Origin of the sequence: Pseudoalteromonas rubra (assembly GCF_005887095.1) — a bacterium.
Lineage (GTDB): Bacteria > Pseudomonadota > Gammaproteobacteria > Enterobacterales > Alteromonadaceae > Pseudoalteromonas > Pseudoalteromonas rubra_E.
On sequence record NZ_PNCI01000010.1, the window covers coordinates 1 to 57671 of the forward strand.

Sequence of the window (57671 nt, forward strand, 5' to 3'; positions counted from 1 at the left end):
ATACAGAAAATGGTGGCCAGCTGGAGAAGCTTTTCTTCAACCCATTCACGACGATGTTCATAAGATTGGCCTGTTAATGGGTCCTCACCACATAGAAAGGCACGTCGTACGCAGCGAGAGACGCAATGGTAATACTTTGTGTCAACTAAACTGATCTGGCTTTTCCGTGCCATTGGCATTTGTTTCGTCCTTATCCTTGGAGCAGGTTAAAAGCATAGATGACGGAGGTATGGCAGACAAGTTTTTGAATGGGTGTCTGTGTCGTTTTTGGGTGTCTGTGTCGTTTTTATATGTGTCGTTTCAAGTTGCCTTTCAAGTTTACCGAAGCAGCCACCTAGAACTGGGGGACTTTATCCGAGCGAAAGTGCACCCGTTGCTAATCAAGATTCGAAGTAGATGTGGGTGGTAATAACCACAATTGTAATGTCCAGGCAGACTATAGGCATTACTCATCAGGCTCTCTACTCCATTCCGATTAACCAGTACTATCTGTCATCTTTAAATGTGTAACTCATTGAAAATAATATGCTTAGATGCTAGTTTTCTGTGTCTTATACTTACGGTCGCCAATTGTGAGGCAGGCTTTTATGTTCCCTGAACATTCAACTCTGTGTTTTGGGTGAAAGAAGAATATATCCTTCACCTGGTTGAGTCAGGTGCATTGTGAGTGTCCAACCGGTTTTCAGAGAGCCACTTCTTGGTGGTTTAAAATGGATTTGGTAAACGAGGTAATCCTATGATAATAAAAAATAAAGTGACCATTTTGTGTGTGGCTGCGTCATTATTAAGCGGATGCAGCTACTTTTTCGGTGAGAATATTAAGCTGGAAAATTGTTTTACTCCCTATTCCGTTTCGCAACATCAATCGACCTTGAATTTATATAAGCATTCTTTTGACGCATCAGACACTTACCTCGCAGATGCAGGTTATGCATTTCGGATTTCCGTGGACTACACGGTAAATAGCAGACCTTCATTAATTCCAAACAATCGTGATTTTTTAGAGCAGGACCTTGAATTTACAGGGGACATGATTATAGGGGTGCCCGACTGGGCGCACAAACATTTGGGGGGTAGCCAGATCGGTGTGGACTTGCCTGCCACTTATGATAGCCAAGTAGGGGTGCTTAGTGTGCTCGCGATGAAAAATGCGGAAATTGACTATCCCAAAGACGTAGCACCCCACTGCAAAAAAGCAATGAAAGAGGTGTGTGAAGGCAAAAGCTGCAGGTTTGCAAGTTTATATAACTAGTTATGTTTGTATCAGCACAATAGAAACGAAGGCCTACTTCGTTTCGCCTTCTTACCCCTTTCAATTTAACACCTGTCTCACTTGTGGCACACCTCATAGTTTCACCTGTCTCAAAATCGACACACCCCTTTGTTGATTCTGAGCAGTGAAAATTAAAAGTTATTATAAAACAATGTATTAAATGATGTCTTATTCTGGCACGTAGCTTGTAATCTCTGTAGCAAACATATTTCGAAGCACAGAGGAAAAATGGACATACAAAGAGAGCTTAAACAGCCTGCACGCTGGAAAAAACTGAGTTACTTGTTCTTGCTGCCGGTTGTGATGCTGGCATTGGGCTATTACGCCGTGCAGCGCTTTACCGGTGATGCGTCTTACTTTGTGGACAGGGAAACGGTCGTCACGGCCAAAGTGGAGCTGGGCGATTTTCAGGTGAATGTTCGGGCCACCGGGGTGCTAAAGCCCGCTGAGATCCGCTGGGTGGCGGCACAGGTGTCGGGCCGGGTCGAGCAGGTGCTGGTTAAACCGGGCGCCGAGGTTGAGGTGGGGCAGTTGCTACTCAAGTTATCAAACCCGCAGTTGCAACGGGAGCTTGAGCAGGCGCACTGGGAGCTGGAAGCGGCCAAGGCCGAGAATAATGCCACCATTGTTGCACTGGAATCTCAACAGGTCGAACTCGACAACCAGGTGGTCTCGGCGGAGCTGGGCCATCAGGCAGAAAAACTAAAGCTCGATGCCGAAACCCTGTTAATAGAGCAGGGCAATGCCACGGTATCGCAGCTTGATTACCAAAAGAGTCAGCTGGCGGTAAAGCGTGAGCAGCAAAGGTGGCAGGCGGCCAGGCAAAAGGCAATCAAGATGCGCGCCGAGATCGCGGCAACCAAAGCGGCACAAACTGCCCGCTCTGGTCTTTTAGAGAATAACCTCAGGCGGATGCAGGAGCAGGTTGATGCTTTGCAGGTACGCGCCGACAAAGCCGGTGTCGTACAGCAGATTTCGCTGGAGCTGGGTGAGCAGGTTAGCCTGGGAGGCAGCATTGCGCTGCTGGCATCCCAGCAAAACTTGTATGCCGAGCTGCAAGTGCCGGAAGTCAGAGTTCAGGATATTCAGGTTGGCCAGAGCGTGACGCTGGATACCCGCAACAACGAGATAACCGGCACGGTTGCGCGCATTGATCCGGCGGTAGAAAACGGCATGGTGCTGGTTGATGTTGCGTTACCCGCAAGCCTGCCGGCAGACGCCCGTCCTGAGTTGACCGTAGATGCTCAGATTCAGATTAGTCATCTGAGCAACACTTTGTATGTCCGGCGTCCAACCTACGCCCCCAAATCCAGTCAGATCCAGCTCTATAAGCTCGATGAAGCCGGGCGTTTCGCCCATAAAACGGCGGTGGCGCTGGGTCAGGTGTCTGTTAACCGGGTGCAGATAGTCTCGGGACTGAGCGTTGGAGATGAAGTGATCATATCCGACAGCAGCGACTGGCAGGATCATGCCGAAATCAAACTGAATTAATGCGTTTCTAGTAAAGAAACAAGCAGGCCGTAACGCCTTAACCTTGCCAACAGAGGTGGTTTGCTGCACCCTGTTGGCTCTGAAATGGAGTCATGCATGAGCGCACTCATAAGATTAGAAAATATCAGTAAAAGTTTTTATACCGATGAAATAGAAACCCAGGCGTTGCACGGGATTAACCTGAGCATCACAGAGGGGGAATATGTGTCCCTGACCGGGCAATCCGGGTGCGGTAAGTCAACCTTGTTGTCTTTGCTGGGATTGCTGGATTCACCCACACAGGGGCACTATATATTGAGCAACCAGGATGTATCCAGACTGTCGCGTGATGAGCGTGCTGTCATTCGCAGTAAGCAAATTGGCTTTGTGTTTCAGTCGTTTAATCTCATTTCTGACCTCACCGTGGCAGAAAACGTCATGCTGCCTTTGAGCTACCAGAGCGGTGTGAATCGCAAAACCATGCTGGCCAAGGCGCAGGAAGTGCTCGAAAAAGTAGAAATGAGCCATCGCACCGCGCATTTTCCATCCCAGTTGTCCGGTGGTCAGCAGCAGCGTGTTGCGGTTGCCAGAGCGCTGGTGAACGACCCTGCCATTATCCTGGCCGATGAGCCCACGGGTAACCTGGACTCCAGGAACGCCGCAACGGTACTGGAATTGTTCGACAAGCTGCATCAAGAAGGTGCCACCATTTGTATGGTCACTCACGACCCGGCATCGGCGCAGCGGGCACAGCGCAGCCTGGAAATGTTTGACGGTCGCCTGGTGGGCGATACCCGCAATTCACAAACGCCACAGCTGGTGGCAAATAGCGCGCTGGATCTGGAGGCACTATGATGGCCATGTTGCTGGATCTTAAATACGCACTGCGACAGCTCTATCAGTCGCCCCGCTTTAGCGCGATGACGCTGGGCGTGCTGTTAGGTGGCTTGTCGATTGCCCTTTTCACGTTTTCATTTTTGTATACCACTATCTACAAGCCGCTGCCTTTACAGGATGGCGCAACAGCAAAGCGCCTGGTGGTGTATAACGACGGCGAATTTGATATGCCCACGGCCAGGGAGTTTCAGGCCATAATGCAAAGTGCCAACAGCTTCGCAGAGATAGGTATTTTTCGCGATCAGGACGTGCGTTTGAGCAAAGGTGATGCGGGCCGCAACTTTTCTGGCGTCGCGGTGCAGGGCGGATTTTTTGAATTCAGCCGCACTAAAGTGCTGGCAGGGCGAACCCTGAATGCACAAGACAGCCAGCCGGGCGCACCTGCTGTGGCAGTACTGAGCGAAGAGATCTGGGACGATGAGTTTAACCGCGATCCGCAATTGCTGGGCCAGGCCATTGAGCTTAATGGCGTGCAAACCGAGGTGGTTGGGATAATGCCAAGCGGCTATCGTTTCCCACACATTGCGCGGTTCTGGTTGCCTCTGCCCGACAAAGTGTTCGACGCACAGGCACCTGTGAGCGAGCAGTTTGATGCCTATATTCGCCTCAAGGAAGACGTTGAGATTGCGGCCGCAGAGCGCGAGATAACGCAAATCCTGCGCACCTTGCAACAGCAAAATCAGCAGCGCTATGGCATGGAGCCGGTACAAAAGCAGGCCCGTATTCTTACCTTTCAGATGGCCCAAACCGGCGGAGAAGGCGCTACGGTGTTTTTCTTTCTAAGCGCGGTGTCGTGGGTGGTGCTACTGCTGGCCTGTATCAACGTGGGCAATCTGCTGCTGGCCAGAATTCTTGAAAAGCAAAAAGAAACCGCGATCCGCAATGCGCTGGGCGCAAGCTCACGACGCCTTATCGGCCAGCTAATGTGGGAAGGCGTGTTGATCACCCTGCTGGGCACTTTTTTGAGTGTCTGCCTGGTCGGTGCTGTGCTGGATTATGTTAACGTTGTGCTGCGCTCCTGGTTGCCTGGTGCCGGACTGTTCTGGTGGCAATATGGGCTGGATGGCGCAACGCTGTTGATGGCGCTGGCGTATATGCTGAGCACGGTGTTTCTGGCGGTCTTTTTACCTGCCTGGCGCAGTACCCGTCAGGATATCAATGCCACACTCAGAGATGGTACCCGAGGCGCGCAAAGCCGCAAAGCTGGTCGTCTGTCTCGCATCCTGGTAACCACTCAGGTCTTTTTAGTGGCCATACTTATGCTGATCGGCTCTATATCAGCGCTTATTGCTAATAAGTTTGTTAGCCTTGACCTGGGCGATGATTATCAGAACGTGATGAGCACCCGCTACAGTACCCCAGAGCATGACTACCCCAGCGCACAACAGCGCCTGAACCTGACCTATGCGCTGATGAATGCGGTGCAAAATCATAACGCGGTTACACACGTATCGGTGGCGCAGTGGTTGGGCTCGCACGCAGTTTATTTTGCCGACCAAGCTTATAGCGACGAGCAACAGGGCACCGACATAGATACCATTTCAATGCTGGGAGATTTTCAGACCACCGGCGTACAATTGCTCGAGGGGCGTTTGTTTAAACCAGGCGATACCATGGATAAGCGCAAGGTGGTGATCATCAGTGAGTCTATGGCAAAGCGCTACTGGCCGGGGCAATCGGCGCTGGAGCAACACTTTACCATGGAGCTGGAGGGCAAAAAGCAGCAAGTGTTTGTGGTGGGCGTAGTCTCTAACCTGATGAACCCGACAACCCTGTTTGGCAAGCTCGACTCGGCCGATGAAATTTACATCAGCGGCAGTCAGTTTGTGCAACCCCTGCAAAAGCTGTCGTACCGCATTTTGCCCGGCACGCGCAATGCCGATGAGATCTTCTATCAGGCGATGTACAAAATTGCGCCTAACCTGGAGGTCGTACAAACGGTTATGCCGGCCATTAAAAACCGCGATAAAATGCGTGAGTCAATGAAGTTTATTTCAAATTTGACGTTTGCAACCGGCGCTTTTGCCCTGGTGCTTGCGGTGATTGGCATTTATGGCCTGACGGCCAATGCCGTGGCACAACGTACCCATGAAATTGGCATTCGCCGTGCTGTGGGGGCGCGAGACAGCACCATTGTCAGGTTGTTTATGCGCCAGGGCGCCTTGCAACTGGCGATTGGCCTTGGCCTGGCATTGCTCCTGTTTGCCCTCCTGGCAATGGGCTTTCAGCAGTTTACCGAGGGCTTATTCCCGGTCGGCGCCTATTTTGTGATGGCGGTTGCCGTGAGTGCAGCGCTCGCGGGTGTGGTGTTGCTGGCGGTGTATATCCCCATCAATCGGGCGATTAAACTTGAACCCGTGGCAGCGCTGCGTTATGAATAACCCTTTAACAATGAAGGAAATATAAAAGTCGGCATGAGCACAAAACGACATATTCTGATAGCCGATGACGATATGAACGTCATTGCTGGTTTATCTTTTTTGTTGCAGGACGAAGGCTATGAGGTGAGTTGTGTCACCACGGCTCAGGCCGCGCTGGAAAAAGTCAAAGTGCAGTCGTTTGACTGCGCATTGCTGGACATGAACTTTGGTAAGGATACCACCTCAGGGCAAGAAGGGCTTGCGCTGATCACTGAGCTCAGGCAGCTCGACAGCCACTTGCCAATCGTGATGACGACTGGCTGGGCAACGATTGAGCTGGCGGTAGATGCCATGCGCAGTGGTGCTCAGGATTTTGTGCAAAAACCCTGGGATAACGAGCGTTTGCTGCACACATTGCAGACACACATCACGCTTGCACAATCACAGGGGCTGAGTGAGCGGTTGAAACAGCAAAACCAGTTGTTGCAGCAAGCAGCTCATCCGCAAGCGCGCAATGAGATAGTGGCGTACTCTCAGGCGATGCAACAGCTGCTGATCCAGCTTGAGCAGCTGGCGCAAAGTGATATGAGTATTTTACTCACCGGCGATAATGGCACGGGTAAGAGCATGCTGGCGGCTTATGTCCACCGTTGCTCGGCCCGTGCTGAGCAGCCTTTTGTGACGGCCAACATGGGCGCGATTGTCGAAAACCTGTTCGAAAGTGAAATGTTCGGCCATGTCAGAGGGGCGTTCACCGATGCTAAGGCTGCGCGGGCGGGGCGCTTTGAAATGGCCCGTCATGGCACCTTATTTCTCGATGAGATAGCCAATATTCCGCTGTCACAGCAGGCCAAGCTGTTAAGTGTGCTGGAAGAGCGTAAGTTTGAAGCCGTTGGCAGCAGTCAGTCGCAGGTTGCTGATGTGCGGGTGATCTCGGCCACCAATGGCGATTTACCGGCGCAGATCCAGGCGGGAACGTTTCGCCAGGATCTGTACTACCGGCTGAACACCGTGGAGCTCAGAGTGCCTTCACTCAGAGAAAGAGTAGAAGACATAACCCCGCTGACGGAGCACTTTTTGGCACAGTTCGCTGCAAAGTACAACAAACCTGTGCCACAACTGAGTGAGGCCGCTCAGGTTGCGCTGCGCCATTACGACTGGCCAGGCAATATTCGCGAGTTGCGCCATGTGCTGGAGCGGGCGCTGTTTGTGTGTCGTGCAGAGCAAATCACACCAGATGATCTGGCAATTACAACAAGGGAAGGGGTGGTAGCCAATGTCGATGATCCTAACCTGACGCTCGATGAAATCGAGCAGGCGGTGCTGCGCCAGAGACTGCGCCATCATCAGGGCAATGCCAGCGAAACCGCCCGCTCACTTGGGCTCAGTCGCAGTGGGTATTATCGCAGACTGGCCAAATTTGGTCTGGCTGAACACGAATGAGCAAGCGTTCAGGGTTTGCCCTGACCAAACTGCAACAGCTGATCATAGCGATTTGCCTGCCCTGCTATCTGCTGATGGTCGTCGGTTTGTATCTGGCCAACTGGAATGGTTATCTGGTGATCTTTATCGCCACTGTGTTTGCCCTGCTGTTGATCTGTTTGGTGGTCGCCAGTAAGACTCTGGTGGCCCATCAGCTGCGCACTCTAACAAATCTGATTGAAGCCATGACAATGGGAGATTATTCGCTGCGCGGGCGGGTGAGTGGCGATCAGGCCACGTCTGATTTACTCAGCCAGGTTAATCTGCTGGCAGAGAGTCTCAGTCACCATAAAACTCAGGCGGTGGAATCGCGCCTGATGCTCAATAAGTTCATTAACCAGATGGACGCCATGGTGCTGGTGCTGGATGAACAAGCGCGGGTGATCATGGCCAATCAGCCCGCCCAAACGGTGCTGCTAAAAAGCACGCCCAGTGCAGCGCAGCCATTGGCGCTTGAAAGCTGCGAGGTGGGTCGGCAACTGATTGAGTCTGACAGCAAAATAGTGACGCTGGACGATGGCCAGATCAGTGGCGAGTACCTGGTATTACGGGAGCGCTTTATCAGCGAGGGCAAAACACAGCAGTTTTTAATTATCAGCAATGCTGAGCGTTTGCTGATGGAAAAGGAACGCACGGCCTGGCAAGGTCTGCTGCGGGTATTGAGTCACGAAGTGAATAATTCGCTCACCCCCATCAGTAGCATAGCGCAGCAGCTTAACAAGCGCCTGGTACAGCCAGATAACCTGCCCTCAACCGACAGCCTGCGCCAGGGCGTAGGCATTATCAGTGAACGCGCCGGGTCGCTGAGCCGCTTTTTAGAAGGCTATACTCGCCTCACTCACTTACCTCAGCCCAACAAAACCCCGCTCAAACTGGGATTTGTTAGTCGTACACTGAAAACGCTTTATCCCGAGATACACTGGCAGTTTGCGCTGGACGAGTCTGTTGCCGTATTGGTTGATCAACAGCAGCTGGAGCAAGTATTGCTGAACCTCACCAAGAATGCGCAGGAGGCTGTACCGAGCGGCCAGCGCGTTGAAATCACTCTATCTTCTGCAACTTCGCTCGGTCAACTGGTGCTGACCATGGCGGATAACGGCACCGGGATAGCAAACCCCGACAATGTATTTGTGCCCTTTTACACCACCAAAGCACAGGGCAGCGGCATCGGCCTGGCCCTGTGCCGGCAGATCATGTTTTCTCACGGAGGCAGTATTAAACTGGATAATAACCCGGATGGCCCAGGCGCCCGGGTCAGGCTGTTTTTTCCGTATTATGAACATTGAAGCAGGTTAGAAGTCTGGTGTGGTGGTGCACAATCTGATCATTGAGAATCGCGATGGCTGCGATATGCGTTGTTACGATGGTGAGTCTGAAAACGCTTTGAACGGTATCAGCGAGAAGTCTCAAGTTAAGTTTACGGTTTTGGCTAAAAGTGGTGACTAAAGTATCGCCCTTGTACACTTGATATGGAAAGCTATGCAAGCAGGTTTAGTTAAACACCTTTTGGTCTGTAAGAAAGATACCGGCTCAAGGCCGGTATGACGGCGGAGCGGGCGTTTAACTTTAGAGATTTGAATCTGCCGTATTGTGTTTTGTCATTGTATGCTTGGGGCCAACTTTCCCAGTCAATCATTTTATTTGCGCTAACCCCTGGTTCTCATAAAACCCCGGGAGGTTAGCGCTTCTGTATGTTGATGTTTATTATGGTATTGTGTAATCTTGTTGCACAAAATTCAGTTGCGTTGGGCAATTTTGACCCAGGTTAGCGCAAAAAGCCGATTTTGGCCTTGTATAATGTGGGCCTTAAAGCAGGCCGCTGTGCTCCCCGCGCGAGAGGGGATTGAGACTGCGCGGGTGGTTTTGAGCTGCTGGCTGACGGTTGCTGTGCTCCCCGCGCGAGAGGGGATTGAGACATTGCCAGGCGGCGAAAGAGAGACGGTAATGGAATGCTGTGCTCCCCGCGCGAGAGGGGATTGAGACCTGGAGTATAAATGGTATCAAAAATAATCCAGGAGCTGCGCTCCCCGCGTGAGAGGGGATTGAGACATCTTGCCTCATAGTTCTTACTCCAATGGTTTTAGCTGCGTTCCCCGCGTGAGAGGGTGAACGCCGCTCGGAAAAAGCACTGCTTTTTCAGGCGTGAACGGTGAAAAGTCATGCTGTTTAAGCAACGCTTAAATGACTTTGAACACTGTAGGCAGGAAGCCGAAAGCCGGTTTTGGTGATTTGCATGGACAGCAAATCAGTAAAACAGGCAATGGATGCCGATTCTGGCGAACGCGCTACTTAGCGCTTCATGGATGAATCCAAAGCACATTGTTGAAATAATTTGCTGCGCTCCCCGCGTGAGAGTGTGAACGCCGCTCGGAAAAATCACCGCTTTTTCAGGCGTGAATGGTGAAAAGTCATGCTGTTTAAGCAACGCTTAAATGACTTAGAACACTGTAGGCAGGAAGCCGAAAGCCGGTTTTGGTGATTTGCATGGATAGCAAATCAGTAAAACAGGCAATGGATGCCGATTCTGGCGAACGCGCTACTTAGCGCTTCATGGATGAATCCAAAGCACATTGTTGAAATAAGTCGCTGTGCTTCCTGTACGAGAGGGGATTGAGACTAGTCCCGTGTATGTCTGCGATAGTTGAATATTTGCTGTGCTCCCCGCGTGAGAGGGGATTGAGACACTTTTTGCAAAAACGGTCTTTTTAAACATCCATGCTGTGCTCCTCGCGTGAGAGGGGATTGAACGAGGTAACAATAAGCACCGAGCTGGAATACATCCGTGTAGCTGCGCCCATCGGTCGTCCGTGACCTCACCTCAGCAAGCTGCGACGATAATTAATCGTCGGTCTTGCTTCGCCCCGCACGAGAGGGGATTGAGACACTTTTTGCAAAAACGGTCTTTTTAAACATCCATGCTGTGCTCCTCGCGTGAGAGGGGATTGAACGAGGTAACAATAAGCGCCGAGCTGGAATACATCCGTGTAGCTGCGCCCATCGGTCGTCCGTGACCTCACCTCAGCAAGCTGCGACGATAATTAATCGTCGCTTTTGTCTCGCTCAGCTTGCGCTTCAGGCATTGAGTGAAAAAAAAATTGAGCTGTTAATAGTCTTTTTATATTTACAAGTGTAAATTTTGTGTTTATATTTTTCGGTTCCCAATAAAGGAAAATATAAGGTATACACATGTTAAAGGTTAAAAATACACTCTCAATGACAGCGCTGTCTGTTTCGCTGGGGCTGGGCCTGAGTGCCGCAGCTATTGCTCAACCGGCCAGTGTCGGTGAGCACTCACTTGATAGCATCAGCCCTGAATACTATGAGCCTGAAATTGTCGGTGGTAACCCGGCAAATACGGCCGACTGGCCGTTTTATACGCAAATTTTAAGCGCCAATGGCACCACGGCATTTTGTGGTGGCAGCTATGTGGGTGACGGTTACGTGCTGACTGCGGCCCACTGTGTGAGTGGCAGTTCTGCAAGCGGGCTGAATGTGAAAGTGGCAGGCTTTAGGCTCGGCGGCAGTGATGGCGACCGTATCGCTGTGGCTGAGAAATACGTCCATCCACAATATAGCAGCAGCACGTTAAATCATGATGTTGCACTGCTTAAGCTGGTGCGCACCCCTACACTGGGCGCAAGTGTTACGCTGGCACAGGGCAGTGTTGAGCAATATGCTCGCGTTGGCGATCTAATCACTGTGGCGGGTCTTGGCCGTCTCAGCGAAGGTGGCAGCCGTCCGACCAATCTTTATGAGGTAGACGTGCCGCTTGTTTCTGATCAGGTCTGTCGTCAGTCAGGTGGTGCCTATCAAAATGTGGGTAGTGTGGCGTTCTGCGCAGGCTACCCTGAGGGTCAGAAAGACTCCTGTAGCGGCGACAGTGGTGGCCCGATCGTTGCGAACTCGGGTGGTCAAATCGTACAGCTGGGTATCGTCAGCTGGGGTGTCGGCTGCGCCCGACCTGCAAAATATGGCGTGTACTCAGATGTTGCGGCACTGCGTAGCTGGATCGACAGTGTGAAAGGCGGTGCTGAGCCGGTGTCTGTGTCGTTCAAGGCAAACGATACCCTGACAGGGTTTAAAGTCGGCGAAACCAAAGCGCATACCTTCACTATCACCAATTCAGGCAATACGCCTTTTAGCTTTAAGTCAGTCAACCTGACAAGCAACGGCGTGACATCTGGTCTGGTTAATCCGGTCAATACGTGTAGCGCGAGCACCTTGACGGCAAACCAAAGTTGTCAGGTTGGTGTTGAATTTGGTGCAAGCCGCAGCGGAACTGCGGGTGTGGTGCTGAACTTCACACTAGAAGAAAGTCAGGTGAACTACAGCGCAAACGCCACTGCGACAGTTACATCAGGTGGTGACACGGGGTGTCCGGGCAACTGGGATGCAAGCAAAGTGTATGATAAGCCAGATCAGGTGACGTACCAGGGCTTTAAGTATGAAGCACGCTGGTGGACGCGTGGTGATGTGCCAAGCGAGTCGGGTGCCTGGGGCGTCTGGAAGCAAATTGGCGTCGACAGCGGTTGTACGCGCTAAACTGTAGCATTGAAAAAGCAGCCTCGGCTGCTTTTTTAATGCAAAGAAAAGGGGGTTAAAACGGGTGGGTATAATTTGCGGTTAACGCTCGCCACCGTGTGTCATTTTAAGCAAAGTTCGATCACGTTTCACAAAGTGGTGGTAAAGCGCGGCAGTTGCATGGCCTAAGATCAGCATCCAAATCAACCAGGCACCCAGAATTTCCTTGTGAATAAAATCTATGGGTTGCTCAAATTCGGCAAATGACAGTCCCATGCCGTGCTCGACGAGCGCAGTAAATACCGCGGTACTTTCAAACTTAGGAATGTCGAACAGAAAGAAAAACTCAGTGTCCACGCCAGTGCCGATATACCCCGTGAGTGGTGCAATGATCATCACCGCATACAAGGCGTAGTGCCCAAGATGCGCTGCCAGGTGCTCTATGGGGGTTCCAGGCTCGGCTGTGGGGGCGGTATTTAACCATCGCCAGATAACTCTGAGTGTGACGATCACCGCTATCGAAATACCAAAAGACAAGTGCAGTTGCAGTGCGGTCCAGTTTTGTGCAGTTTGGGCGTCGGTAAACCACTGACGATAATAGACGCTCACATAGGCCGCCAGAAATAACAGCGCTGTGCCCCAGTGCAGCCATTTGGCTATTGTGCCATAGTCACGCGCGGTATTTTTCATGCCCATGATAATGTTACTCCAAAGTGATTTTTGTACTGCCGAAAATGGTAACAGTTTAACGTTAGCATGAATGCCTCAAAGATCCGGATAAAGCATTCTGTTTTTGAGAACACTGTTTTTAATGCGCTTTAACCAAGCGTGTACAAAGCGTTCAACACCCGGCGCCTGGGGCTGCTTTTCATTTGCCCTGCTATACTGCAAGCGGACACCAGCAGCAATTACCCGGAGGGCGCTTGCGTACTTTAACCTTAGTTTCTTTGTCGGGATGGCCCGATATCATCGACCGTATCGGTCAGTCCACTGCGCAGAAAGTGTGGCATGCTTTGGTTGCTTTACTGTCGCAAAACGAATCAACAGGGCTGAAGCAAGATATTTTTGAGCTGGGCGAGTTGTGGTTCGAATCCGCGCAGTTTGATACTCCGGCACAGGCTGAGCGTGCGTGCAGTCAGTGCGTTGCACTGCACCTATTGAAAGAACTGGATAATCAGCTTGTCCATGAGGCAGAGATCCAGGTCAGTTCCGCTGTTGTGACGGAGCAACCACAGGAAGAGCAGGTTATTCGTGCAGAGGCAGCCTGCGCACTAAACGAGCTTTATCCGGACAGCAAAGAAGCGCTGCTGAGGGTTTTTGCCAACAAAAACCTGCTCCCGTATTGGCAGTCAATTCAGTTAGTGCAAAGCGAGGGCATATTTGGCTATGAAGCCCTGATCCGGGGCCCGAAAGAGTCACAATTACATCGCGCGGATAAACTATTTGGTGCCGCGATGGCGCAGGGGCGGCAATTTGATATGGAAAAGCTGGCGCTTGTGACGCATTTTTCTGCGCACCAGCAGCATTGCGATTGTGCGCCCGAGGAGGGTCATTCTAACAGGCTCACTGTTAATCTATCTCCGGGATTACTGTTTGATACAGAGGTATCGGATACGCTGTGTTGCTATCCATATGCTCACCTGATCTGCATCGAATTAACAGAACATCTGCCCGTCGAGGACTGGGCTCCTATCAAACAGAAAATGGCCGAACTGCGGCAGCTGGGTTACACCTTCTGGTTAGATGATGTTGGCTGTGGCTTTTTCGAGCTGGCCCTGATCAATGCCGTAAAGCCCGACGTTGCAAAGCTCTGTATTACCATTATTAGTCGGCTCGACTATGGGGCCGAGATTGTCGAGGAGATCAAACAGGTTGTTGATACGGTACACCTGTATGGTGGTAAGGTACTGGCCGAAGGCATTGAAACCCAACAGCAACTGGATATTGCCCGTGAACTGGGGGTGGATTATGCGCAAGGCTACTATTTTGATAAACCAAAGGAATTCGGCACTTAATGCTTGGATTTTGCAAATCTGAACACAAAAAGTATACTATTTTGCTCCGTGGCTCGGTAATGAGTACAGCGATTACTAGAAGATTGGAGTTTGAGTATGCAGTGTCCCAGAACTTTACACCCACTGAAAAAGGTCAAAGTGGGTGGTATTGAGGTGTTTATATCTGAACACAGTGGCGGCGTCTTTTTTGACAACCAGGTATTGGCTAATTTCACCAATCCAGCTGACTTGCGTGCAGAGGTGCTGGCTAAGCACTTACGCCAGTTTTCAGCTCCACTCGCTGATGAAAGTAACCGGGTCAACTGTCCTAAATGTCCTGATATCGTAATGATGCGCCGGTATTTCAGTCCATTACGTGTCGTTGAAATTGACGAATGTCCGGGCTGTGGTGGTATCTGGCTTGATACTGGTGAGCTGGATAAGTTACACGAGAATCACCTGAGTGCAAAAGAGCGCGAGATGTTAAGGATCAAAATGCTGGAGGAGCACCAGACTTTTCATATTGATAGTCCCAGTCACTATAAATTGTCCGGGCAAGATGGCCGCAGCAACCTGGAAAAAGCGTTTGCAATCGCCGCAGAAATGATAAGTGATTGAGCTATAGGCGGAAAGTTGCGGAGCTGTGAAGTCTGAGTGTCAAAACAACTTATGCGATAAAATGGAACAGTAGCACCGCAGACTGGATGCCGATACAGCACCAAAATACACAGGTAGAAATGGCATACCATGTATGTCGTCGTTGCTTGAATTCAGGCTTGTCAGGATACTTGTAGTGAGGCGGGCCACCAAACATAGGCAAACCCAGTTTATAGTCATTCATCAGGATTAAGCAGGTGAGTCCCACTAACAGGTTTAGCGATGCCAGGCTGAAAAATTGCTCCACAGAGTAGCTAAAGTAATTCAGTGCAGACACGACCGCAAGACAGGCCCAGCAACGAGAAAACGAATATTGCGCAAGCAAAAAATGCAAACCCTGCACTGCGGCTGATCTTAAATAACTGAGCATGTGGATTGAGTTGACTCCGCTGCTGTCTAACTGTTGATATCCAGTAGCATCCCTACTGCCACGCCGATTGCAATACCCAGTGCCACACCATTGGCAATATTTTCCGATGAAACACCAATGGCCGTACCGATTGCTACGCCCGTTACCATGCTGATACCTATTTTACTGGCGGCTTTTTTACGGGTTTCTTTATCTGCCTTCATGATTTCGCTCCTTAAAACTCACGTTAGACTGTGGCTAATTTTACACCAATTGATTTCCTGTTCCAGCAATTTTATCGAAAGTGCATAGTCAAACCTTAAATTAGGTAGAGTGAGATATGAACCGGAATGCGCCTGGCGGGATCTGTCGTTGTGGCATTTAAACGCCACTGTAAATGGGGTTTACAGTGGCTTGAAAGCTATTATCCGCGATTGTGCGGTTGTGTGTAATCTATGTTCGGGCCTACAGGGACAACCTGGGTTGGGTTGATCATAGTGTGGCTGAAATAGTAGTGACGCTTAATATGATAAAAATCCACCGTCTCGGCCACGTTCGACCACTGATATAGCTCACGGATATACCCTGCTAGATTCGGATAGTCTTCAATTTGTTTCAGGTTACATTTAAAGTGGCCATGGTATACGCTGTCGAAGCGGATCAGTGTGGTAAACAAGCGCCAGTCTGCTTCGGTGAGTGTATCGCCCACCAGATAACGCTGCTTGCTCAGTCGTTGTTCCAGCTGTTCTAGGGCTTCAAATAAGGCCGTTACGGCTTCTTCGTAGGCTGCTTGTTCTGTCGCAAACCCTGCTTTATATACTCCGTTGTTGATTTTGTGATACACAAACTCGTTGATTTCATCAATGTCCTGACGCAACGCTTCAGGATAGTAATCATCGCTGTTGCCCGTCAGTTCATTGAAGGCCGAATTGAACATGCGAATGATCTCGCTCGACTCATTACTAACAATCCGGTTGGTGTGTTTGTCCCAAAGGACAGGCACAGTCACACGGCCAGAGTAATCTGTTTTATTGCGGGTGTACAGCTGGTGCATGTAGCTGTGCTCAAATAGCGTGTCACCACTGCTGAGCGTCTCCTTGTCAAAGGTCCAGCCGTGCTCCAGCATGTCCGGGCTAACCACAGAGACGTCAATATGGGCTTCAAGTTGCTTTAGCTTTCTAAAGATCAGGGTTCGATGTGCCCAGGGACATGCCAGCGACACATACAAGTGATAACGGCCAGACTCGGCTTTGAAGCCGCTGTCTCCGCTCGGTCCTGCGCTCCCATCGGCGGTTACCCAATTGCGCAACTGGGCGTCTTCACGTTGAAACTTACCCTGGTTACTTTTAGTGTCGTACCAGACATCATGCCATTTACCTTCAATCAATCGTCCCATTGTCTTGTCCTCTCAATTTGGTTAATTCTGACTATGCGTTAAATGCTACCGAATTTACCGGCATGATAGTCACGCACGGCCTGATGTAGCTCTTCCTGTGTATTCATGACAAACGGCCCCATATGGGCAATTTTCTCCCCGATTGGCTGGCCTGCCAGCACCAGCATACCTGCTCCTTGCTCACCACTGCGCAGCTCTACAGGGTAAGATGGGTCAAGCTCCAGTTGATAGGTGGCGCTCAGGCGTGTATCGGCCAGGCTACCTGTGTGTATGTATACAAGCACTTTGCCAAAACCCGACATATCAAGCGTGATCTGTTGCTGAGGGGGTAAAACCACATCTGCAATGGCGCCATTACCTGCTAAGTCATTTATCGGTGAACTGGCTGTTTGCCCTTCAACTTGCCACTCTCCAGCCAGTGCCTTGAGCTCAGCGCCAGAGTGGGTGGCTATGACGGGTGCCTTGTGCTCTGTCGTATCCTGGTAACGGGGAGCGCGCATTTTGTCTTTGGCGGGCATATTGAGCCAGATCTGAAAACCGTGCATGCCCTGCTCGGCATCGCTCAATGGCATTTCCGAATGGATCACGCCGCGTCCGGTACTCATCCATTGTACATCTCCGGCGCGAATGGCTTTTTTGTTACCCATCTGATCCTGATGTTCAAAGCCGCCCTTACGAATGTAGGTAAAGGTTTCAATACCGCGATGTGGATGTGGTGGAAAGCCAGCCATATAGTCACTGCTGTTGTCTGATTTCAGTTCATCGATCATCAAAAAGGGATCCAAACTTTTACCATCAAAGCCCGCGATCCGGGTGATGTTTACGCCTGCACCATCCTGCGTAGCCTGCGCTTTATTGATACGAATAATTTGCATAAAAACCTCGTTGTCTGCGCCATCAGTTAAAGTTAGTCCAATGCGCTGTGTTTGCCTGATGAAGTCACTTTAGCAACGGTATCGAGAGAATGAAATTTGCAAATATTGAAGGTTTTGTTCGATTAAATAGAATTTATATTGTTCATGGGCCGCTCAGTTTACCGATTGGATACTGGCTGCGTATAATAATAAGGTACGCCTAATCGCGGCTAACAGCGACAGGCATCATAAGGAAAGCACAATGAATAAAATCGGATTACTCGCCGCTGTGGTGAGTGTTGTATTACACACCCCCTTATCTGCGCAGGCGTTAGAACCAAGTTGGCACTGTAATGAGCGAGCACTGGTGTTTAACAATAAAGCTGAGGACAACTTACATGCCTACCTGAGTTTTCTGGCGCGCAATCCCAGTATGTTTCCTCGCGGACTCAATGACCAAGATCAGCAAAAATGGCATGCCGCTATCGATCAGTACCGTATACTGACAAGCCAACCCAGATATCACCCTTTGTTCAGTGACTCGGAATTAAGCGAACTGACCCAGCACCTTTTGGAGCCCGATAATGTGATCACTGATTTACCAGTCAACGACCTGACGCGTGACTATTTTGCGGTGATGAGTAGCTATCGGGATGAGATATGGCCACAACACCAGGCTCAGAATAAGGCCTGGACCGAGCACAGCATCGCACTACTCAATGAGTATGGTGACAGTGTTTGTTCACGATTGAACGATATCTTCGGGACAGACGTGATTGTAGTGGAGCAACATCAGGTTTCTACCGTTGCCCGGCCTTTTACGCATGCTGGCGCATTTACCTCAGGCAGGAACTTTTTTACGTTTATCAATACATTTCAGGATGGTTATAAAGACTGGTTTGCACTCGAAATGGTATTTCATGAGGTGGCGCATACCAGTTTCCCCGACTCTCCTTTATATCAGGCGTTGAAACACCAGGCGAAACAACAGGGCAAACAAGAAGCCTTTAAGTCACTGTGGCACCCCATGTTGTTTTATATTGTTGGTGAGGTAACCCGGCAATCACTCGCCGAACAGGGCCATGCCTTTGTACCTTATATCTCCTGGAAAGGAGTATATAAAAATCGCCAGGACGAGCTTGCTAAGCTAACGCGGTATTTACAGCCCTACATCGATGGCCAGGTGTCGCAGGAGGTGGCCATTAAAAACCTGATAGATGCCCTGTAAAGGGCAAAATAATCGTCCTCTGCCTTGACCGATACCAAAATGTGGCATTTAATTTAGTCGGCTCGGTGGGCTGAGTAGCCTGGATTGTTGCAGCGGTTTGTTTCCGTTACACTACGGGCTGAAAGTAGGCAGACAAAGCCCATGTTTTTAGTGAGCGTCTTGCTGGCTGTCAGAGTCGGTAGTCAATAGAGTAATAATTATGTTAGAGCAAATGCTGCTGAGCAACCTGAACAATAAAGCAGAACTCGATGATGAGTCGTTTGAGTATAAAAGTATCTTTTTAAGCTCAGTTGTTCCGGATCCCACCAATGGCCGTTTTTTACCTTCGATATGTATTGATGATGAAGATGCGCGCCTGTTTGTGGCCCGTAAATTAAGCAAGGCGCAACTCACTAAGCTTTATCAGGGCGAAAACCATGTTCTGATTGGTAAATCTATCATTATTAACTGTCTGGAGCACGGCTCAGAAGACTGGAAACGTGCTTCTCAGACCATAGGCTCAATCATAGAGTTGGGAGACAACATTTCTGTATCTGAGATGATCCAGGCACCTACTTTGTACCCTATTGAGGACGGTCGCTTTCAAATTTTGACCGGTCACCGTCGCTTTTTTGCATTAGTATATGCAAAAGGGTATGGCGCTGCCGCCCAGTTTAAAGTCTACGACAGCAAGCCACTGCTTACTAAAGTGAAGCAGTTTCAGGAAAATGCCAGCCGTGAAGACTTACCTCAGTATGGCAAGCTACAGGCATTTTCAAATGCGGTAACTGAAATCGAACAGTTAAATAAAGCTCGCTTGCAATCTGGGTTATCGCGTCTCACAGTGCGAGAGGTCGTGCCTAAGCTCGGCATCTCAATGGGCGCGTACGATAACTACAAGGTCTTATCTCGCTACCCTGTGGTGATGTCCGCTTATGAAAGGGGCTGTAGTTACTCTTTTATAAAAATGAAGCGACTGATTTTGTCATTGGAATCCCAGTATAAAGAAGCACACAATAAGTTGACCCTGAATGCCATGGACAAACGTGCGGTTTCAGAGCTGATTGAACAGCAATTACAGCGGATCAAAAAGCAGCCAGCGAAAAGTAAGCCTCCCTTTATTACCACGTCGTTTGGATCTCATACGGCTTTGCAAAGACTACTCACGCAAGATGTTACGCAACTGGCATGCGGGGTCGACTGGCCAACACTGGACTGGCAAGATAAGAAAGCCGTTTCAGAGGCGCTGGAGCGTGTTATTGCTCACCTTGAACAAGAGTCATAAGCTGCAAAATCGTGCTTATGTCAGTGCTTTGCCGCATGTATCAGTGAACATAGCGGCATAATCTCGCCAACTCAGGGCCATTGCTTTATGGTCGATTATTGCGATTTACGATATTTTTCCGCCAGCATTATCCCACTACCATTGTTTATAAATAAGCATTTTCTTATTAATTATGTGCACTTTTTGAGTGTTTTTATCTGAGTGATCTGGCGCGTATATTGAGACAAGCATTTAAATATTCTGGCTTTAAACCGCCCCTCAGGTAGCAGGAGGTTAGCGTCATTCCAGTTTTGCAGTTCTGAAAATAAAGGGTGTTTTTCTCAGAATATGACAGTAAAAAGTCATTTAATTGTGTCATATTTATTACCTGATACATGAAAATATAATCTATAAAATAATCATATCAGTAAATGTCATGGTCACTGCAACCTTGTTGTCTGGGACAAGCTGATTTCCTTCTCAGCGGTACATTTTGAAACATATAATTCCTCAAACCGTCATGTTATTGTCCCGATGTGTGGGGTATAAATATCCCCAATGAACAACACTGACGAGGCTAGAGTAGTTAGCATCTGGCGGAGGAGCGTCAAGTTGTCAGTGCGGTAGAATACGATTTATCGGAGGACGAAAATTTAACCTATGTTTACTTTGTTAATTATTTGTTTGAGTTGGGTTTTTCAGCGTTAAATTGTACTTCCTTATCAAGTTGACAGAGGTAAAAATAAAATAAACCCAATAAAAAGAGAGGTTTATTTTTCTGTTTTATGAAATTTATAATTTTAGAAACAAAAGTGTAGAAAAAAAGTGCAGATTACATAATAATGCGCTTGCGTAAAACATTTAACACTTTGCAATACTTTTTAACATGGACTGATGAGATGAAAAATGACGCATTGACAGAGTTGGGCATCAATCTGAATATTCACAATATGAATTCAGACGCTGTAGATGTGCAGCTGCTCCATCATATCTTCAAACTGGCCTATGACTTTGGCTATAAAGACGGTTGTAGTGGTGTATATGTGTGCCCGGCTTCTTCACTACGTTCATTAAGTGGTTGTGAGCTTGACGCGTAAGTCAGGCTATGAATTTATACATATCTTAGCGCTGCGATCCGATATACAGGCATGTCGGGGCGGTGCAATAGCAACATAAAAATCGAGGGGCTGGCCATGTTCGCATGGTGCTCTTCGTATCCCAATTCGCTTAATTAGGTGAGCTATTTTGTTGCGGAGAAATCGTGTTTTCGCACGACGCATGATCTATGCGCTTTGATTGTCCGAAAGTTCTGGATAAATACAATCAAAATCGGGTTTTTCTCGCTGATAGTACAAGGGTTATGGCTGATTGGTTTTGTGTGCACCTGGCGACCTCAACTTATGTCGTGTCTGCCAGTGTTTTTCTTTATCATCAACTTGATTGCAAAAGCGAAAATATGAAACAGTTCTTTTTACAGCTCAGTGAAAAAGGGATCAAACTCACTGTCGATGAACAAGGTAAGTTGCTCGTCAGGGGCAAGCTGAAAGCTCTGACTACAGAAGAAAAAGATTTTCTAAAGAACAATAAAGCGCAGATCATTGAGTCGATTCTGACACACCAAAAGGTGTCGGCTTCGTCTCCCATTGTTGCCACAAAACCTGAGTTGCATACTGATACTGTATTGTCCTTTTCTCAGCGTCGATTGTGGTTTATCGACAAGCTCAATGGTGGCTCCAGTGAATACAATATGCCTATGGCATTTGAGGTGCACGGACAGCTGAACATCGGCAGGGTAGAGCAGGCCCTGAATGAGATAATACAACGCCATGAAGTATTAAGAACGGTTTTTTATGAGCGCGATGGTGAGCCCTGCCAGATGGTGCTGGACAACACGTCGTTAACCATCACAGTGCAGGATCTGAGCGAGCAGTCAGACCCCCATGGTGCGGCTGACGCTTATCTTATCCGTGAAGCTGCCAGAACATTTGATTTGAGCAAGGACCTGATGGTGCGGGCCAGTTATTTGCAGCTGACACATGATGACAGCGCCGCCTGCCAGGCCATTTTAAGTTTCAATATGCACCATATTGCCTCAGACGGTTGGTCGATGGATGTGCTGACCAAAGAGTTTTTTGCCATCTACCAGGCGCTTGAGCAGGACATGCAAAGTGGACTGGCGCCGCTGCCTATCCAGTATCGTGACTTTGCCTACTGGCAACAAAAAACCTTGGCCGGGGAAGGGTTAACCAAGCAACTGGATTACTGGCAACAGCAGTTGGAGAACTTGCCTGCACTGCATCAGCTGCCATTAGATGCAAACCGGCCCGCTGAAAAACAATACCAGGGAGCGCTGGTTACGGCACAGCTAAGCGGTACTGTTGCAACTCAGTTACTGGAACTGGCCAGAGCCTTTCAGTTAACTCCTTTTATGTTGTTACATGGTGCCCTGGCGTTAGTATTAAGCCGACACAGTAACAGCAAAGATATTGTAATTGGCAGTCCAGTCGCTAACCGTCAGGATCCGGCTCTGGCACCTTTGATCGGGTTTTTTGTCAACACCCTGGTGTTCAGAGTCAGCACAGCACATGACACTCTGAGCGATTATCTGGGCCATGTCAGAGCGGTACATCTGGGGGCACAGAGCAATCAGGATGTGCCTTTTGAGCAGTTGGTTGAAGTGCTTAATGTGCCCAGAAATAACGCTTACAGCCCACTATTTCAGATCTTACTGACCACAGACAACCAATATGGAACAGCGTCGTCAGACGCGCAGAGAATACAGCTTGGGGCTGCCACTTTAGAGGCCATGCAGGAAGTCGCTCTGACCACCAAGTTTGATCTGGACATTCATATGTCAATGAACGAGGCGGGCGTGTCCATGGGCTGGACTTATGATATAACTCTGTTCAGCAAAGCACATATCAGTCAGTTGAGTCAGCACTTATGCAATGTGCTAAGCGCTTTGGCTGAGTTGGCCAAAGCGGGTGACTGGTCTGCCCGGCTTGCCGCGATACCGATGGAGAGTGAGCAAGAGCAGCATCAAGCGTTGGCGCTAGGCTGTGGCCGCGTAGTTGACCCCAAGTACTCGGCTGTGCATCAATTACTTGAACATCAGGCCCAGGTCAATCCTGATGCCGTGGCAGTGGAAGCACAGGGGGCTCAGGTCACTTTTGCTCAGTTAAATGCACGTGCTGATGTATTGGCAAAGCGCCTGCTGACAGAGCATCAGGTGAGCATGGGCCAGCCGGTGGGCATTGTCGCACAGCGCAGTGTTGACACTTTGTGCGGGATTGCCGCAATACTGAAAGCGGGTGGGGCTTATGTACCACTAGACCCCCAGGCGCCGGCAGACAGACTAAACTATATTGTCGGCGAACTCTCACTGTCGCTGGTATTATCTCACTCGCTGGACTCTATTGCCGGAATGCCGTGCGTGAGGCTGGACGACCCCGCGCTGTGGCAACCTTCTGAACTGTCTGCCCAGCTCCCAGAGGTGGCGGCCGACAACCCGGCTTATATCCTGTATACCTCAGGCTCAACAGGCAGACCAAAAGGTGTCAGCCAGCGCCACAGCACGTTGGTTAATCTGTGTATGCATCAGGCGTATGTTGACGGCATTACACAGCCCTACCGGACATTGCAATTTACGCCACTGACATTTGATGTATCAGCTCAGGAGCTGGCAACAAGCTGGTATACCGGATCTCCGTTGGTGCTCATGTCTCAGCAGCAAAAAGACCAGTTACAGGATCTGGGCACTCTGGTTGCAAAGCAGAATATTGAGCGCTTATTCGTGCCACCAGCTGTGTTTGACCTGCTGGCCGAGCAGGCTACTCAACATCCGGGTATTCCTATGGCTGCACTTAAGCAAGTGTGTGTTGCCGGAGATGTGCTGAAGATCACCCCCAGCATTCGCGCATTTATGGCGCAGCATCCGCTGTGTGATTTATATAATCATTACGGGCCGACAGAGACGCATGTCGCCACCACCTATCTTCTACAAAACTCAAACGAAGAAGAAGTCAGTATAGGCCAGGCAATTGCCAACACGACTTGTCTGATCCTGGACGCCGATTTAGCGCCCGTGCCTGTGGGCTGTGTGGGTGAGCTCTTTGTTGCCGGACCGGGTGTGGCCTTGGGTTATTATAACAACCCAAGCCTGACTGAAGCGCGTTTTCTTGATAGATCGCAGTTGCAGGTGCCACAGACGGATGTCACGTGCGTCTACAAAACGGGCGACTTGGTGCGCATGACGTCACAGGGCAACTTGCAGTATCTGGGCCGCAGTGATGAACAAATAAAAATTCGAGGTTTCCGCATTGAGCCGGGTGAGATAAGTGCGGTGCTTGAGTCCTGCCCAGAGGTGGAATCAGCGCTGGTGCTTGCCACCGGCGAGGTGGACAACAAACACCTGATTGCATATGTGCGCCCTTGTATCACGTGTGAGACAAATGAGACAAATGAGACACAGCAGCACCTGATCACCGCTTTACAGACTCAGCTAAAAGATTTGTTACCCGCATATATGTTGCCTGCCGCCATTGTGGTGGTGGAGCAGTGGCCGCTGACCCGTAACGGCAAAATTGACCGACGTGCACTGCCTGTCATCGACTTAACTAAAACGCAGTATCAGGGAGAGGCGCCGCAAACAGCCACTGAACAGGCACTGGCTCAGCTCTGGTCAACCCTGTTAGGGTGTGACCTTGATAAGCTGACTCGCGATGCTGATTTCTTCGCGCTGGGTGGCCACTCTTTGCTGTCAGTCAGGTTAGTTTCTTTGATCCGTAGTGAGTTTGAGGTTGAAATCGCAGTTAAACAGGTGTTCTCTGCGAGCACGTTAATGACAATGGCGGCCTTGATTGAGTCAGGCACACAAGCCACTCGGCCACCCATTGAGCCACAGGAGAGAAATACAAACCGCTTTGCGTTATCTTATGCTCAGCAGCGTCTGTGGTTTATCGACCAGTTTCAGGGCAGCTCTGCTCAGTACAATATGCCCATGGCTTTTGAAATAGAAGGTCCATTTGACCTGGCTCTGGCCCAGCAGGCACTGACGGCGATAGTGGCGCGTCATGAGGTATTGCGGACTGTTTATCAGGAAGGGCAACACGGGCCTGAGCAAGTGATCATGGCGGTACAACCTGTGGTGATACGACATCTGGAGCTCAGTCACCTGGACGGTGCACACACACAACAACTTGACCAACTACTGGCTGAAGATGCGCATGCGGCCTTTGATTTAGCCGCCGACCTGATGCTACGTGCCAGCTATATTAGCCTGGGTTCGCAGCGAGGTGTGCTACTTCTCAATATGCATCATATTGCCTCAGATGGCTGGTCATTAAATCTGTTCAGAGAAGAATTCTTCACGCTTTATCGCGCATTCAGTGCAGGTCAGGACAACCCATTGCCTGCACTGAAAATTCAGTATGCCGATTTTGCCCAGTGGCAACGTAACTGGCTGCAAGGTGAGGTGCTGCAACAGCAGCTCGAATACTGGCAGGCGCAGTTGAGTGAAACCCCGGGTGTACACAGTATTCCACTGGATAGTCCAAGACCTGCCGACAAACAATATGACGGCGCTATGGTATCGGGCAAAGCATCTGCACAACTGGCCACACAGTTATGTGATATGGCTGCGCACTATCAGATGACACCATTTATGCTGCTGCATGCGGTACTAGCGCTGACCATCAGCCGTTACAGCAACAGCCTTGATGTGGTGATTGGCACGCCGGTTGCGAATCGGATGCAGGCGGAAGTTGAGCCGCTGATAGGCTTTTTTGTCAATATTCTTGCGCTGCGGGTCAACACAGAGCAGCCTTCTTTGGAGAGCTATCTGCAACACGTCAGAGCCGTTCATCTGGATGCACAAAGTCATCAGGACCTGCCGTTTGAGCAGCTGGTTGATGCATTGCAGATCCCCCGGGGTGATGCCCATGCGCCGCTTTGTCAGATCATGACCTCATTCAACAACGCCCAGACACAGTCAGGCTCAACGCAGAGCGCACCAGACGGCCTGGTGATCACACCCGTTATGCAGGCCGGTTGTGTGGCAAAATTCGATCTCGAAGTAGAGTTTTCCATGAGTGAGTCCGGGCTGCTGGCTAACTGGATTTACGATACTTCGCTGTTCACTGAGTCACATATCACCCAATTGAGCGAGCACCTGATGTTGCTGCTAGAGCGCCTGGTGCAAACTGAGATGACACAAAGTCTGAACAACTCACCCGGACAGTTGAGTGTGCTGGCGAACGAACAAAGCCAGTATCTGGTTAATGCCCTCAACGACAATTACCATGACTATGATCGGTCGCTATGTATCCATCAGGCATTTGAACAGCAGGTAGCGCGTAATCCTGAGCATATTGCGCTGATCTTTGCCGATCAACAACTGAGTTATGCTCAGCTCAATGGCAGAGCCAACCAGCTTGCACACTTTCTGCGTGAACGCGGCGCCATACAGTCAGATACATTGATAGGGGTGGCACTGGAGCGTTCGCTGGAAATGATCGTCGCCACACTCGCGGTGCTCAAAGCGGGTGGCGCTTACGTACCGCTTGACCCGGCTTATCCACCCGCACGACTGAGCTATATGCTCGAAGATGCTGGGATCAAAACCATTATCAGCAGCGAGACCATCAGCGAAGCCGTGCGCCTCTCGGATTATGACCTTATTACTGTAGACGGTTTGCTGAGTGATGCTGCGCTGGGGCCTTTCAGTCATTGCAGTGATGAAAACCTGGACAGCAGAGCGCTCAGGCTATTGCCTACCAGTTTGGCGTATGAAATCTATACCTCAGGGTCAACAGGCCAGCCAAAAGGCGTGTTGCTTGAGCATCAGGGGATCGTGAACCTGGCGGATAATCAGCGCCGGGCATTTGCCATCACCCCGCGCAGCAAGATCCTGCATTTTGCCTCCATGAGTTTTGATGCCGGTACCTGGGAATACGCCATGGCGCTGCTAAATGGCGCGACCCTGGTGATTGCACAGAGCGAACAAAGACGCTCGCCCGAAGCCATTACGGCGCTGCTGGCAGAGCATCAGATCAGCCATGTCACTTTGCCTCCGGCATTCCTGGCTTTGATGCCGCTCGATACGTCTTTGGCCTTACAGGCGTTGATTGTCGCCGGTGAAGCGTGTGAAGCTGAGCTGGTCAATCAGTGGTCGGCACATTATCCCTTCTTTAATGCCTATGGCCCGACGGAAGCCTCCGTATGTGCTTCCTATCAGCGGCTCTATCCGGGCGCGCCAATCACCATAGGTAAACCACTGAACAATGTCAGCCTGTATGTTCTGGATAAGCACATGAATCTGGTGCCACCGGGTGTGATCGGGGAGTTGCATATTGGCGGTGATGGTCTGGCTCGTGGCTATCATCAACGTCCCCAGCTGAGCGCTGAGAAGTTCGTCGACAACCCCTTCTATTATTGCCCGGCTCATCGTGACAGCACACGCTTGTATAAGACCGGAGATCTGGCCCGGGTTCTGCCCGATGGCAGTATCGACTTTGTCGGTCGTCTGGATGCTCAGGTTAAAATCAGGGGCTTTCGGATTGAGCTGAGCGAAATTGAAGCGCAATTAAACCGCTGTCCACAACTGGATTCGGCCGTGGTGCTAGTGAAACAAGCCAGTAACGGGGCGGATATGCTGGTCGCATACATTCAGCCACATACTGAGGCTGAAAACACCACAGAACTTATACAAAGCGTTGAGCAAGATATGTATGAGCAATTACCGGAATATATGGTGCCGAGCCGCTTTGTGGTGGTTATGCAATGGCCACTGACTCCGAACGGTAAGATTGATAAAAAAGCCCTGCCGGATATATCTGCAGAAGACTCTGAGCAGCCCTATGTGGCGCCACAGACTGAAACTGAGCTGGCGTTGGCCCAGATCTGGTCCGAATTACTGGGTATAGATCCCGCAATGATCAGCAGCCATGCACGTTTTTTTGAACAAGGGGGCAACTCCATTTTGGTAACCCGGCTGGAGACTCAGATCCGACATCGTTTTACGGTGGAGTTCTCTATCAAAGAGCTGTTTGCTCAACCTCAGCTCAAAGAGCAGGCTTTACATATTGATTATCTGCTCAGCCGCCAGAGCGACCTGCAGGCGCACGATGATAATGAGCTGGAGGAAATGGACTGGTAAGGGGGCGGGCTACTTAATTCGCCCGTTCAACATGAGCACAGGTACCAAAAAGCACGTATAAACCTGCCAGCCTGAGTATTCATTCTGGCTGGCTTTAAGTCGTAGAGGCTAAGCCGGTGTCGGGGTTTTGTTCGGATAGACGAACAGCACACCTGTTGCGGGCGCAGCGCTTTTGCAGTTAACACAGATATGAGTTAGTCAGTCATTATGGAAAATATCAAACAGCTACTCGTGCAGCTTGAGCTGGCGGGGATCCGGCTATTTCTGCAGGACGGGGCATTAAAGTCTAAAGCCAAAAAAGGGGCCATAACGCCCGAGATTGCTAAGCAGATCAAACAACATAAAAGTGCGATTATTGAGGCGCTGACACACTACAGCGATGCCCCGCAGGTAAACCCGGTGACCCGTCGTGAAGACCTCAGCCATTATCCAGTATCATTTGCACAGCAACGCCTGTATACGCTGGACCAAATTCAGGGGGGCTCCGCCGAGTATCATATGCCGATGGTGTTCAGGCTCAGTGGACAACTAGATGTGGCACTGATAGAGCGGGTGTTTCGCGAAATTGTTTCCCGTCATGAGGTGCTCAGAGCTGTTTTCCGGCAATCCACGCAAGGTGTGCAGCAGTCCCTGCTTGACCCGCAAGACTTTACCGTTGAGCGGTCACACCTGACAAGTCAGGACGAAGCAAGTGGTATTGAGCGCTTTGTTCGTGAGTCCGCTGAGCAGCCTTTCAATCTGGCTGAAGACTTTATGCTGCGGGTGCGCTTTGCGACTCTGCCAGCGGGTGATGCAGGTGTGTTGTTTATCAATATGCACCATATCGCCACCGACGGCTGGTCTATGGATATCCTGCTCCGGGAATTCTTTGCCCTGTTCCATGCCTTTGGTTATGGTCAGCCAAATCCATTGCCGGAGCTTTCCATTCAGTATGCCGATTATGCACAATGGCAACGTGACTGGCTGCAAGGTGAGGTGCTGGATACCCAGCTCAGTTACTGGCAGCAGCAACTGGCCGAACTGCCCCGAGTTCATGCTCTGGGGCTCGATTACCCCAGACCTGAGGTGAAAACATATCAGGGCGAAGTGGTATCACAGACTTTGAGTGCACAGTTATGTCAGCAGCTGGCAGCCGTTGCCCGTCGCTATGGGTTAACCCCGTTTATGCTGATCCATGGGGCGCTGGCGCTGGTACTGTCTCGCAACAGTAATCACCATGATATTGTTATAGGCACGCCCGTAGCCAACCGCCGTCAGGTAGAACTCGAATCGCTGATCGGCTTTTTCGTTAATACATTAATCCTGAGAGTGAATACTCAGGCGCAACCACTTGGTGACTATCTTGCTCAGCTCAGGCAGGTACACCTGGATGCTCAGTCTCATCAGGATCTGCCGTTTGAAAAACTCGTTGAAGTGCTGAAAGTACCGCGCAGCACAGCCCATAGTCCGCTGTTTCAGATCATGCTGACCACGAACTCCGAATACGGTGTGCGCGATACGCATGCTGATACCACTGAGCTGGCAGGTTTGTCCATCAGCCCGTTGCAGGGCAATGGCGCAACGACTAAGTTTGATCTGGACATCAATGCCTCGGTAAGTGATGACGGCGGCGCAATTGAATGGACCTATGATGTGGCACTGTTCACGCGCGAGCGCATCGAAATCCTGGCGCAGCACCTCAACAACACACTGGCTTTTCTGGCACAGCTCAATGCCGACAGTACGCTGAGCACCGCTGCTATCCCTATGCTGACTGATGCCGAGATTGCACAGCTCAGCGCGTTTAACGACAACGCCATCGAGTATCCACAACAGCGCTGTATACACGAGCTGTTTGAAGCACAGGCAGAGCAAACACCTGAACGCATTGCTGTGCAGTGTGGCGATGTTGCTGTGAGTTATGGTGAACTGAATGCCAGAGCCAACCAGCTGGCTCACTATTTGCGGTTTGAGCATCACATTGCTCCGGATTGTCCGGTCGGAATATGTCTGGAGCGTGGCGTGGAAATGATCATTGCTATGCTGGCTATCCTCAAGGCGGGCGGCGCTTATGTTCCGCTCGACCCGGCTTATCCAGAGGAGCGTCTGGCTTATTTGATTGAAGACGCCAGTCTGAAAGTGGTCCTGACCCAGCAAACACTCACCGGCACAGTGTCGTTGCCCGGCACACAGAGGGTAATGCTGGATGACCTGATTGCGCAGCCCGGCTGTGCGTTCTCGCATTATTCCACAGCAAATATCGGGCGCTGTGAAAGTGGCGTGACTGAACAGCATCTGGCCTATCTGATCTATACCTCGGGGTCGACGGGTAAACCAAAAGGCGTGATGATCGAACACCGCAACACAGTCGCAATGCTTTACTGGGCAAGGGCTGCTTTTAACGATCAGGCGCTGCGCCGGGTACTGGCCTCAACGTCACTGAACTTTGACTTGTCGGTGTATGAAATCTTCTTACCTTTGAGCTTTGGGTTCGAAGTGGTGGTGGTTAAAAATGCCCTGGCATTGGCGGATCAGCCGCTGGATATCAGCCTGATCAATACCGTGCCTTCAGCAATGAAAGCGCTGCTGGATGTGGGCGCATTGCCCGCAAGCCTGACCACAGTTAATCTGGCCGGTGAACCACTGACAGCGCAACAGGTAAACCAGATCTTTGCTGCCCTGCCCGAGGCTGAGGTGTGTAATCTGTATGGGCCGTCGGAAGATACCACTTACTCAACCTGTGCGCGCTTTTCCACACTGCTAGAGTCGGTGCCGGATATAGGTTATGTCATCGCCAACAGTCAGGCCTATGTGCTGGGTGACGCGATGGAGCGCTTGCCGATTGGCTGTGTTGGTGAGCTTTATCTTGGCGGTGCCGGTGTTGCCTGTGGTTACCTAAACCGGCCTGAACTGACCGAAGAACGTTTTATTGCCAATCCCTATTACGAGGCATACAGCACGGATTGCAGCCCTCGCCTCTATCGCACTGGCGACTTAGTGCGTTACCGGCAGGACGGACGACTGGAATTTATTGGTCGCAGCGATGATCAGGTGAAAATCCGTGGTTTTCGTATCGAGTTGGGTGAGATTGAACACCGCCTGAACCAACTCGAAGATGTTGCATTGTCGCAGGTACTGGCGCGCACACTGGCGGATGGTCAGCAGCAATTGGTGGCTTATGTCCAGCCTTGTATCACGTGTGAGACAACCCAGGATGAGACGCAGCAGGCAGCCTGGATCAGCGATATCAAATTACGTCTGGGGCAACAATTACCGGCCCATATGGTACCCGGTCTGTTTGTGGTCATGCCACAGTGGCCGTTGACACCAAACGGCAAAATTGACAAAAAAGCCCTGCCAGCGCCGGATGCGTTACAACAAAGTAGTGCACAATATGTGGCGCCTGAGACTGAGCTTGCTCAATTGCTGGCAAGCCTGTGGGCCGATCTGCTGGGGCTGGAGCAGGATAAAATCAGTGCCACCGCTAACTTCTTTGAGCTGGGCGGCCACTCGTTGCTGATTATGCAGTTACTGGCCAAACTACAGCAGCATAATCTGAGTTGCAGCGCCCAGCAGCTGTTCCAGGCCGTTGATCTGGCGGCTATGGCGGAGGTTATCAGCGAGGCCGATGATGCTTTTGCCATCCCTGAGAATAAAATACCGCCTCAGTGTGATGCCATTACGCCCGACATGCTGACGCTGGCGACGCTTGAACAGTCTGAGATTGATGCCATCGCCGCAGCGACATCCGGCGGGATGCGCAATATTCAGGACATTTACCCACTGGCGCCTCTGCAAGAGGGGGTACTCTTTGTTCATACGCTGAATCCAGAACATGACCCCTACGTCACTACTGCCAGTTTTGAGTTCACATCCGCAGGTAAATTGTCCGGATTTGTGACTCAGCTGAACTGGCTGATCCAGCGCCATGATGTGCTGCGCACCGCGATTTTCTGGCGTGGTCGTCAGCAGGCGATGCAGGTAGTCATGCGTGAAGCCAGACTGCCGGTCACTGAACTGACGCTTCGTGAGGGCAACATTGAGGCGCAGTTTACTGAGTATGTGGCAAGCGGACCACATGGGTTTGATCTGGAGTCTGCACCGCTGATCCAGCTGGTGGTCACGCCAGAGGATGAACTGGGGCGGGTATTCGCCATGCTCAAATTCCATCATCTCATTACCGATCATGTGTCATTAGAGATCCTGATGAGTGAACTCGAAGCCGACAATGTGTTGGCACTGCCAGCGCCTCTGCCTTACCGGGAATTTATCGCTCGTTCAATGGCGCAAAGCGCTGAGCTGGACACTGAAGCCTTCTTCACTGAACAACTGGGCGACATAGATACACCCACCTTGCCGTTTGATTTGGCTCAGGTCACTGGAGATGGTAATTCGGTAGTTGAATATCACTCGACGCTCAGCGACACTCAGTCTCAGCTGATCCGCACTTTATGTAAACGCCATCAGTGCAGCCCGGCGGCTTTGTTTCACCTTGCCTGGGCGCAAGTACTCAGTGCCTGTTGTGGCCGTGATGAAGTGGTGTTTGGTACTGTGATGTCTGGCCGGATGAATGGTATGGCGGGCATTGAGCGTATGATGGGTATGCTGATCAATACCTTGCCACTGCGCCTGTCATTAGGGCATCAGGCAGCCCATGTTGCACTTAAAGAAGTGAATGATGCCTTGCAGGCGCTGTTACCCTATGAACAGGTATCCCTGGCCGAAGCGCAAAGTTACAGCGGGATAGACGGCAATACGCCGCTGTTCAGTGCCATCGTGAATTATCGCCACTCGGCGACACAGTCGGAACCTGCGGGTGAACAGGATACGTCGCCCGGCGTAGCGCTGCTGAGCACGCGTGAGCGCACCAATTATCCGTTCGATTTATCGGTGAATGATCTGGGAGAGGGCGATAGTTTTAGCCTGGACTATCAGATTGAACAAAGCGTCAGTGCAGCACGGATCGCTGAGCTAATGCACACCGCGTTAGACGCACTGGTGGAGGCACTGAATGAACACAGTGAGCAGCCGGTTGCGACACTGGCAGTACTGAGTGAGCCTGAGCTGACACAACTCAGTCAGGGGCAAAGTGATGAAGCCAGTTATCCTCGCAATGCCTGTATTCATGAAGTGTTTGAACTGCATGCCAGCGCTACACCGGACAGTATAGCCTTACAGCTGAATAAGCAGACCCTCAGTTATGATGAGCTGAATGCCAAAGCCAATCAGCTGGCGCGTTATTTGCGCGAGGTGCACCAGGTTGGCTCCGGAACTTTAGTGGGTCTGTGTATAGGTCGCTCTGTAGAGATGATAGTGGCCAGTTTGGCGATTCTGAAAGCCGGTGGTGCGTACGTACCGCTGGACCCTAACTATCCGCAATCACGATTGGCCTATATGTTGGAAGATACTCAGCTGAGCGTGATCCTGACCGAGCGAGCGCAACAAGAGACTCTGGCCTTCAGTCAGGTGACAAAACTGATACTGGATGACGCAGACACGCCCTGGTCAGCCCTGAGTAAAGACAATCTGACCCGGGCAGATGCGCTGACACCGCAATCGCTGGCCTATGTGATTTATACCTCTGGCTCCACGGGCACACCTAAAGGCGTAATGACCCCACACCGTGCCGTCAATCGCCTGGTACATGCGCCTAACTTTATGACTCTGGATAGCCAGACGGTATTTCTGCAAAGTGCCAACATTGCCTTCGATGCCGCGACGCTCGAGATCTGGGGACCCTTACTGAATGGCGGGCGCTGTGTGTTATATCCGGACAGCCTGATCACACTGGATGGGCTGAATCGGGTATTGCGTACTCAGGAGATCACGGCGCTGTGGCTGACCTCGGGGCTGTTTACCGAGTGGAGCAAAGTGTGTAATGAACTGGCAGCTGACACCCTGGCGCTGCAAAACGTGCTGGCCGGTGGGGATGTGCTCAATCCGCAGGCGGTTGCCACCGTGCAACGGGCACTGCCTGAGGTCACAGTGATCAACGGTTATGGACCAACGGAAAACACCACTTTTACTTGTTGTTACCCGGTGCCTCAACACAGTGATATACGCGCAGGCGTGCCTATTGGCAGTGCTGTGCAGGGCGATCAGCTGCTGATCTTAACGCCGCATGGTCGTCGGGTACCACAAGGGGTGGTTGGCGAGCTGTGCGTTGGCGGCGATGGTCTGGCACTGGGTTACCTTAACCAGCCAGCCCTGAGCAAAGAGCGCTTTATTCGCAATCCGTATCAGACTCAGGGCAACCAGCCCGAAATCTTGTATCGCACCGGCGATCTGGTGCGCTGCAATACTGACGGATTGATTGAATATGCCGGCCGGGTGGATGATCAAATTAAAATTCGTGGTTTCCGGGTTGAGCTGGGTGAAATTGAGCGCCAGCTGGACGCGCTGGACGATGTCGCTGCGGCACTGGTCACCATTAAAACGCGTACCGGCGGAGATAAACAGCTGGTTGCCTATGTGGAATTAAACTGCGATGGCAAGCAGGAGGAACAAGGTGCACATATTCAGGGGCTGGTACAGGCACTGGCCGCTCAGCTGCCTGCCTATATGATCCCTGCGGCCTTTGTACTGGTGCAAGACTGGCCGTTAACACCGAATGGAAAAATCGACCGAAACGCTTTGCCTGAGGCGGATTTCAGTTTGATGCAGGCCGAGTATGTAGCACCGGTCAGCGAGCTGGAAACGCAGCTGGTTGCACTGTGGTCGGAGCTACTGGACCTGCCAGTTGAGCAGATCAGTACACAGGCCAACTTTTTTGAGCTGGGAGGCCATTCACTGTTGGTCATGAAGTTATTGCAGGCACTTAACCAGCACCTTGAAATTGAACTGCAAATCGCCGACCTGTATCGCTGCGAAAATATTCAGCAGATTGCCGGGTTTATTGAGTCGGTTCAGGCCATTCATGACCAGACGCTGCCAGCGCAGCAAGACAACAATGAATTTGAGGATTTTGAGCTATGAGTGTTGAGTTGCTCTTTCAACAACTACAACAGGCGGGTGTTATTTTTCAGTCTCAGGATGAAAAAATCACCCTCAAGCTACCCAAAGAAATGGACAGTCAGCTGAAACGTCAGCTGGCCGAAAACAAAGACGCGCTCAAGGCATTTTTACACCAGCTTTATGCTCGCAGTCACAAGCGCCCGACGCTGAAAAAGATGCCGGTTTGCAGTGCGCCTCTCTCTTTTGCACAGCAACGGCTGTGGATGCTCAATGAGCTACATGGCGGCAGTGCGCACTATAATATGCCGCAGATCTATCGTGTCGAAGGTCAGCTGGAGCCAGCACTGGTGGAACAGGCGCTCGCGCAAATTGTGCAGCGTCATCAGGTGTTGCGCACTGTGTACCAGTCTCAACAGGGCAAAGCGGTGCAGGTTGTGCGCGATGATGTGGTTTTCTCATTAACCTGTGTGGATCTGAGTGCGCAGGCACCTGATGCAGCACAACAGGCTTTGGATGCCTTACTGCAAGAAGATGCTCAGACACCCTTTGACCTGAGCCAGGATCTGATGATCCGTGCAACCTGGGTGAGCATGAGTCACACGGCTCCGGGCCAGGTGGGGTACTTGCTATTAAACATGCACCATATTGCTTCTGATGGCTGGTCGATGGCGATCCTGAGCCAGGAATTCTTTGCGATTTATGCCAGCCTGGTGCAGGGCAATGCGTGTCCTCTGCCTGCGCTTGCTTTGCAATACAAAGATTATGCGCACTGGCAGCGTGAGTGGCTGAGCGAAGAGGTGCTCGCATCCGGGCTGAAATTCTGGCAGCAGACACTGACCGACTTACCCGCATTACATAGCCTGCCGCTGAGCTATCCAAGACCCGCACAAAAAGGGTATCTGGGCGCCAGGCATGACGCCTCGCTGGGGGCGCCTGTTGCCAAAGCGCTTACTCAGTTGTGTGAGCAGCATCAGCTCAGCCCGTTTATGCTCATGCATGGTGCGCTGGCACTGACTTTGTCGCGTTTTAGCGGCAATTCAGATGTAGTGATTGGCACCCCAGTTGCAAATCGCAGCGATGCCCAGCTTAAAGACCTGATAGGCTTTTTTGTCAATTCTCTGGTGCTCAGAGCAAGCACAGAGCATGACTCGCTGGCAGACTTTTTAGCCCATATTCGCCACGTCAACCAGCAGGCTCAATCCCATCAGGATGTGCCGTTCGAGCAGATTGTCGAGGCACTGAATATAGAGCGTGATAGTGCTCATACGCCTTTATTTCAGATAGTTTTGACCACTAACTCTGATTATGGGGTGGCCAGTGAACAGGCGCACAGTGTGGCACTGCCCGAGCTGAGCATGACACCGCTGAGTGGTGATGAGTCTATCTGTAAATTTGATCTGGAGATTAACCTGAGTCTGGATGAGCAAGGTGTTCATATTAGCTGGTTATATGACAAAGCCTTATTCAGCCCGGCGCTCATTGCACGTTTCAACGCCCAGTTGATGGCAGTTATCGAAAGACTGGCAGGCGCCACGGTGAGTGCCAGTCAGCCAATGTTGAGTGAAATTTCGGCGCTTAATGTAACAGAGCAGGCGCAGCTGGCGGCGCTGATGACCCCCAGTGAGCTGACAGAGGCGGCTCATCAGTCGGTGACAGAGTTGTTCAGCCGCAGCGTCGCACTTGCACCGCAGCATATCGCACTGGAGTGTGGTCAGCGTCAGCTTAGCTATGGTGAACTCGACAGTGCGTCCAGTCGACTTGCCCGTTATCTGATAGCACAAGGTCGCCAGGCGTATATCGGCTTGTTGCTGCCGCGCGGTATCGAGATGATAGTCGCCATGCTGGCTGTGCTCAAAAGTGGCGCGACCTATGTACCGCTGAATCCCGACTATCCGCAGTCCCGCATCGACCATATTGTGGCAGACGCTGATCTTAACCTGGTGATCACCTGTGCTGAACATCGCCCGATACTGCAAAACAGCAATATACAGGCGCTGGAGCTAACCCCTGCACTCACAATTGAGGGATGTGATGCGTTTATGCGTTTTGGCTCTGCACAGCTTACTGAGCACTTGCCTGAGCCAGAAAACCCAGCTTATGTGATCTATACATCGGGCTCGACCGGATTACCCAAAGGGGTTGCGGTGCCACACCGGGCCATCAGCCGACTGGTGATGTCGCCCAACTTTATGAGTTTGGACCGGGATACGGTGTTTTTGCAGGCTGCGAATGTGGCGTTTGATGCGGCAACGCTGGAAATTTGGGGGCCGCTGCTTAATGGTGGTTGCTGCGTGATCTATCCGCAAGCTCATCTCACGCTGGAGACACTGAACCAGGTGATTGAGGCGCACCGGGTTAATGCGATGTGGTTAACTGCCGGACTGTTTAGTGAGTGGAGTAAGATGAGCACGCAGGCACAGACACAGTTGAGCTCGCTGCGCACTGTGCTGGCCGGTGGTGATGTATTAGACCCGCAGGCTGTGGCTCGGGTGCAGCGTGCTTTGCCAGCTGTGCAAGTGGTCAACGGTTACGGTCCGACCGAAAACACCACCTTTACTTGTTGTTATCCGGTTCCTGCGCATTTTGATCCCGCAAACGCGGTGCCGATTGGTCGTGCACTGCAGGGCGACAGTGTGATGGTGCTCAGCGGCAATGAACTGGTACCGCTGGGGAGTGTGGGCGAGCTGTGTGTCAGCGGACCCGGACTGGCGCTGGGCTATTTAAACCTGGCAGCACTGAGCGCAGAAAAATTCACCGCGAACCCTTTCTATGACGACGCTCAAAGTGATGTCTATCGACGTCTTTATCGTACCGGTGACCTGGTGCGTGTTCAGGCTGATGGCGTCATTGACTATGTGGGTCGTACCGACAACCAGATCAAGATCCGCGGTTTCCGGGTTGAGCTGGGCGAAATCGAGCAACAAATCACGCAGCTGGAGAGCGTGGCCAGTGCGCTGGTGGTGGTAAACGGCGAAGCAAATAAACGTCTGGTCGCTTACATTGAGCTAACCAGAGCAGCCCGGGAGCTTGGAGCCTTGGATAGCACTCAACTGAGCCAGAAACTGGCACAGCGGTTACCTGGCTATATGGTCCCGAATGCGCTGGTCCTGATTGAGCACTGGCCGTTAACCAGCAACGGAAAAATCGACCGCCGTGCACTACCGGAACCGGCACTGACAGAGGTGGATGCAGCACACACGGCCCCCGTCTCTGAGGCGGAACAGGTAGTGGTTGACGTGTGTGGTGAATTGCTTGAACGCGATCCGGCAGAGCTTAGCACAACGGCTAATTTCTTTGCGCTGGGTGGTCACTCGTTGCTGATGATACAGCTTATTGCTGCGCTCAAAGAGCGGGGATATCAGGTTGATAGTCAGGCCCTGTTTACCAGCAGTACACTGGCGCAGATGGCGACTCAATTGAGTGAGGATGCAGAACAGGGCTTTGTGGTGCCGCAAAACCGGATCCCTCCTGAGTGTACTGAAATTACGCCTGAACTGCTGGATCTGGTTAGTCTTACGCAGGACGAGATCAATGAGATAACGGCGCAGATTCCGGGTGGAGCTAAAAACATTCAGGATATCTACCCTCTGGCGCCGTTGCAGCAGGGGATCCTGGCTATGCATACACTCAGTGATGGCCGCGACCCCTATGTTACAACCATGGCGTTTTCATTCTCTCAGCGAGCGTTATTACAGCTGTTGGAGACGCAGCTCAATGCGCTGATCGCTCGTCATGATGTATTGCGCACCGCGATTTTGTGGCGTGGCCGGACAGAGCCCGTCCAGGTGGTGCAGCGTGAGGCGCAGATAGCGGCGCAATGGCTGCCGGTGAACGCCGGGCAGGAGGTGCAAGCGGTGTTCGAAAACTATGTCGCACACGGTGCACACCGCCTTGAGCTGGAATCGGCACCTATGATGCAGTTACAGGCGATGGAGGATAAACAATCCCGGCAAATCTATGTTGTGCTCAAAGTGCACCACCTGCTGATTGACCATGTCTCGCTGGATATTCTGATGGCAGAGCTGGCCCGGATAGAAAGCGAAGGCGCAGCCAGTTTACCTGCTGTGACACCGTATCGTCATTTTATCGCTCGTGTACTACACGACCAGCAGCATCACGACGCTCAGCAATACTTTAAAGCGCAACTCGGAGACTTTGACCAGCCAGCCTACCCGTTTGGGCTGAGTGAAGTAAACGGCGATGGTGGTCAAATTGATGAGTTTAAACAGCGCATTCCGGCTGAGCTTGCCAGTAAAGTGAGAGACTATGCTAAAAGCCAGGCAATGAGCCCGGCTGCGTTATTTCATCTGGCCTGGGGGCGGGTAGTGGCCGCCTGTTCGGGTCAGCAGGATGTGGTGTTTGGCACTGTGTTATCGGGGCGAATGCAGGGTGGCCCTGAAATGGCAAACATGCTGGGCATGATGATTAATACCTTGCCTGTGCGTGTCACACTGGACCTGCGCAGTGCACAGGAGGCTTTGCACGATGTGCATGCGGCCTTGCAGTCGCTGCTCCCTCATGAGCAGGCGCCGCTTTCTGAGGCCATGCTGGCTTCGGGCGTTGAGGGCAATATGCCATTGTTCAGTGCGGTACTTAATTATCGTCATTCTCACGATGTGGGCGCGCCCGATGAAGCGGCTGATCTGAAACTATTGGGCGTCAAAGAGCGTACTAACTACCCGTGCGTGATGTCGGTTGACGATCTGGGCAGCGATTTTTCACTAACGCTGCAAATCGACAACAAGGTGAATGGCCAGCGTATCAATGCGTATCTGGTTACCGCGCTGACTCAGTTACTGGATGCGCTGCAAAGCGATTCACTCCAGCCGGTTGCTGCGCTGCCAGTGTTGCCGGATGACGAGCAACATCGTTATCTGGAGCAATGGAATGATACTGAGCAAAGTTATGCGCGTGAGGCCTGTGTGCATCAGCTGTTTGAACAACAGGTTGCAGCGACCCCCGGGAATATTGCACTACGCTTCGAGGCGCAGACCCTCACTTATACCGCGCTGAACAGTAAGGCCAATCAGCTGGCACACTATTTACGCAACACTCATAACATTGGCCCGGATTCACTGGTTGGACTGTGTGTTGAACGCTCTGTCGAAATGGTGATTGGCATCTGGGGCATTCTCAAAGCCGGTGGTGCTTATGTGCCGCTGGACCCTGAATTACCCGCTGCGCGACTTAATTATCTGGTTGAGAATGCCAGTGCCGATGTGGTGCTCAGCACCCGCTCTGTGGCCAATCGCGTTGAACTGGGCGAAGCAAAGGTAGTGGTGCTGGATGAGTTTGATTATGACGCCCATGACGAGCGAAATATTGCCGTCGACGAAATCGGCCTGACGTCACAGCATCTGGCTTATATGATTTATACCTCAGGCTCAACGGGCAAACCCAAAGGTGTACTGCTTGAGCATCAGGCGTTGCATAACCGCATCGACTGGATGGACAAAGAATATGGCTGTGATATTTCAGATAAAATTCTGCAAAAAACCCCTTACAGCTTTGATGTATCGGTGTGGGAGTTCGTCTGGCCTATGCTTAAAGGCGCCGAGCTGGTGATTGCCAAACCCGGTGGACACAAAGACCCGGCCTACCTGAGCGAGTTAGTTGTGGCAACCGGTGTCACTAAGCTGCACTTTGTGCCCTCGATGCTGGGTGTGATGCTGGAACAGAGCGACCTGGGCCGCTGCACCTCAATAAAACAGGTGTTCTGTAGTGGTGAGGCATTACAGATAAGTCATGTCGAACAGTTTAAGGCCAGCTTACCAACTGCGCGGTTACATAATTTGTATGGTCCGACGGAAGCCGCTATCGACGTGAGTTACTGGGACTGTGCACAACCCTATGGCAGCAGTGTGCCGATAGGCAAGCCCATTCAGAATATTCAGCTCCTGATCCTCGATGAAGCACTGAACCTGCTACCGCAAGGGGCGTGCGGTGAGTTACACATTGGCGGTGAAGGCCTGGCCCGCGGCTATCTGAATCGCCCGGAGCTGACTGACGAGCGCTTTATCGCCAACCCATTTTTCGATGCCAGTGCAGCAAACAGCAGCCAGCGGTTGTACAAAACAGGCGACCTGGTGCGCTATCGCGAGGACGGCAACATTGAATATATGGGCCGGCTGGATCATCAGGTGAAGATCCGCGGTTTGCGCATCGAGCTGGGTGAAATTGAGTTTTCTATCGGTGAGCACAGCGATGTAGATTCGGCGCTGGTGATGGCCTTAACCGATGAGCATGGTAGTCAGCGTCTGGTGGCTTATGTGAAGCCGCTGGGTGAATACGATGAGCAGGCACTGACGACCGCAATCAGAGCACAGCTTAGCGAGGCACTGGCCGAATACATGGTGCCGGATAGTTTTATCTATGTCAGTCAGTGGCCACAGACGCCTAACGGTAAAATTGACCGCAAGGCACTGCCTGCACCGGAGTTGTCCGCGCTGGCAGGCGGTTACGAGGCACCGAAAGGGGATAGCGAAGTGATGCTGGCGCAGGTGTGGGCCGATGTGCTTAAACTGCCCGCCGAACAGATCAGCCGTGATGCCAACTTCTTTGCACTGGGTGGCCACTCGTTGTTGGTAATGAAGCTGGTGCAGAATATCGATCAGGTTTTCAAAACCCACGGGATTGCTATCAACAAAGTGGTTGAGCGACCCACACTCAGCGCCATGGCGCAGCTGATCACAGATCACAACGACCATGAATGGCAGGCCATTCGCCCTGTGTTATCACTGGATTTTGACCCGACAGTAACGATTTATCTGGCGCCCGGAGCAGGCATGACCAGCGGCGGCTACATGGACCTGGCACGGGCGTTACCTCAGGTGCAGATCATGAGCCTGGAGCCTGTGGGCATGAGCGAGCAGGACCCGGTTATCGACAGCTGGGATGAACTTATCAATTGCTATGCAGATGCCATTATCAGTGAGCGCAATGCGCGTGGCGCAGAGGCAGAACCTGCCGTGCTGATGGGCCATAGTTCCGGGGGAGCCGTGGCATTTGCAACCGCACTGAAACTGGAGTCATTAGGATGTAAAACACAACTGCTACTGTGCGAGTGTTTAGTGGCAACCGATGATGAAGCCCAGTTCGAGATCAGCGAGGCTGAAAAGCAGGAGTTAATGCTGTCCTATGCCAAAGCGCTTAAACCTGAAGACAGCGAAGAGCAGTTGTTGTCCTGGCTCAGCCTGGGTATGACTCAGCGCCTGTTCACTGTGTATTTTCAGCAGGTGGACTGGTCAAGACGCTATCAGCCCGAAGCCAGCCTGAATGGTGCCGTAAGCATGATAGTGACTCCTGAGCTGGGAGCAACTTACTGGCAGCAAAAACAGACCCAGTTGCAGGCATATGTCAGCACACAGGTAGAGACCATCCACACAGAAGGCAAGCATGTCACTATGGTGAAAAGTCCTTATGTCAGTGGCCTGGCAGACAAACTCATGGCGCTACTGGCCTGAGTAAACAAAGAGTAAAACGGGTTATCTGACCCAAGCATGCAGGCCGGGGCAAAGTGGTTTCAGCCTGCGTAATACCTATTTTAGAATTAGTAACCATTACAAGGCTGTTTTATGTTATATCGGCTAGTTTTATCTCATAAGAAACTACTCATACTTGCCACGCTTTTGAGTGTTGTTAGTGCGCTATCCGGCATCGGCATCATCTCACTGGTCAATGCTGAGATAGAAAATGTGTCTAATCCGGACTCTGACGTACTCAAAGCATTGGGCATTTTTTTCGCCGCACTGGCAGGGTTTCTTACCTTTAGTGTGATTTCTCAGTACATACTGACTAAGTTATCCGTTCAGATCATGGTGAGTATTCGCGAGAATCTGGTTCAGCGTGTTCTGTCGACCAGTTATGAGCAGATTGAGCGCGTGGGTGGGCATCGTATTTTTGCAACTTTGACCAAAGACATTGAATCACTCACCGCAACCCTGAGTGCCGTACCGCATGTGGCCTATAACCTGGCCACGGTATTGCTGTGTTTTGCTTATATGAGCTATCAGTCCTGGCAGCTGTTTTTGTTTGTCGGTGGTGTGCTGTTGTTAGCTATGCTGGTCGCCCAGCTGCTTATGAGCCTGGGCATTCAGCGCTTTCAGGCTGTGCGGGAACTGGATGACAGCCTGTTTAAGAACTTTCGTGCCTTAATCGACGGTGGTAAAGAACTGAATATTAACTTCAACCGTAAGCGCTTCTTTTACAAAGAGGTGGTGACGCCAAATATTCAGGAAATTAAACAGTCGACAATTTCAGCGCACATTATATTTATCATTCTGAGCAACTGGACCAATCTGATCTTGTTCCTGGCGCTGGGGTCTGTGGTTTTTATGTCACAACTGTTTTTGAGTGGCATAGCCACTGAGGTGGTGGTGAGCTTTGTGCTGACGCTGGTCTATGTGATAGGTCCACTGACGGTGTTGATCAACACCTACTCTGTGGTTGCAGAGGGCATAGTGTCGAGTCAGAAAATAGAAAAACTGCAACTATCAGAAGAGATTTTGACTGACCAGCTGGACAACACACTGCATCCTGAGCACAACTGGCACACCCTGGACATTGAGGCCATTGAGTATGAATACCGTCGCGATGACAGCGACGACTACCACTTCTCTATCGGGCCCATCAGCACGCAGATCCAGCGCGGTGAAATTGTTTTCCTGATTGGTGGCAATGGCTGTGGTAAATCCACCTTCGCCAAAGTGTTATGTGGTTTGTATACCCCAACGCGCGGCAGTATCCGTCTTGATGGTCGGGATGCCGCCCATGCAATGGATTGGTACCGTTGCCACTTTAGCACCATCTTTTCTGACTTCTACCTGTTTGAGCAAGTGATCGATGCCAACGGCATGCTGGCCGATGACCATAAAATTCGCCAGTATCTGAGCAAGCTGAAACTGGATCAGAAAGTCACGGTAGAAAAGGGCATTTTATCGACCACTGAGCTTTCTCAGGGTCAGAAAAAACGTCTGGGACTGTTGTTGTCATACATGGAAGACACACCGCTTTATATCTTTGACGAATGGGCAGCCGATCAGGACCCGTATTTCAGAAACTTCTTTTATCGCGAACTCTTACCTGAGCTTAAGTCTTTGGGTAAGACCATATTCGTGATCAGCCACGACGAACATTACTTCTCACTGTCTGACCGCATCCTCAAATTTGAAGCCGGTCAGATGGAAGACGTAACCACGTCATTTTCATCTGCAGAACCTGTTGCTGAACAGCCTGTAGCGCTGGCCTGAAAGCCAGATAGCGGGCTTTTGGCTCGCCACGTTTTGTGCCTTACGGTGATGCCTTAAGGCCAGAGTATTATCAAGGTCTCCGCGCATCGGGGCCAGTGAGTATGGATAGACCAAGAATGAATAATAGACGTTACCCCCTGACATCATCTCAGCAACCAGTCTGGATGGAGCAAGTATTCAAGAGTGAATCCCCACTGTACAACGTTGGGGGTCGGTTTGTTTTAACAGGGGCACTGGACCCGAACCGCTTTAAACATGCACTGGATCACGTCGTGGCGCACACCGACGCGTATCGTATCAATCTGGTACTGGAAGACACCCAGCCCTGGCAAATCATCAATGATGATCTGGAACTGGACTGGAAGTGTATTGACCTCAGTGGCTATGCGGATGCGCATCAGCGTGCCGCAGACTATTGCCAGACTCAGATGTCTACCCCCTTTGATATTTATGGCCCTTGTTTATGGCGTATTCACTGGTTAAAAATCTCCGAGCAGGAGAGTGCCATGTGTATGGTGTTCCACCACCTGATAGTGGATGGCATAGCGGGCAGCCTGTTCCTTGAATACCTCAGTGAAACGTATTTGGCGATGGATGCACAGGGGCGTTTCATTAAAGAAGTGCCTGAACGCCCGTCATACAGCGAGTTTATTGAAAAAGACCTGGCCTATCGGCAGAGCAGTCGGTTCGAAAAAGACCGGGCTTTCTGGCAGGAAAAGTTCAAGGCCTTACCCGATCCGCTGCTACTGAAGAAAACCAATCAGTTTGATGACCAGCCATTTGCTCGCCGCGAGTATGAATTTACCCAGCAGCAGTACAATCAAATCGGCGCGGTTGCCGCGCGCTATGGCTGCTCGGCAACACACTTTTTCACCACCCTGGTCGCGGTGTATTTTTCGCAGATGAATGATAAGCGTGATCTGGTCCACATCGGGATGCCCGTCCACAACCGCAGCTCGGCTAAATTACGCCAGACGATAGGTATGATGGCGTCGGTGATCCCCGTTGGCGTGGCCTTTTCGCGTACCGATAGCTTTGCTGACACCTTCAAAGCCGTGGCCGCCGAGCTCAAACGCAGCTACAAATATCAAAAGTACCCACTGCATGAAATGATCCGCGACCTCAGGCCGATGAATGAGGGTGAGGGCCAGTTGTTCGATATTCAGCTGTCAGTGGAAGATCACCCTTCCGATACCCAGTTTGGCGAAGTGTCCAGTTACAAGGCGGTACTGAACAGTGGCTTTAGCTCATACCCTTTGTCTATTTATGTGCGCAGCCATGATAATATTAATAACGTCCATGTTGAGTTTAACTTTGACCGAAACTTCTTCAACGAGGATGAGATTGATGGCCATGTCAGTCGTCTGACGACCATGATTGCTGATGTGGTAACCAACCCAACCATGCTGATTGGCGATTACACGTTAGCCACTGAGCAGGAAGTTGAACAGCAGCTGTTCGACTGGAATGGCAACCAGGTTGACTATGCGTCTCAGTTAACGATACAGCAAGTGTTTGAGCAGCAAGTTGCTGCCACGCCTAAGCACTGCGCCCTGGTGTTTGGTGAGATGTCCCTGAGCTACCAGGCACTGAATGAACGGGCCAATCAGCTGGCTCACTATCTAGCGCAACAAGGGGTTATGCCGGGCAGCTATGTGGGTGTGTGTATCAACCGCTCCATCGAAATGATGATCGCCATTTTGGCGACTCTCAAAGCGGGGGGGGTTTACGTGCCCCTGGATCCCAATTACCCGGCGGAGCGCCTGGCCTACATGATGGAAGACTCCGCAGTTAGTGTGATCCTGACCAATGAGCGGTGTCGTGAGTCGCTGGCATTTGCCGCTGACAAAGTGATTTCGCTGGACACCCAGACTGGACAATGGGCTCAGTGTGGCCTGGACAACCTCAGCACAGAGATACAGCAGCACAGCGATGAGCTGGCATACCTGATTTATACGTCGGGGTCGACGGGCAAACCCAAAGGGGTGATGTGTACCCACCGTGGTATTGTCAATCTGGCGCAGAATCAGCGAGCCCGTTTTGCCATCACGCCACAAAGCCGGGTATTACATTACGCGTCAATCAGCTTTGATGCGGGCACCTGGGACTGGGTGATGGCGCTGCTCAACGGCGCAACTCTAGTGATCAGCAGTGATGAGGCACGTCTTGAACCAGCCAAAGTGGCCGATTTATTTGTCCAGCAGCAGATCACCCATGTGACCTTGCCACCGGCGTTTTTGGCGACCATGGAATATCGGGAAGACTATGCCCTGCAATGCCTGATTGTGGCGGGTGAGGCCTGCGAGCAAGAGCTGATGGACTTATGGTCCGCACGTTATGGGTTTTATAATGCCTACGGTCCGTCTGAGGCATCGGTGTGTGCCACTGTGTGTCAATTGATGCCGGGTAATGCGGTTCGCATCGGTAAGGCGCTCGATAATGTGTCTTTGTTTGTCCTGGACGAGTATCAAAAAATGCTGCCGGTTGGCTCAATTGGTGAGTTGTATATCGGTGGTGCCGGATTGGCGCAAGGCTATCTGAATCGCCCTGAGTTAAGCGAAGAGAAGTTTGTTGCTAATCCCTTTTATCAGCAAAACCCGCAGACCGGAGCGCGTCTGTATCGCAGTGGCGATCTGGTTCGTTATTTGCCGGATGGTGAGCTGGAGTTCGTCGGGCGTGCTGACGATCAGGTTAAAGTGAGCGGGTTCCGCGTCGAGCTGGGAGAAATTGAGCACGGCCTGAATAAACTCTCGGCCGTGCACTCATGTGTGGTGCTGGCAAAGCGCCAGGGTGGCACCAATCAGTTACTGGCCTGTGTGATCCCGGAGCAACCGGTGGCAGAGTCGGAGCAGGCTGAGTTTGTCTTTGCTCTGCAACGAGAGCTAGAGCAGGGGCTGCCAGCACACATGGTGCCGGGGCATTTTGCTTTGCTGACTCAGTGGCCACTGACCCCGAACGGTAAAATTGATAAGAAAGCTCTGTTGGCGTGTACAACCATTGCGTTGCAGGGGGAATACCTTGCACCACAAACGAATACCGAAATTACGTTGGCGGCCTTATGGTCTGAGTTACTCAAAGTCGATGATGTAAGCGCGACCGCCAACTTTTTCCAGCTGGGCGGCCATTCCCTGTTGCTGATGCAACTGGCCAGTCAGCTGCAAAGCCTGGGCTGGCAAGCGCGGGTTCACGATCTGTTTGCCACCGCGTCGTTACGGGAAATGGCAGAACTGCTGGACAGGCAGGGTAAAGGTGGCAGCACGTTTGAAGTGCCGGAAAATGGCATCCCGGCTGATTGTGGCTATGTGACGCCCGAGATGCTGGATCTGGTTGAATTAAGCCAGCATGAAATCGATGAGATTGCCGCAAAAATACCCGGTGCACACCGCAATATTGCCGACATATATCCGCTGGCACCCCTTCAGGAAGGCGTGTTATTCGTGCATACCTTAAACACCCAGGCTGACCCGTATGTCACCACGGCGGCGTTTGAGTTTACCGGAACTGAACAGCTGGCGAACTTCCAGCAGGCGCTGCAACGTATGCTGACAACCCACGATGTGCTGCGCACAGCGGTGATGTGGCGCGAGCGCGAAACAGCTGTGCAGGTGGTGATGCGTGATGCAAAGCTGAGCGTGTCGCATCTGGTATTTGATACTGAGCAACCGATCAAAGCCGCATTTGAAGCCTATGTGGCTGAGCATCAGCACACTCTGGACCTTGAACTGGCACCACTTATCAAGTTGGCTGTTGCAGAAGCCTGTGACGAGGGCAAGTGCTACGCATTATTGACTTTCCATCACCTCACAACGGATCACGTTTCACTGGATATCCTGGTATCCCAGTTACAACAGCTATGTGATGATCCCGATTCGGCATTGCCCACGCCCTTGCCTTATCGCGCCTTTATCGCGCATACGCTTGAACACAATCGAGGGCTTGACCTAGCCGGATTCTTCTCGGCGCAATTGGGCGATATAGCAACCCCCACACTGCCTTTTGGTCTGAGTGAGGTGACAGGCAGTGGTGAGACTATCGTTGATCACCATGACACATTACCGATTGAGCTGAGTGACGCAATCCGCACCCTGGCCCGGCGTGAAAGACTGAGTCCTGCGGCTGTGTTTCACCTCGCCTGGGCGCAGGTGATAGCCGCCTGTTGTGGGTCGCAGGAGGTGGTATTTGGCAGTGTGATGTCTGGCCGGATGAATGGCATGGCGGGCATTGAGACCATGATGGGAATGATGATCAACACCCTGCCATTGCGTGTTTCACTGGATGAGGCTCCTGTGCTGACTCAGCTTAAGCGGGTCGATCAGAGTCTTAAAGCGCTGTTGCCTTACGAACAGGTATCGCTGGCCGAAGCGCAAAAGTACAGCGGCCTTGCCAGCGGCGCAACCCTGTTCAGTGCCATGCTGAACTACCGACATTCTGCTGCGCAGGACGATATAACTGCGCTGCACGACAGCAATGCTGCCTGGACTTTACTGAGCGCCAAAGAGCGCACCAATTATCCGTTTGGTGTGTCGGTAAATGATTTAGGGCAAGGCTTCTCGCTGGAGTATCAGATTGACCAACAGGTTGATGCTAAGCAGATAGCGGCTTATCTGACGAATGCGCTGACAAACCTGGTGACAGCATTAGCAGAGGCACCGGAGCAACCCGTTGCTTACAGCGTACTGCCCGAGCAGGCACAGCAGCATCAGCTGGTGCAGTGGCAGGCGGATGTGCCCTGGTATCGCAGTGATATGCAGATCCAACAGGTGTTTGAAGCACAAGCCGCAAAGACGCCAGACGCCATTGCACTGCAACTCAATGAGCAGACACTCTGTTATGGCGAGCTCAACGCTCAGGCTAACCAGCTGGCGCATTACTTACGTGAGCAACATAGTGTGACTGATGGTACTTTGGTGGGTTTGTGCATTGGCCGCTCCATTCAGATGGTGGTAGCCACATTAGCGATTGTGAAAGCCGGCGGTGCCTACTTGCCATTAGAGCCCAATTATCCGCAGTCCCGCCTGGAGTATATGCTGGCTGACAGCGGTGCGCAGGTGATATTGACGGAGCAGGCGCTTAGCGAGCGACTGGCATTTAGCGATGCCGAATTAGTGGCCGTGGATACCCACAGCGCACGCTTTGCGCAGTATGGTACGGACAATCCGCTGTATGCGACGACCCAATCGCCCGAGTCTCTGGCCTATGTGATTTATACTTCGGGCTCAACAGGCAACCCCAAGGGCGTTATGACGCCACACCGTGCGGTGGTACGTCTGGTAGATAATCCGGACTTTATTGAGTTGGGGACTGACACGGCGTTTTTGCAATGTGCTAATATCGCCTTTGATGCAGCAACTATAGAGATTTGGGGACCCTTACTCAATGGTGGTCGTTGTGTGCTGTTCCCGGAGGAGTTTTTAACTGTGTCTCGTCTGGATGAGGTGATTGGTGAGCAACAGATCACCGATATGTTCCTGACCACCGGCCTCTTTGATGAGTGGAGTCGCACTGGCGTCACACAGACTTCATTACGTTGTGTCTTGTCCGGTGGTGAAGCCGCGCGTTTGAACAGCTGGGAAAAAGCCCTGGCCAGTAACCCGAATTGTCAGTTTATTCATGTGTATGGACCCACAGAAAACACCACTTTCTCCACCTGGTATGTGGTCAATGCCGACGATGTTGCCCGTGGCGTGCTGCCTATTGGTCGCGGGATTTGCGGTGATCGTTGCTATATTCTGTCTGCACAGCAGCAACTGCTGCCGGTGGGCGCCGTGGGCGAGCTTTACCTTGGTGGTGACGGGCTGGCGCTGGGATATCTCAACCTGACTGAGCTCAGTGCTGAGCGTTTTATTGATAACCCCTTTGCCGGAAGTGAAGGACAGCCGCAGCGCTTATACCGCTCCGGCGACCTGGTACGCTACAACGAACAGGGCCAGATTGTGTACGTTGGCCGGGTAGACGACCAGATTAAGATCCGCGGCTTTCGCGTCGAGTTAGGCGAAATCGAACACACACTCAATGCATTGGATCAGGTTGAGCAGGCCTTAGTGATTGCTCGTAAAGACCTCAGCAATAATGCCATGATAGTGGCCTATGTGGAGCCTGCAACTCAGGTGCCTGAGGGCCAGACACTGGGTCACTGGTTAAGCGAGGCGCTGGGCGATAGTTTACCGGCCTACATGGTCCCCGGTGCGTTTGTAGTAATGACGCAATGGCCACTCAATGCCAATGGCAAAATTGATAAACGCGCGCTGCCAGAACCAGATATGGCCGCAGAGCAGGGCCAGTACGAAGCGCCTGAAACAGACACGGAAATTCTGCTCAGCGACATCTGGTCGCAGCTGCTTGGTATTGAAGCGAGCAACATCAGCCGCACCGCAAACTTCTTTGAACTGGGCGGACACTCACTGCTGGTGATGAAGATCCATGCGCGGCTTAAGCAAGCTGGGTTTACGGCAGAAGCCGCAGCTATCTTTAAGGCCCAGACACTGGCTGAAATGGCCAGCACAGTGAGTAAGCTGGAAGAAGAAAGTAGCTGGCAAGTGCCCGCGAATGGGATAACGGCTGATACCACGGTTATCACGCCACAAATGCTGCCTTTGATTGCGCTGACCCAACGTGAAATCGATTCAGTCTGTGCGCAGATCCCCGGCGATGTACAGAACATTCAGGATATTTATCCGCTGGCACCACTGCAGGAAGGCATTTTGTTTGCGCATTCTTTGCAGCAAGAGTTTGACCCTTATGTGATTTCTGCGGCACTGACCTTTGCGGATGACACCAAGTTTGAGCGCTTCGTTACGGCGCTGGAGCAGGTGGTTGCCCGCCATGATATCTTGCGCAGTGTAATCCTCTGGCGCGGTCGCGACAAAGCGGTTCAGGTGGTACAGCGCGAGATAGGCAGTCTGGTTGAGTGGCTGGAATTTGGTGCTGAGCAAGATGTACTGGCCGCATTTAATGACTTTGTTGAACACGGCAATCATAAAATTGATGTCGAGCAAGCCCCGCTGGTACGCATGCAGGTTGTTCGGGATGAAGCCAGTGGCAAGGTGCATGCTTTGTTTAAGCATCATCACCTGATCACCGACCATGTGTCGGTTGAATTGATCCTGGAAGAACTCGCCATGTGTGTGGCGGGTGAGCAGGCCAGCTTGCCACCACAAGTGCCTTATCGCGAGTTTGTTGCCAAATCACAGCACATTGCTAAAACCCTCGACAGCGCGGCCTTTTTCTCGGCGCGTCTGGGGGAAGTTGATACGCCAACCTTACCTTTTGGCCTGGCAGACACGCTGGGCGACGGGTCGAATTCGCAGGAACTTAGCTATGCGCTGGCACCTGAGCTGGGTGAACGTATTCGTCAGTTGTCGCGCCAATTACAAATGGGCCCGGCGGTGTTATTCCATGCCGCCTGGGCACAGGTGCTGAGCCACTGCTGTAATATGCAGGATGTGGTGTTTGGTACTGTCCTCTCCGGACGCATGAGTGGAGAGGCGGGCGTGGAGCGTATGCTGGGCATGCTGATCAATACCTTGCCGGTGCGTGTAACGCTTGCGGATGTGGATGCCAGAACTTTGCTGACTCAGGTGCACGAGCAGCTGCAGGGATTGATCCCCTATGAGCAGGTGGCACTTGCCGAGGCGCAGCGTCACTCTCAGGTGGATGCCAGTTCGCCGCTGTTCAGCACCACGCTGAATTTCCGCCATTCTGAAAACCTTGATGAGCAGCAAAGCAGTCTGTACGACATTGCCGCAGTGCGTGAGCGCAGTAACTATCCGCTGGATCTGTCGGTGAATGACTTTGGTGATGCCTTCACCCTCGACTTCCAGGCGGATGCGCGTGTACCGCTGGCGCTGGTGGCAGACTTGATGAATACTGCCATCGATAACTTATTACACCATGCCATGCGCGACTCCGAGGAGTCACCGGCTCAGTGGACAGCCTATTCTGCCGAGCAGCGCCAGGCATTACTGAATGCACAGCAAGGGCCGATTGTGACCTTACCACAAGCTTCAGTGCATCAGCTGTTTGAGCAGCAGGCCTTAAAAACCATGGGCCGCGTTGCTGTCAGCTATGACGATGACTTTCTGACTTACCACTTGCTCAACGAGCGCGCCAACCAGCTGGCCCATTATTTACGCGCCGAGCATCAGGTGGGCCCGGATACCCTGGTCGGCCTGTGTGTCGGTCGCTCGCTGGAGATGATGGTGGCGGTGCTGGCTACCCTCAAAGCAGGCGGGGCCTATGTGCCGCTGGACCCGGATTATCCGCAGGAGCGTCTGGCCTATATGGTCGAGGACACCGGCCTGTCTGTAGTGCTGACCCAGCAAAAAGTCGCCGGGATCCTGAGTGATTTTAACGTCAAGGCTGTGCTGCTGGATGATGCCAGCCAGTTCGCAGGCTACCCAATCAGCAACCCAGATGTGGCCCTGACCCCAGATAATCTGGCTTATGTGATGTACACCTCGGGCTCGACCGGTAATCCCAAGGGCGTGATGATAAGTCATCATAACCTGATCAACTTTGCCGCCAACTGTGAGCAGCGCTACGAAATCACCGAAGCCGACAACGTGTTGCAGTTCTCTACCATGAACTTCGATATTTTCGTCGAAGAATGGCTGGCGACGCTGACTCAGGGTGCTACTTTGGTGCTGCGCGACGACGATGTGTCGCTGAGCCGCGAGGCCTTTATCGCTTTTTGCGACAGCCATGCCATCAGCGTGGCCAGCCTGCCAACGGCGTTCTGGCATATGCTGGCGCTGAGCGAAGCAGAGCTTGAGTCTCTGGCGCTGCGCCTGGTGATTGTCGGCGGTGAAGCGCTGGATAAACAATCGGTGGCCGCGCTTAAACCTGGCTTTGTGTTGCTCAATACTTATGGTCCGACGGAGACCACAGTCACCGCATCCGGCTACGCCATCAGTGGTGGTTACGATGCGCCCCGCGCGGTGCCCATCGGCCGCGCCAACGTCAATACTGCGACTCTGGTACTCAGCGAGCAGCTGACCTTATGCCCGCCGGGTGTGGTCGGTGAGCTGTACATCAGTGGTCAGTGTCTGGCCAGTGGCTATCTGCATCAACCGGGACTCACTGCCGAGCGCTTTATTGATAGCCCCTATTTTGACCCGGCTAATCCCGCGCTGAGCGCCCGTTTATACAAAACCGGCGACTTAGTGCGTATGGGCGCAGACGGCGAAATTGAGTTTGTCGGGCGCAGCGACGATCAGGTCAAGATCCGTGGTTTCCGCGTCGAATTGGGTGAGATTGAAACTCAGTTGATGAGCCATGAGCAGGTAGAGTCAGCGGTGGTACTGGCCCAGGCTGGCGCTCTTGATGGTATGAACAGGGGCGGCAAGGTACTGCGGGCTTTTGTGAAGGCGAAGAGCGAGCAAGACAGCAGCTTAATTGACGCACTGCAACAGCACCTGAGCGGCAACCTGCCTGATTACATGGTGCCGTCGGCCTACAGTTTTGTGGACCAGTGGCCGCTGACCGCCAATGGCAAGCTGGACAAGCGAGCGTTGCTGGCCCTGCCGACTAAAACGGTGGAGCAGCCTTATCAGGCACCGCACACCAATGCCGAAAAAATGGTGGTTGAGATTGTCGCGTCGCTGTTGTCGCTCGACGTCGATAAGGTGGGTGTCCACGCTAATTTCTTCGCGCTGGGGGGCCACTCGTTACTGATTATGCAGCTGGTCAGTCAGCTGCGCGCACGTCAGTATCAGGCGGACGTGCAGGCCCTGTTCAGGGCACACACGCTACAGGACATGGCACGCCAGGTTCGGGCACTTGGGAGTGAGGAACTAAGTCGTGTGCCCGCCAATTTAATTCCGGCGGACTGTACTCAAATTACCCCGGAGATGATCACACTGGCCGAGCTGGATGCGCAGCAACTCGAAGACATTGCGGCAACCATTCCTGGTGGCATGGCCAATATTCAGGACATCTACCCGCTGGCACCGTTGCAAGAAGGCGTGCTGTTTGTACACACCATGAGTGAAGGGCAGGACCCGTATGTCACCAGCACCACCTTTGAGTTCGACAGCCGCGAGTCTCTTGAGCGCTTTAAATGGGCATTGAATACGCTGATAGCCCGTCACGATGTACTGCGCACCGCCATATTATGGCGCAACCTCACTACTGCACTTCAGGTGGTGCAGCGCGAGGTAACGCTGCCAGTGACTGAGCTGGACTTCAGCGAGGCAAACGATGTTTGGGCCGCGTTCAGTGCGCATGTGGTTGAGCAGCCGCTGTGGATTGAGCTGGAAAGCGCGCCGCTTTTACAACTGAGCGTGTGCGAAGACGCCGCGCAGGGCAAGTATTATGCGCTGCTGTGCGAGCATCACCTGATCTCAGATCACGTGTCACTGGAAATTCTGGTCCATGAATTAACGGCGCTGCTGAATGGCAATGAAGCCAGTCTGGCTGAGCCAGTGCCGTACCGGGAGTTTGTCGGTCGCACCCTGGCACGCACCGCGAGTCTGGACACCGAAGCCTTTTTCACCCAGATGCTGGGGGGTGTCAGCGAACCCACCTTGCCTTATGGTCTGACAGACGTCCTGAATGACGGCTCGGGCATTGAAACGGTACATGTCACCCTGGATGAGGCACAGGCGCAGCGTATTCGCCGTCTGACCCGCCAGTATCACAGCAGCCCGGCAGCGTTGTTCCATCTGGTGTGGGCCAAAGTATTGGGCGTGTGCAGCGGTCAGTCCGAGGTGGTGTTCGGCACCGTGCTATCGGGTCGTATGAGCGATGATGGCCTGAGCAGCCAGCTGATGGGCATGATGATCAATACGCTGCCGCTGCGGGTGTCACTGAGCGGGCAGGATGCAATGAGCCTGCTGGCACAAATCAATGACGACCTGCGTGCACTGATGCCGTACGAACAGGTGTCACTGGCCGAGGCACAGCGCTGTAGCGGCGTAAGTGGTCAGCTGCCCCTGTTCAGCGCGATGCTGAACTATCGCCACTCGGCGGTGGAAGAGTCGCAGCTGGAGCAGGAGGTCGGATTCAAGGTGATTGCCAGTGAAGAGCGCACCAACTATCCGTTTAACCTCTCAGTGGATGACTTCGGCGATGGCTTTGGCTTTGAGCTTCAGGTCGATAAACGTGCCCCGGCGGCGCGCATAGCCGAGTATCTGCAAGTGACCCTGACCCAGGTGCTGGATTTACTGGACAGCCAGAGCCATACAGCGGTGCAGAGCCTGTGTGTGTTGGATGAAGCAGAGCGTCAGCAGCAACTGCACAGCTGGAATGACACGGCGCTGGATTACCCGCGTGAGCTGTGTATCCACGAGCTGTTTGAACAGCAGGCAGCGGCCACGCCGGAGCAGATTGCACTGCGCTTTGGTGAGCAGACCCTGAGTTATGGCGAGCTCAATAGCAGAGCTAACCAGTTGGCCCATTATCTGCGTGCAGAGCACAATATTGGGCCGGATTCGTTAGTGGGTTTATGTGTTGAGCGCTCGCTGGACATGGTGATAGGCATTTGGGGTATTCTCAAAGCCGGTGGGGCTTATGTGCCGCTGGACCCTAACTACCCGCAATCACGCCTGGCCTATCTGATTGAAGACGCCAGTCTAAATGTTGTATTAAGTCAACAGAATGTTGCAGAAAAGGTGTCGCTGGGATATGCTAACGTCGTTTTACTGGACGCACCAGAGTCTCATAATCACGACATATTTTCGGTTTATCCTGCATACGATTTAACCCGAGCAGAGACGGGTGTGTGTGCCCAGAGCCTGGCTTACCTGATCTATACCTCAGGGTCGACGGGTAAACCAAAAGGCGTGATGATTGAACATGGCAATACCGTGGCAATGTTGCAGTGGGCGAAACAGGCATACAGTGATGCAGAGCTGGATAAAGTGCTGGCATCGACGTCACTGAACTTTGACTTGTCGATTTATGAGTTGTTCCTACCGTTGTGCTTTGGTTATCAAAGTGTGATTGTGAACAATGCCATGGCACTGGCCGAGCAGCAGCTTGATATCAGCATGATCAACACCGTACCGTCGGCAATGAAAGCCTTGCTGGAAGTGGGGGCGGTGCCGCAAGGGGTTAAAGTGATTAACCTGGCGGGTGAGCCACTGACCGCGCAGCAGGTGAATCAGATTTTAGAAGCGTGCCCGGGTGTGGTGGTATGTAACCTTTATGGTCCGTCGGAAGACACCACTTATTCGACGGCAGCGCGCTTTACGTCTGCCTTGAGTCAGGTGCCGGATATTGGTCGGGTGATTGCAAACAGTCAGGCGTATGTACTTGGCAGCGCACAAGAATTGTTACCGACTGGCAGTGTCGGTGAGCTTTATCTGGGTGGTGCCGGTGTTGCACGAGGGTATTTGAACCGTCCTGAGCTGACGGCCGAGCGCTTTATCGACAACCCTTACTATGAAGCGGCGGGAGTTAACAACAGCAAGCGCTTATATCGCACCGGCGATTTGGTCCGTTATCGCGAAGATGGTCGTATAGAATTTATTGGCCGGATAGATGATCAGGTCAAGATCCGGGGCTTCAGGATAGAGTTGGGTGAAATTGAACACCGGCTCAATAACCATCCTGAAGTGGTGACGTCTTTAGTGATGGCCCAGGAGCACACCGGTGGCGGACAATATTTGGTCGCGTATCTGCAACCTTGTATCACGCGTGATACAAAAGAGGAAACACAGCAGCAAGCCTGGTTGAGTGATGTTAAGAGTACGCTGGAAGGTGAGTTACCGGCACATATGATCCCGGGCCAGTTTGTGCTGATAAACGAATGGCCGCTGACACCAAACGGAAAAATAGACAAAAAAGCCCTGCCAGTGCCGCACGGTATGCTGGCAGGACAAGAGTACATTGCACCACAAAGCGACACAGAGCATGCTCTGGTGGCAATCTGGGCTGAGTTGCTTGGTCTGGACCGAGAGCAGATAAGTACCAGCGCTAACTTCTTCGAGTTAGGCGGCCATTCTCTGTATCTAATCAAGCTGGCTGGTGCGATCAAAACCCAGTTCGAAATCGAGCTGACATTACGGGAAATTTACGACGCTGCAGAATTAGCGGTCCTTTCACAGGTAATTGAGAGCAAGCAGGCCCAAAAATATCTCGAAGACAAAAAAGCCAATGAATCGGTAATGATGAGTGGAACACTATAATGATTGCACAATTAGTTAAATCGGCAGCAGACCAAGGCGTTTATCTGTATGTCAAAGAGGGCGCGTTACATTTTGACCTGACGGTGGCCGAGTTTCCGGCCGCACTCAAGCAGGACATCATAGCAAATAAGGCAGAAATCATCGCGTTTCTGTCTTATGCACAAAGCGCAGACAGCGAGTCGCAAGGGCCGCAACCCGGGCACTATCCGGATGGCTGCGTGCTCTCTTATACTCAGCAGCGCTTCTGGCTGCTGGAGCAAATGCAATCAGGTCAAAGTCAATACAATATGCCTGTTGCGCTGAATGTTGAAGGCGCACTGGAACTGACTTTGGTTGAAAAGGTGCTCAGCACTATCGTGGCACGTCATCAGATCCTGCGCACCGTTTATCGTGAGCAGGATAATGAAGTGCGTCAGCATGTGTTGCAAAACAGTGACGTTACTCTGAGCTTTGTCGATCTCAGTGACTGTGAAGGTGTGCAGCA

24 protein-coding genes and 1 pseudogene (1 of these 25 running past the window's edge) are annotated in these 57671 nt (G+C 51.9%); 19 read left to right on the top strand and 6 right to left on the bottom strand.

Annotated features, from left to right (window positions below; genetic code table 11):
- Positions 1-179, bottom strand: a pseudogene (locus CWB99_RS05290) (transposase); the annotation flags it as partial.
- A gap of 557 nt (positions 180-736) precedes the next feature.
- Here CWB99_RS05290 and CWB99_RS05295 point away from each other — a divergent pair.
- From CWB99_RS05295 to CWB99_RS05325, 8 genes are all read left to right on the top strand, one after another.
- Complete coding sequence (locus CWB99_RS05295) at positions 737-1252, top strand: hypothetical protein (protein WP_138553623.1); 516 nt, start codon at positions 737-739, stop codon at positions 1250-1252.
- Between the two features lie 249 nt (positions 1253-1501).
- Positions 1502-2764 (top strand): efflux RND transporter periplasmic adaptor subunit, encoded by a 1263-nt coding sequence (locus CWB99_RS05300; RefSeq protein WP_138553624.1) that lies wholly within the window; start codon positions 1502-1504, stop codon positions 2762-2764.
- Positions 2765-2860: 96 nt separating this feature from the next.
- Entirely contained in the window at positions 2861-3598 is a 738-nt protein-coding gene (locus CWB99_RS05305; protein WP_138553625.1) for an ABC transporter ATP-binding protein, read from the top strand.
- Entirely contained in the window at positions 3595-6021 is a 2427-nt protein-coding gene (locus tag CWB99_RS05310) for an ABC transporter permease (RefSeq protein WP_249331727.1), read from the top strand. The genes CWB99_RS05305 and CWB99_RS05310 overlap by 4 nt, the downstream gene beginning before the upstream one ends.
- A gap of 33 nt (positions 6022-6054) precedes the next feature.
- Positions 6055-7443, top strand: coding sequence for a sigma-54-dependent transcriptional regulator (locus tag CWB99_RS05315; RefSeq protein ID WP_138553626.1), 1389 nt, complete (start codon positions 6055-6057; stop codon positions 7441-7443).
- Positions 7440-8768, top strand: coding sequence for a sensor histidine kinase (locus tag CWB99_RS05320; protein ID WP_138553627.1), 1329 nt, complete (start codon positions 7440-7442; stop codon positions 8766-8768). The genes CWB99_RS05315 and CWB99_RS05320 overlap by 4 nt, the downstream gene beginning before the upstream one ends.
- A 19-nt stretch (positions 8769-8787) precedes the next feature.
- A complete protein-coding gene (locus CWB99_RS24390; RefSeq protein WP_212748496.1) occupies positions 8788-8928 on the top strand; it encodes a hypothetical protein in 141 nt (46 codons plus the stop codon).
- Between the two features lie 1740 nt (positions 8929-10668).
- Positions 10669-12024: a trypsin-like serine protease gene (locus CWB99_RS05325; RefSeq protein WP_138550928.1), complete on the top strand. Its 1356-nt coding sequence runs from the start codon at positions 10669-10671 to the stop codon at positions 12022-12024.
- 81 nt (positions 12025-12105) lie between these two features.
- Here the strand turns inward: CWB99_RS05325 and CWB99_RS05330 are convergent, their stop codons facing one another.
- Positions 12106-12693, bottom strand: a complete 588-nt coding sequence (locus CWB99_RS05330; RefSeq protein ID WP_249331730.1) for a cytochrome b — start codon at positions 12691-12693, stop codon at positions 12106-12108.
- A gap of 233 nt (positions 12694-12926) precedes the next feature.
- Between CWB99_RS05330 and CWB99_RS05335 the strand changes: the two genes are divergently transcribed.
- Positions 12927-14018, top strand: coding sequence for an EAL domain-containing protein (locus CWB99_RS05335; RefSeq protein WP_212748497.1), 1092 nt, complete (start codon positions 12927-12929; stop codon positions 14016-14018).
- A 96-nt stretch (positions 14019-14114) separates the two neighbouring features.
- Complete coding sequence (locus CWB99_RS05340) at positions 14115-14615, top strand: zf-TFIIB domain-containing protein (protein ID WP_138550930.1); 501 nt, start codon at positions 14115-14117, stop codon at positions 14613-14615.
- A gap of 49 nt (positions 14616-14664) precedes the next feature.
- Here the strand turns inward: CWB99_RS05340 and CWB99_RS05345 are convergent, their stop codons facing one another.
- The 4 genes from CWB99_RS05345 to CWB99_RS05355 all read right to left on the bottom strand — a co-directional run bounded on the left by CWB99_RS05345 (position 14665) and on the right by CWB99_RS05355 (position 17274).
- Positions 14665-15024, bottom strand: coding sequence for a hypothetical protein (locus CWB99_RS05345; protein WP_138550931.1), 360 nt, complete (start codon positions 15022-15024; stop codon positions 14665-14667).
- Positions 15025-15050: 26 nt separating this feature from the next.
- A complete protein-coding gene (locus CWB99_RS23970) occupies positions 15051-15227 on the bottom strand; it encodes a hypothetical protein (RefSeq protein ID WP_171045266.1) in 177 nt (58 codons plus the stop codon).
- Positions 15228-15427: 200 nt separating this feature from the next.
- The gene (locus CWB99_RS05350) at positions 15428-16399 is read right to left on the bottom strand and encodes a glutathione S-transferase family protein (protein ID WP_138550932.1); all 972 of its coding nucleotides are present in this window, start codon (positions 16397-16399) and stop codon (positions 15428-15430) included.
- A 38-nt stretch (positions 16400-16437) separates the two neighbouring features.
- Positions 16438-17274, bottom strand: a complete 837-nt coding sequence (locus CWB99_RS05355) for a pirin family protein (protein ID WP_138550933.1) — start codon at positions 17272-17274, stop codon at positions 16438-16440.
- A gap of 241 nt (positions 17275-17515) precedes the next feature.
- Here CWB99_RS05355 and CWB99_RS05360 point away from each other — a divergent pair, with 241 nt between their 5' ends.
- The 9 genes from CWB99_RS05360 to CWB99_RS05400 form a co-directional block, all read left to right on the top strand.
- Positions 17516-18481 (top strand): hypothetical protein, encoded by a 966-nt coding sequence (locus tag CWB99_RS05360; RefSeq protein ID WP_138550934.1) that lies wholly within the window; start codon positions 17516-17518, stop codon positions 18479-18481.
- A gap of 199 nt (positions 18482-18680) precedes the next feature.
- The gene (locus CWB99_RS05365) at positions 18681-19745 is read left to right on the top strand and encodes a hypothetical protein (protein ID WP_138550935.1); all 1065 of its coding nucleotides are present in this window, start codon (positions 18681-18683) and stop codon (positions 19743-19745) included.
- An 878-nt stretch (positions 19746-20623) separates the two neighbouring features.
- Positions 20624-20821, top strand: a complete 198-nt coding sequence (locus CWB99_RS05370; RefSeq protein ID WP_138550936.1) for a hypothetical protein — start codon at positions 20624-20626, stop codon at positions 20819-20821.
- Between the two features lie 359 nt (positions 20822-21180).
- Positions 21181-27879 (top strand): non-ribosomal peptide synthetase, encoded by a 6699-nt coding sequence (locus CWB99_RS05375; RefSeq protein WP_138550937.1) that lies wholly within the window; start codon positions 21181-21183, stop codon positions 27877-27879.
- Positions 27880-28086: 207 nt separating this feature from the next.
- Positions 28087-34833: a non-ribosomal peptide synthetase gene (locus CWB99_RS05380; protein ID WP_138550938.1), complete on the top strand. Its 6747-nt coding sequence runs from the start codon at positions 28087-28089 to the stop codon at positions 34831-34833.
- Positions 34830-42275: a non-ribosomal peptide synthetase gene (locus tag CWB99_RS05385; protein ID WP_138550939.1), complete on the top strand. Its 7446-nt coding sequence runs from the start codon at positions 34830-34832 to the stop codon at positions 42273-42275. The genes CWB99_RS05380 and CWB99_RS05385 overlap by 4 nt, the downstream gene beginning before the upstream one ends.
- Positions 42276-42386: 111 nt before the next feature.
- The gene (locus tag CWB99_RS05390; protein ID WP_138550940.1) at positions 42387-44060 is read left to right on the top strand and encodes a cyclic peptide export ABC transporter; all 1674 of its coding nucleotides are present in this window, start codon (positions 42387-42389) and stop codon (positions 44058-44060) included.
- Positions 44061-44176: 116 nt separating this feature from the next.
- The gene (locus tag CWB99_RS05395; protein ID WP_171045267.1) at positions 44177-57187 is read left to right on the top strand and encodes a non-ribosomal peptide synthetase; all 13011 of its coding nucleotides are present in this window, start codon (positions 44177-44179) and stop codon (positions 57185-57187) included.
- Positions 57187-57671, top strand: the beginning of a protein-coding gene (locus CWB99_RS05400) for a non-ribosomal peptide synthetase (protein ID WP_138550942.1). Its footprint extends 3040 nt past the window's final position; only the first 485 of its 3525 coding nucleotides appear in the window; its start codon is at positions 57187-57189; its stop codon lies off the right edge, out of view. The genes CWB99_RS05395 and CWB99_RS05400 overlap by 1 nt, the downstream gene beginning before the upstream one ends.

Excerpts from the sequence above, each read along its gene's own strand:
- CWB99_RS05295 (WP_138553623.1), top strand. The coding sequence starts at position 737 with ATGATAATAAAAAATAAAGTGACCATTTTGTGTGTGGCTGCGTCATTA.
- CWB99_RS05300 (WP_138553624.1), top strand. The coding sequence starts at position 1,502 with ATGGACATACAAAGAGAGCTTAAACAGCCTGCACGCTGGAAAAAACTG.
- CWB99_RS05305 (WP_138553625.1), top strand. The coding sequence starts at position 2,861 with ATGAGCGCACTCATAAGATTAGAAAATATCAGTAAAAGTTTTTATACC.
- CWB99_RS05310 (WP_249331727.1), top strand. The coding sequence starts at position 3,595 with ATGATGGCCATGTTGCTGGATCTTAAATACGCACTGCGACAGCTCTAT.
- CWB99_RS05315 (WP_138553626.1), top strand. The coding sequence starts at position 6,055 with ATGAGCACAAAACGACATATTCTGATAGCCGATGACGATATGAACGTC.
- CWB99_RS05320 (WP_138553627.1), top strand. The coding sequence starts at position 7,440 with ATGAGCAAGCGTTCAGGGTTTGCCCTGACCAAACTGCAACAGCTGATC.
- CWB99_RS05325 (WP_138550928.1), top strand. The coding sequence starts at position 10,669 with ATGTTAAAGGTTAAAAATACACTCTCAATGACAGCGCTGTCTGTTTCG.
- CWB99_RS05330 (WP_249331730.1), bottom strand. The coding sequence starts at position 12,693 with ATGAAAAATACCGCGCGTGACTATGGCACAATAGCCAAATGGCTGCAC.
- CWB99_RS05340 (WP_138550930.1), top strand. The coding sequence starts at position 14,115 with ATGCAGTGTCCCAGAACTTTACACCCACTGAAAAAGGTCAAAGTGGGT.
- CWB99_RS05345 (WP_138550931.1), bottom strand. The coding sequence starts at position 15,024 with ATGCTCAGTTATTTAAGATCAGCCGCAGTGCAGGGTTTGCATTTTTTG.
- CWB99_RS23970 (WP_171045266.1), bottom strand. The coding sequence starts at position 15,227 with ATGAAGGCAGATAAAGAAACCCGTAAAAAAGCCGCCAGTAAAATAGGT.
- CWB99_RS05350 (WP_138550932.1), bottom strand. The coding sequence starts at position 16,399 with ATGGGACGATTGATTGAAGGTAAATGGCATGATGTCTGGTACGACACT.
- CWB99_RS05355 (WP_138550933.1), bottom strand. The coding sequence starts at position 17,274 with ATGCAAATTATTCGTATCAATAAAGCGCAGGCTACGCAGGATGGTGCA.
- CWB99_RS05360 (WP_138550934.1), top strand. The coding sequence starts at position 17,516 with ATGAATAAAATCGGATTACTCGCCGCTGTGGTGAGTGTTGTATTACAC.
- CWB99_RS05365 (WP_138550935.1), top strand. The coding sequence starts at position 18,681 with ATGTTAGAGCAAATGCTGCTGAGCAACCTGAACAATAAAGCAGAACTC.
- CWB99_RS05370 (WP_138550936.1), top strand. The coding sequence starts at position 20,624 with ATGAAAAATGACGCATTGACAGAGTTGGGCATCAATCTGAATATTCAC.
- CWB99_RS05375 (WP_138550937.1), top strand. The coding sequence starts at position 21,181 with ATGAAACAGTTCTTTTTACAGCTCAGTGAAAAAGGGATCAAACTCACT.
- CWB99_RS05380 (WP_138550938.1), top strand. The coding sequence starts at position 28,087 with ATGGAAAATATCAAACAGCTACTCGTGCAGCTTGAGCTGGCGGGGATC.
- CWB99_RS05385 (WP_138550939.1), top strand. The coding sequence starts at position 34,830 with ATGAGTGTTGAGTTGCTCTTTCAACAACTACAACAGGCGGGTGTTATT.
- CWB99_RS05390 (WP_138550940.1), top strand. The coding sequence starts at position 42,387 with ATGTTATATCGGCTAGTTTTATCTCATAAGAAACTACTCATACTTGCC.
- CWB99_RS05395 (WP_171045267.1), top strand. The coding sequence starts at position 44,177 with ATGAATAATAGACGTTACCCCCTGACATCATCTCAGCAACCAGTCTGG.